This is a genomic window from Peptoniphilus gorbachii (assembly GCF_016908115.1).
Taxonomy (GTDB): Bacteria; Bacillota; Clostridia; order Tissierellales; family Peptoniphilaceae; genus Peptoniphilus_A; species Peptoniphilus_A gorbachii.
This window is the reverse complement of the sequence record NZ_JAFBDH010000002.1, coordinates 173,014-230,684: the sequence shown is the minus strand read 5'-3', so window position 1 is coordinate 230,684 and position 57,671 is coordinate 173,014. Positions and strand designations below refer to the sequence as shown.

The 57,671-nt window shown below is 32.2% G+C and carries 53 protein-coding genes, 2 riboswitches and 1 other annotated feature (2 of these 56 only partly in view); of the genes, 37 read left to right on the top strand and 16 right to left on the bottom strand.

All coding sequences use genetic code 11. The features are described 5' to 3' along the window. Positions 1–569: the 3' portion of a radical SAM/SPASM domain-containing protein gene (locus tag JOD41_RS03240; RefSeq protein ID WP_205051549.1), read on the top strand. 829 nt of this gene lie to the left of the window's left edge; 569 of the gene's 1,398 nt are visible here — the last part of the coding sequence; the start codon falls outside the window, past its left edge; its stop codon occupies positions 567–569. Positions 570–675: 106 nt separating this feature from the next. Here JOD41_RS03240 and JOD41_RS03235 read toward each other — a convergent pair whose 3' ends face one another. After that, positions 676–975: a DUF4368 domain-containing protein gene (locus JOD41_RS03235; RefSeq protein ID WP_239540946.1), complete on the bottom strand. Its 300-nt coding sequence runs from the start codon at positions 973–975 to the stop codon at positions 676–678. Between the two features lie 179 nt (positions 976–1,154). On the opposite strand from JOD41_RS03235, the gene JOD41_RS03230 reads away from it, so the two are divergent. From JOD41_RS03230 to JOD41_RS03210, 5 genes are all read left to right on the top strand, one after another. Next, a complete protein-coding gene (locus JOD41_RS03230) occupies positions 1,155–1,385 on the top strand; it encodes a helix-turn-helix domain-containing protein (protein WP_205051548.1) in 231 nt (76 codons plus the stop codon). Position 1,386: 1 nt separating this feature from the next. Then, positions 1,387–3,045 (top strand): class I SAM-dependent DNA methyltransferase, encoded by a 1,659-nt coding sequence (locus JOD41_RS03225; protein ID WP_205051547.1) that lies wholly within the window; start codon positions 1,387–1,389, stop codon positions 3,043–3,045. After that, positions 3,032–4,159: a restriction endonuclease subunit S gene (locus JOD41_RS03220; RefSeq protein ID WP_205051546.1), complete on the top strand. Its 1,128-nt coding sequence runs from the start codon at positions 3,032–3,034 to the stop codon at positions 4,157–4,159. The genes JOD41_RS03225 and JOD41_RS03220 overlap by 14 nt, the downstream gene beginning before the upstream one ends. A gap of 3 nt (positions 4,160–4,162) precedes the next feature. After that, the gene (locus tag JOD41_RS03215; protein ID WP_205051545.1) at positions 4,163–7,591 is read left to right on the top strand and encodes a type I restriction endonuclease subunit R; all 3,429 of its coding nucleotides are present in this window, start codon (positions 4,163–4,165) and stop codon (positions 7,589–7,591) included. 246 nt (positions 7,592–7,837) lie between these two features. Next, on the top strand, positions 7,838–9,703 hold the full coding sequence (locus tag JOD41_RS03210) for an AbiA family abortive infection protein (RefSeq protein WP_239540943.1): 1,866 nt from the start codon (positions 7,838–7,840) through the stop codon (positions 9,701–9,703). Positions 9,704–9,937: 234 nt separating this feature from the next. On the opposite strand, the gene JOD41_RS03205 is transcribed toward JOD41_RS03210, so the two are convergent. From JOD41_RS03205 to JOD41_RS03180, 6 genes are all read right to left on the bottom strand, one after another. Further along, positions 9,938–10,630: an HAD-IA family hydrolase gene (locus JOD41_RS03205; RefSeq protein ID WP_205051543.1), complete on the bottom strand. Its 693-nt coding sequence runs from the start codon at positions 10,628–10,630 to the stop codon at positions 9,938–9,940. Further along, a complete protein-coding gene (gene ribH / locus JOD41_RS03200; protein ID WP_156702370.1) occupies positions 10,623–11,090 on the bottom strand; it encodes a 6,7-dimethyl-8-ribityllumazine synthase in 468 nt (155 codons plus the stop codon). The genes JOD41_RS03205 and ribH overlap by 8 nt, the downstream gene beginning before the upstream one ends. A gap of 57 nt (positions 11,091–11,147) precedes the next feature. After that, positions 11,148–12,353: a bifunctional 3,4-dihydroxy-2-butanone-4-phosphate synthase/GTP cyclohydrolase II gene (locus JOD41_RS03195; RefSeq protein WP_205051542.1), complete on the bottom strand. Its 1,206-nt coding sequence runs from the start codon at positions 12,351–12,353 to the stop codon at positions 11,148–11,150. A 34-nt stretch (positions 12,354–12,387) separates the two neighbouring features. After that, a complete protein-coding gene (locus JOD41_RS03190; RefSeq protein WP_205051541.1) occupies positions 12,388–13,032 on the bottom strand; it encodes a riboflavin synthase in 645 nt (214 codons plus the stop codon). After that, the gene (ribD, locus tag JOD41_RS03185) at positions 13,025–14,140 is read right to left on the bottom strand and encodes a bifunctional diaminohydroxyphosphoribosylaminopyrimidine deaminase/5-amino-6-(5-phosphoribosylamino)uracil reductase RibD (protein WP_205051540.1); all 1,116 of its coding nucleotides are present in this window, start codon (positions 14,138–14,140) and stop codon (positions 13,025–13,027) included. The genes JOD41_RS03190 and ribD overlap by 8 nt, the downstream gene beginning before the upstream one ends. Before the next feature lie 47 nt (positions 14,141–14,187). Continuing rightward, positions 14,188–14,299, bottom strand: a riboswitch (FMN riboswitch). 55 nt (positions 14,300–14,354) lie between these two features. After that, positions 14,355–14,891 carry a guanylate kinase gene (locus JOD41_RS03180; RefSeq protein ID WP_205051539.1) on the bottom strand — a complete coding sequence of 179 codons (537 nt, stop codon included), beginning with the start codon at positions 14,889–14,891 and terminating at the stop codon, positions 14,355–14,357. A gap of 111 nt (positions 14,892–15,002) precedes the next feature. Between JOD41_RS03180 and pyrB the strand changes: the two genes are divergently transcribed. The 9 genes from pyrB to JOD41_RS03135 all read left to right on the top strand — a co-directional run bounded on the left by pyrB (position 15,003) and on the right by JOD41_RS03135 (position 22,972). Beyond that, complete coding sequence (pyrB, locus tag JOD41_RS03175) at positions 15,003–15,914, top strand: aspartate carbamoyltransferase (protein WP_205051538.1); 912 nt, start codon at positions 15,003–15,005, stop codon at positions 15,912–15,914. Then, positions 15,911–16,342 (top strand): aspartate carbamoyltransferase regulatory subunit, encoded by a 432-nt coding sequence (locus JOD41_RS03170; protein ID WP_205051537.1) that lies wholly within the window; start codon positions 15,911–15,913, stop codon positions 16,340–16,342. Before pyrB ends, JOD41_RS03170 begins: the two co-directional genes overlap by 4 nt. Before the next feature lies 1 nt (position 16,343). Beyond that, positions 16,344–17,045 (top strand): dihydroorotate dehydrogenase electron transfer subunit, encoded by a 702-nt coding sequence (locus JOD41_RS03165; RefSeq protein WP_205051536.1) that lies wholly within the window; start codon positions 16,344–16,346, stop codon positions 17,043–17,045. Continuing rightward, the gene (locus tag JOD41_RS03160; RefSeq protein WP_205051535.1) at positions 17,035–17,940 is read left to right on the top strand and encodes a dihydroorotate dehydrogenase; all 906 of its coding nucleotides are present in this window, start codon (positions 17,035–17,037) and stop codon (positions 17,938–17,940) included. The genes JOD41_RS03165 and JOD41_RS03160 overlap by 11 nt, the downstream gene beginning before the upstream one ends. A 223-nt stretch (positions 17,941–18,163) precedes the next feature. After that, the gene (locus JOD41_RS03155) at positions 18,164–19,204 is read left to right on the top strand and encodes a S41 family peptidase (RefSeq protein WP_205051534.1); all 1,041 of its coding nucleotides are present in this window, start codon (positions 18,164–18,166) and stop codon (positions 19,202–19,204) included. Between the two features lie 176 nt (positions 19,205–19,380). Next, positions 19,381–20,505, top strand: coding sequence for a hypothetical protein (locus JOD41_RS03150; RefSeq protein WP_070610228.1), 1,125 nt, complete (start codon positions 19,381–19,383; stop codon positions 20,503–20,505). A gap of 145 nt (positions 20,506–20,650) precedes the next feature. Next, a complete protein-coding gene (locus JOD41_RS03145; RefSeq protein WP_205051533.1) occupies positions 20,651–21,607 on the top strand; it encodes a threonine ammonia-lyase in 957 nt (318 codons plus the stop codon). A gap of 11 nt (positions 21,608–21,618) precedes the next feature. Next, a complete protein-coding gene (locus JOD41_RS03140; protein ID WP_205051532.1) occupies positions 21,619–22,800 on the top strand; it encodes a pyridoxal phosphate-dependent aminotransferase in 1,182 nt (393 codons plus the stop codon). A 16-nt stretch (positions 22,801–22,816) separates the two neighbouring features. Then, positions 22,817–22,972, top strand: coding sequence for a hypothetical protein (locus JOD41_RS03135; RefSeq protein WP_205051530.1), 156 nt, complete (start codon positions 22,817–22,819; stop codon positions 22,970–22,972). A gap of 13 nt (positions 22,973–22,985) precedes the next feature. Here JOD41_RS03135 and JOD41_RS03130 read toward each other — a convergent pair whose 3' ends face one another. Together JOD41_RS03130 and JOD41_RS03125 are read right to left on the bottom strand one after the other, a co-directional pair. Next, positions 22,986–24,701 carry a vWA domain-containing protein gene (locus JOD41_RS03130; RefSeq protein ID WP_205051529.1) on the bottom strand — a complete coding sequence of 572 codons (1,716 nt, stop codon included), beginning with the start codon at positions 24,699–24,701 and terminating at the stop codon, positions 22,986–22,988. Continuing rightward, the gene (locus JOD41_RS03125) at positions 24,691–25,602 is read right to left on the bottom strand and encodes an AAA family ATPase (RefSeq protein WP_205051528.1); all 912 of its coding nucleotides are present in this window, start codon (positions 25,600–25,602) and stop codon (positions 24,691–24,693) included. The genes JOD41_RS03130 and JOD41_RS03125 overlap by 11 nt, the downstream gene beginning before the upstream one ends. Before the next feature lie 629 nt (positions 25,603–26,231). Then, positions 26,232–26,394 (top strand) — a binding site (T-box leader). 37 nt (positions 26,395–26,431) lie between these two features. On the opposite strand from JOD41_RS03125, the gene serS reads away from it, so the two are divergent. Both serS and JOD41_RS03115 read left to right on the top strand, forming a co-directional pair. Continuing rightward, a complete protein-coding gene (gene serS, locus JOD41_RS03120) occupies positions 26,432–27,721 on the top strand; it encodes a serine--tRNA ligase (RefSeq protein ID WP_205051527.1) in 1,290 nt (429 codons plus the stop codon). 221 nt (positions 27,722–27,942) lie between these two features. Beyond that, positions 27,943–30,639: a cation-translocating P-type ATPase gene (locus JOD41_RS03115; protein WP_205051526.1), complete on the top strand. Its 2,697-nt coding sequence runs from the start codon at positions 27,943–27,945 to the stop codon at positions 30,637–30,639. Between the two features lie 360 nt (positions 30,640–30,999). On the opposite strand, the gene JOD41_RS03110 is transcribed toward JOD41_RS03115, so the two are convergent. Continuing rightward, on the bottom strand, positions 31,000–31,584 hold the full coding sequence (locus tag JOD41_RS03110; RefSeq protein WP_205051525.1) for a hypothetical protein: 585 nt from the start codon (positions 31,582–31,584) through the stop codon (positions 31,000–31,002). A 187-nt stretch (positions 31,585–31,771) separates the two neighbouring features. Between JOD41_RS03110 and JOD41_RS03105 the strand changes: the two genes are divergently transcribed. The 7 genes from JOD41_RS03105 (at position 31,772) to gltX (ending at position 38,837) form a co-directional block, all read left to right on the top strand. Beyond that, on the top strand, positions 31,772–32,152 hold the full coding sequence (locus JOD41_RS03105; protein ID WP_205051524.1) for a GntR family transcriptional regulator: 381 nt from the start codon (positions 31,772–31,774) through the stop codon (positions 32,150–32,152). After that, on the top strand, positions 32,149–32,988 hold the full coding sequence (locus JOD41_RS03100; protein ID WP_070610218.1) for an ABC transporter ATP-binding protein: 840 nt from the start codon (positions 32,149–32,151) through the stop codon (positions 32,986–32,988). The genes JOD41_RS03105 and JOD41_RS03100 overlap by 4 nt, the downstream gene beginning before the upstream one ends. Beyond that, positions 32,985–33,605 carry an ABC-2 transporter permease gene (locus JOD41_RS03095; protein WP_205051523.1) on the top strand — a complete coding sequence of 207 codons (621 nt, stop codon included), beginning with the start codon at positions 32,985–32,987 and terminating at the stop codon, positions 33,603–33,605. Before JOD41_RS03100 ends, JOD41_RS03095 begins: the two co-directional genes overlap by 4 nt. Next, positions 33,602–34,240, top strand: a complete 639-nt coding sequence (locus JOD41_RS03090; RefSeq protein ID WP_205051522.1) for an ABC-2 transporter permease — start codon at positions 33,602–33,604, stop codon at positions 34,238–34,240. The genes JOD41_RS03095 and JOD41_RS03090 overlap by 4 nt, the downstream gene beginning before the upstream one ends. A gap of 146 nt (positions 34,241–34,386) precedes the next feature. Further along, positions 34,387–35,712 (top strand): NCS2 family permease, encoded by a 1,326-nt coding sequence (locus JOD41_RS03085; protein ID WP_205051521.1) that lies wholly within the window; start codon positions 34,387–34,389, stop codon positions 35,710–35,712. Positions 35,713–35,783: 71 nt separating this feature from the next. Next, positions 35,784–37,346, top strand: a complete 1,563-nt coding sequence (locus JOD41_RS03080; protein ID WP_205051520.1) for an S-layer homology domain-containing protein — start codon at positions 35,784–35,786, stop codon at positions 37,344–37,346. 15 nt (positions 37,347–37,361) lie between these two features. After that, the gene (gene gltX / locus JOD41_RS03075) at positions 37,362–38,837 is read left to right on the top strand and encodes a glutamate--tRNA ligase (protein WP_205051519.1); all 1,476 of its coding nucleotides are present in this window, start codon (positions 37,362–37,364) and stop codon (positions 38,835–38,837) included. Between the two features lie 76 nt (positions 38,838–38,913). Here the strand turns inward: gltX and JOD41_RS03070 are convergent, their stop codons facing one another. The 4 genes from JOD41_RS03070 to JOD41_RS03055 form a co-directional block, all read right to left on the bottom strand. Continuing rightward, entirely contained in the window at positions 38,914–39,957 is a 1,044-nt protein-coding gene (locus tag JOD41_RS03070; RefSeq protein ID WP_205051518.1) for a polysaccharide deacetylase family protein, read from the bottom strand. A 64-nt stretch (positions 39,958–40,021) separates the two neighbouring features. After that, positions 40,022–42,022, bottom strand: coding sequence for a YcdB/YcdC domain-containing protein (locus JOD41_RS03065; RefSeq protein WP_205051517.1), 2,001 nt, complete (start codon positions 42,020–42,022; stop codon positions 40,022–40,024). A 76-nt stretch (positions 42,023–42,098) separates the two neighbouring features. Then, complete coding sequence (locus JOD41_RS03060; RefSeq protein ID WP_156700594.1) at positions 42,099–42,308, bottom strand: DUF1858 domain-containing protein; 210 nt, start codon at positions 42,306–42,308, stop codon at positions 42,099–42,101. 32 nt (positions 42,309–42,340) lie between these two features. Beyond that, positions 42,341–43,249 (bottom strand): hypothetical protein, encoded by a 909-nt coding sequence (locus tag JOD41_RS03055; protein WP_205051516.1) that lies wholly within the window; start codon positions 43,247–43,249, stop codon positions 42,341–42,343. A gap of 86 nt (positions 43,250–43,335) precedes the next feature. Between JOD41_RS03055 and JOD41_RS03050 the strand changes: the two genes are divergently transcribed. The 12 genes from JOD41_RS03050 to JOD41_RS02995 all read left to right on the top strand — a co-directional run bounded on the left by JOD41_RS03050 (position 43,336) and on the right by JOD41_RS02995 (position 54,231). Continuing rightward, on the top strand, positions 43,336–44,289 hold the full coding sequence (locus JOD41_RS03050; RefSeq protein WP_156700590.1) for an AEC family transporter: 954 nt from the start codon (positions 43,336–43,338) through the stop codon (positions 44,287–44,289). Between the two features lie 42 nt (positions 44,290–44,331). After that, positions 44,332–44,424: riboswitch (SAM riboswitch) on the top strand. A gap of 120 nt (positions 44,425–44,544) precedes the next feature. Further along, a complete protein-coding gene (metK, locus tag JOD41_RS03045; RefSeq protein WP_205051515.1) occupies positions 44,545–45,717 on the top strand; it encodes a methionine adenosyltransferase in 1,173 nt (390 codons plus the stop codon). Between the two features lie 115 nt (positions 45,718–45,832). Continuing rightward, positions 45,833–46,783 (top strand): histidine racemase CntK family protein, encoded by a 951-nt coding sequence (locus JOD41_RS03040; protein ID WP_205051514.1) that lies wholly within the window; start codon positions 45,833–45,835, stop codon positions 46,781–46,783. Between the two features lie 135 nt (positions 46,784–46,918). Then, a complete protein-coding gene (locus JOD41_RS03035; RefSeq protein ID WP_205051513.1) occupies positions 46,919–47,836 on the top strand; it encodes an SAM-dependent methyltransferase in 918 nt (305 codons plus the stop codon). Between the two features lie 129 nt (positions 47,837–47,965). Continuing rightward, a complete protein-coding gene (locus JOD41_RS03030; protein WP_019124088.1) occupies positions 47,966–48,244 on the top strand; it encodes an HU family DNA-binding protein in 279 nt (92 codons plus the stop codon). 97 nt (positions 48,245–48,341) lie between these two features. Beyond that, the gene (locus JOD41_RS03025; RefSeq protein WP_156700582.1) at positions 48,342–48,584 is read left to right on the top strand and encodes an RNA-binding S4 domain-containing protein; all 243 of its coding nucleotides are present in this window, start codon (positions 48,342–48,344) and stop codon (positions 48,582–48,584) included. 30 nt (positions 48,585–48,614) lie between these two features. Then, positions 48,615–48,953 (top strand): FtsB family cell division protein, encoded by a 339-nt coding sequence (locus tag JOD41_RS03020; RefSeq protein ID WP_156700580.1) that lies wholly within the window; start codon positions 48,615–48,617, stop codon positions 48,951–48,953. Positions 48,954–48,969: 16 nt separating this feature from the next. Next, positions 48,970–49,347 (top strand): S1 RNA-binding domain-containing protein, encoded by a 378-nt coding sequence (locus tag JOD41_RS03015; protein WP_156700577.1) that lies wholly within the window; start codon positions 48,970–48,972, stop codon positions 49,345–49,347. A gap of 43 nt (positions 49,348–49,390) precedes the next feature. Continuing rightward, positions 49,391–50,725 (top strand): tRNA lysidine(34) synthetase TilS, encoded by a 1,335-nt coding sequence (gene tilS / locus JOD41_RS03010; protein ID WP_205051512.1) that lies wholly within the window; start codon positions 49,391–49,393, stop codon positions 50,723–50,725. Beyond that, on the top strand, positions 50,712–51,245 hold the full coding sequence (gene hpt / locus JOD41_RS03005; RefSeq protein WP_205051511.1) for a hypoxanthine phosphoribosyltransferase: 534 nt from the start codon (positions 50,712–50,714) through the stop codon (positions 51,243–51,245). The genes tilS and hpt overlap by 14 nt, the downstream gene beginning before the upstream one ends. Positions 51,246–51,260: 15 nt before the next feature. Next, the gene (ftsH, locus tag JOD41_RS03000; RefSeq protein WP_239540935.1) at positions 51,261–53,225 is read left to right on the top strand and encodes an ATP-dependent zinc metalloprotease FtsH; all 1,965 of its coding nucleotides are present in this window, start codon (positions 51,261–51,263) and stop codon (positions 53,223–53,225) included. A 70-nt stretch (positions 53,226–53,295) separates the two neighbouring features. After that, the gene (locus tag JOD41_RS02995) at positions 53,296–54,231 is read left to right on the top strand and encodes an AEC family transporter (RefSeq protein ID WP_205051509.1); all 936 of its coding nucleotides are present in this window, start codon (positions 53,296–53,298) and stop codon (positions 54,229–54,231) included. A 61-nt stretch (positions 54,232–54,292) separates the two neighbouring features. Here the strand turns inward: JOD41_RS02995 and JOD41_RS02990 are convergent, their stop codons facing one another. Together JOD41_RS02990 and JOD41_RS02985 are read right to left on the bottom strand one after the other, a co-directional pair. Beyond that, positions 54,293–56,716 (bottom strand): transglycosylase domain-containing protein, encoded by a 2,424-nt coding sequence (locus JOD41_RS02990; protein ID WP_205051508.1) that lies wholly within the window; start codon positions 56,714–56,716, stop codon positions 54,293–54,295. Between the two features lie 133 nt (positions 56,717–56,849). Further along, positions 56,850–57,389 carry a biotin transporter BioY gene (locus JOD41_RS02985; RefSeq protein WP_205051582.1) on the bottom strand — a complete coding sequence of 180 codons (540 nt, stop codon included), beginning with the start codon at positions 57,387–57,389 and terminating at the stop codon, positions 56,850–56,852. Positions 57,390–57,579: 190 nt separating this feature from the next. Between JOD41_RS02985 and JOD41_RS02980 the strand changes: the two genes are divergently transcribed. Beyond that, positions 57,580–57,671, top strand: the start of a protein-coding gene (locus JOD41_RS02980) for a type III pantothenate kinase (RefSeq protein ID WP_205051507.1). 691 nt of this gene lie beyond the right edge of the window; only the first 92 of its 783 coding nucleotides appear in the window; it begins with the start codon at positions 57,580–57,582; its stop codon lies beyond the right edge, outside the window.

The window sequence follows — 57,671 nt, the reverse complement described above, 5'->3', positions numbered from 1 at the left end:
AAATGCTAGTTGACCATGGCTGTAAACTTGCTTGGTTCTTTCACTATATGCCAGTGGGAAAGGATGCAGATGTAAGCCTACTTCTTTCTCCAGAAGAAAGGGAGCACGTATACCACAAGGTTAGAGAAATAAGATCTTTTGATTACCCTCAAAATATTTTTACAATTGATTTTCAAAATGACGGCGAATTTATAAATGGTTGCATAGCTGGTGGTAAAAATTATTTCCACATAAATTCTCTTGGTGATATGGAACCTTGCGTATTCATTCATTATTCTGATTCAAATATTAGAGAAAAAACTATTAAGGAATGTTTAACAAGTCCACTATTTATGGGCTTCCATGACAATCAACCTTTTAATAAAAACTTGTTAAAGCCATGTCCAATGTTGGAAAATCCAGGAAGGCTAACTAAAATTGTAAAGGATTCCGATGCAAGAAATACTGATATGATTGCTCCAGAAAGTGCTGAAGACTTGCAAGTAAAAACAACGCCTTATGCAAAAGCTTGGAACAAAAAGGCAAATGAGCTTTGGAATGAAAGTAGGAAGAAAAGAGAAGAAGCATAAAGCTAAATAGAGGTAAAAAAATTGGAGGACACTTAGGGGCTCTTAATTAGGGATTTATTTCCTTAAAATTTAATCGGCATGAAGGTATTAACCTTTGTGCCGATTTTTATATGTCAATTTTTCCAATAAAGTTCCAATAAATCCAAATGGTCTGTTTCTTTAAATTTGTACCTAGAACCTTTTCTGATTGTTCTACATAAATCTTATCTACAAAAGTTCTAATTATTTCTGGATCAAGTTCCTTTATATCTGTGTACTTCCTTACAAGCTTTAGGAATGATTCCACATTAAGTTCTTCCTCTTGTGATTTTGTAATAGTTTCTTCAAGTTCAGCTATTCTTTTTTGAAGTGAAATTTCTTCTTCATCATGAGCTTTAGCCATTTTTTCAAATCTTTCTTTTTCCATTGATACGATATGGTATCTTGTCAGGCTTGGTCTTACCCGGTTTCATCACAAGCTTCCAAAGGTAGAACCTGCCATGCTCCTGCGACTATACGAGATAGCTTCATGAGGTAGAAAAATTCATAAATAAATGCTATAATTATGCTATATCACTGACATAGATACATAAGGAGATGGAATATATGGCTTATTCTGATGAAATAAAGAAAATTCGTGAAAAATGTTTCCTGACACAGGAATTATTTGGACGTGAATTGGGAGTTTCGTTTTCTACAATAAATCGCTGGGAAAATGAAAAAAGCAAACCAAACATGTCAGCTATGAAAAAAATGAAAGAATTCTGCGATAAGCATAATGTCGATTTCAGTGCATTAGAAGCAGAGTGGATCAAAACTGGAAAGGATGAAGATTAATATGGCTAAGAAGACAACTAAAAAAGCTGCTGAGAAAGCTTTGAACATAGATAATATTTTATTTAATTGCCGAGATATTTTGCGTGCGGCAAGAAATTCAGGTTCATTCTTTGAGAAAAGAGACATGATGCTTACACTTGTATTCCTTCGTTTTATTGGAGAAAAATACGAAGACGGAATTGAAAACTTACGTCAGACTTTAATTGAACAAGGGCTTGACCCGGATGATGAAGATATCAGAACAGCGTTCTTTGACGATGCTACATTTGCAGATGGTACATATAATCTTCCTGTTGAAGCTCGCTGGTCAACAATTATAAATACACCTGCACCTAATTTGAATGTTGTGCTAGATACTGCACTTCATAGTATTGCTACAACTTCTAAAGATCTAAAGGGTTGCTTTATTGAAGGCACATTTACTTCTCGTAACCTTGGTGCTAATGATATCAAGAAGCTTGTTGATGAAGTTAATAAAATCAGTCACAAGGCTTTTGGTGAAGAAAAAGACCTTATAGGTCATGTGTATGAATACTTCCTTAAAGAATTTGCTGTTAATGCCACAAAAGAAGAAGGTGAATTCTATACACCACATGACGTTGTTCAGCTTATTGCTTCTATGATTGAACCATATGACGGAACTTTATATGATCCTGCCTGTGGTTCCGGTGGTATGTTTATTCAGAGTGCAGAACTTGTAAAATCAAAGCAAGGAAGTATATCGAGTGTAAATGTCTACGGACAGGAAAAAGAGCCAGCTACATATCGACTTGCAAAAATGAACCTTGCACTTCGCGGTATCAGTCATCATCTTGGCGGTATGAGTGATTCTTCGTTTATTAATGATTTACATAAAGGTTTGTATTTTGATTATATTATGGCAAATCCACCTTTCAATCTTAAAGGCTGGTATGATGAAAACTTGCAGAATGATGCTCGTTGGGCAGACTATGTAACACCGCCGGAAAGCAATGCTAACTATGCGTGGATTTTACATATGCTTTCTCATCTTAAAAAGTCAAATGGTGTTGCAGGATTCCTGCTTGCTAATGGAGCACTCAACGACAGTGATACTTTGGAAATCAGAAAAAGACTTATTCAGAATGATAAGGTTGAGGCTATTATCGTTCTTCCAAGAGAATTGTTTATTACTACTGACATCAGTGTTACTTTATGGATTCTTAATCAGAATAAAAAATGTGGTAACTATCATGGTAGAGATCTTCGTAACCGTGAACACGAGATTCTATTCATGGACTTGCGTACTTGGACTGAAAACCCTGTAAAGCGTCAGAATAAAAAGAAAGTATTTCTGTCTTCAAATGATTCCAAGGGTACTGATGACATAATAATTAACCTTACCGGTCAAATTGAAAGAGCATCTTCAATTTATCATACTTGGCAGAACGAAGGCACAGACGGAAAAAATTATGAAATGCCAGAACTTTATCGTAGTGTTGGAATCAAAGAAATTGAAAGTAAAGATTGGGCATTAACTCCAAGTAAGTACATCGAGTTCATTGACCACGATATGGATATCGACTATGAAAAGGAAATGTCACGCATTCAGGCAGAAATGCAAGATATTATGAAAGCAGAAAAGAAATCCCAGCAGATGTTGGAGGAAGCATTTAGGGGGATTGGTTATGGCATTGACTAAATATAACTTAGGTGAATTATTAGAATTAACAACTGAAACCAATTCTGAATTGAAGTATGGACCTGATGATGTTAAGGGAATGACAATTACCAAAGAGATAATTCCAACAAAAGCAAATGTTAAAAACACAGATTTAAAGAAATTTTTGGTAGTACACCCTAAAGAGTTTATCTTTAATCCAAGAACACATGGCAAAAAGATAGGGTTCGGTTATAATTCCACAAATGAAACATTCCTTATCAGTTGGAATAATATAGCTTTTAGAATCAAAAAAGATGCTGAGAATTTAGTTCTTCCAGAGTATTTGTTTTTACATTTCAACAGATCTGAATGGGACAGAGAAGCTTGTTATCGTTCTTGGGGAAGTTCTACAGAAGTATTTACTTGGTATGCATTATGTGAGATGGAACTCGACCTACCGTCAATAGACATTCAGCAAAAGTATGTAGATATCTACAATGCCATGGTATCAAATCAGGAATGCTACGAGCGTGGCTTGGAAGATTTGAAACTTACCTGTGATGCGTATATTGAAGATTTAAGAAGAAAAATACCATGCGAGGAAATTGAACCTTACATTTTTAGACAAGATATCAGAAATGATGCAAACGGAACAAAGAATGTTATGGGAGTTAGCACAATTAAGGAATTCAGAGAACCTACATCAAAAGTTAATAGAAACGAATTAGCTAATTATAAGGTCGTTAAGCCAAGACAAATAAGTTTCGTACAGACCACTCACAATGAAAAAGTGTTTTGCAATGCTTTCAATAATACTGATGAAGACATTGTTGTTACATCTGTCAATGAAGTTTTCTATACAGACGAAAGCAAATTATTGCCAGAATATCTGGTTATGTTTTTCAATCGAACAGAATTTGACAGATATGCAAGATTTCATTCTTGGGGTAGTGCTAGAGAAACCTTTACTTGGGATGATTTGATTAAAGTAAGAATACCCATTGCAGATATTGCTATTCAGAAAGATATTGTGGATATTTTCACAGTATATAAGGAACGAAAAAGTCTTAACGATAGACTCAAAACACAAATAAAAGATATCTGTCCTATTCTGATAAAAGGCTCTATCGAAGAAGCAAGAAAGGAGGCATAGCCTATGGCTAAGCTAAAAGACTATAACGGTCATTATTGTGAATCTGATTTTGAATATGCCTTCATATGCTTTCTTGAAAAAGAAGGTTGGAACTATATTGCAGGCAACAAAATAAATCGCACAAAAAAAGATGTGTTAATACCAGATGATTTCAAGTCATTTATTTCAAAGACAAATAATGAACTAACTACAGATGAAGTTACGCAGATTTTTGATAATGTTCGTCTTGTTGGTGCAGAAAGCGACTTTGCCACACTCCACAAAGTATATGGTTGGATGGTTGATGGTGTTCAGTTCACACCACAGAACGGACTCCCTCAGATGGTAAATCTGATTGACTTTGAAAATCCTGATAATAACATTTTCAGAGTTGTAAATCAGTTTACAGTTGAATACATGAATAACGGACAGAAAGAAAATCGCAGACCTGATGTATTATTGTTTGTGAATGGTATGCCTCTATGTGTTATTGAACTGAAAAATCCCGGAGATGCTAACGCAACAGTATTTAATGCGTGGGAGCAGATTAATATCCGTTATTGGAGAGATATTCCTCAATTACTTCACTACTGTCCGCTTGCCTGCATTTCTGACGGAGTAAAGACAAGGCTTGGAACAGTTCGCACTCCTTATGAGCATTTCTATGCTTGGCGTAGAGTTGATGATGGTGATGAAGTATCCACTATGCCATTTGCAGAAACAGAAACAATGATTAAGGGAGTTTATAGTCCTGCACGTTTCCTTGAATTGTTCAGAGATTATATTTATTTTCAGGATACCATTTATGACCACGAAGAAGTTGAAATCGTCTGTCGATATCCACAGTTCTTTGCTTCAAAATTATTGAAGCAAAGCATTGTTAATTCCATTGTTGCTGGTAGTGGTAAGGGTGGTACATATTTCGGTGCAACAGGGTGTGGAAAAACTTATACAATGGCTTTCCTTGCCCGCCAACTTGCACTTCGCTGTACTGATATACCTGCTATTGGTTCACCAACAATTATTCTTATCGTTGACCGTGAGGAGCTGCAAAAGCAAGGTGCAAAACTTTTTACAAAGAGCAAAGAGTTCTTGAACCTTGGCGAAGTATCTGTTGTTAAGAATAGAAAACAATTAAGAGAAGAACTCGGTGCAAGACAGAGTGGTGGATTTTATATCTGTACCATTCAAAAATTCTGCGACCGTGAAGATGATAAAATCGGTCTCATCAATGACCGAAAGAATATTATATGTTTTTCAGATGAGGCTCATAGAACACAACTTGAGCATTCAAAGAAAATTCAGTTCAGCAAAGATGCTGACGAAAATATGAAAGCTATGGTGTCCAAGCCTTATGCAAAAGTGTTAAAAGAGGCATTTCCACAGGCTACATTTGTAGGCTTTACAGGAACACCTATAGCTGAAACATATCAGACCTTCGGTGAAGAAATTGACCGCTACACAATGGATCAGGCTGTTGCAGATGGACTTACTGTGCCTATAAAATATCATCCTCGTATTGCAAAGGTATTACTTGATAAAGAAAAGGCTGCAGAAATTGAAAATTACTATAAAAAATGTGCCGAAGATGGTGCAACATATGATGATATCGAGGCAAGCAAACGTGCAATGAGTTCTATGGAGGTTATCCTTGGTGAACCATCAAGACTCGAAAGACTTGCTGTTGATATTCATGACCATTATGTTTCTGCTTGCGACCAAGACCCTGAAAGAACGCAGAAAGCTATGATTGTTTGCTCAAGCAGAGTCATTGCATATGCACTTCTTCTTAAATTTAAGGATAAATATCCTGAATGGTTTGAAGAAAAGAAAACGCCTGATGGTGTTGTTGTGTCTGATGAAGAATTAAAGAAATTAAAACCTATGCCTTTCATGGCTATGGTTTCTAGCGTTGGAAGTAATGATGAAGCCGAGATGTACAATTATCTTGGTGGGGTAAAAAATGATAAGCGTTCAGAAGAACTTGATGCTTCCTTCAAACAGGAAAAATCAAACTTCCGCATTGTTATCGTTGTTGATATGTGGATTACAGGATTTGATGTTCCTTCGCTTACATTCCTGTATAATGATAAGCCACTTAAGAAACATTTGCTTATTCAGACAATAAGCCGTGTAAACAGAAAATTCCCGGGAAAAGACCATGGAATGATTATTGATTATATCGGCATTCGTGACAATATGCGTGAAGCCATGAAAATTTATGGTGGCAATACATCTATTGCTCCAACTTCAGATGATGTAGAACAAGCTACTATGATTTTCAGAGAAGAACTTGAAGTTCTCAAAACTCTGTTTACCGATTATGATTTAGCGCCGTTCCTCAACCCTGATTGTGACCCTGTAGAGCGTTATATGTTGCTTGCAAAGGCTGCTGAATTTGTATTTGCATCAACACAGGAATTAAGCAGTGAAAATGGAAAGGTATCATTCAAGACATATTTCTTGCAAACTGTGAAAAGAATGCGAACTGCTTTTGATATTTGTCAGCCTTCAGGTGAACTTGGTGAAGAAGAATCAGCTCTTGCACAGTGCTTTATGGCTATAGCAGGATTTGTCCGTAAAATGAGTGGCACAAGTGAAGTTGATACAGACACTATGAACCGTGCTGTTTCTAAAATGGTTGAAGAAGCACTTAAATATAATCAGGTTGAAAGTGTTCTTGAAAGTGGCGAGGAAGAGGATATTTTCTCACCAGAGTATTTCGAGAAATTGTCTGATGTTAAAATGCCTGCAACAAAGCTTGAGCTTCTTATTAAAATACTTCGTAAGCAGATTAAAGAATACGCAAAAGTAAATCAGGTTGCCGCTAAAACATTCCAAGAGATGCTTGAAAAGACCATTGAAGAATATCACGAAAGACGCAAGCACCTTACTGCCGAAGAAGCCGGGGCAACTCAAGAACAGGCATCTGAAGACATTATTAAGGCTGCTACGGAACAGGCACTTTCAATCTTACGTAAGATGAATGAAAATCGAGAAAGTTTCCGAAAAATTGGTTTAACTTTTGAAGAAAAAGCATTCTATGACATACTGATTTCATTGCGTGACCAGTTTAACTTTGAGTATGGAGCTGACAAGGAAATAGATGGTGTGATTGTTAATGACAAGTGTAAGACTTTAGCTAAGAAGGTTAAAGAAATTATTGACACAAAATCATCTTTTGCAGATTGGCTTAACAATCAGAATGTGCGTAATCAATTAAAACTTGACATTAAGATTTGTCTTGTCAAAAATGGCTATCCGCCACAATACAGTCCTGAAGTATTCAATAAGGTTATGGAACAGGTAGAGAACTTTGAAGAGAATGCAGGTGATGTTCATTCTGGGACAAATACGTCTTCAGGATTCATAAATCAAATGCCACAGACAAGTCAACAACTAATGGTAGCTGAAGATACTGCTCTTTACGGAAAAAAGAAGGATGTTGAATAATAAGCTGTTTGATGAAAAAGATTTTAGAGTGTTTGATAATGCTGACTCTCGAAATTATTTTAAAGAGATACTTCAATCATATTATAGTCAAAACTATCGAGCTACCATTGTTTTGCTTTACTTATTTGTTATTTATGATTTGTTTATAAAACTTCAAACTATGGCAAACGAAAGTGAAAAAAAGCAGTTAAAAAGTTAAGCAGATTATCGAAGATGTAATTGCGGGATAAAGGAGATATACAAGGTATGTTTGGAATTACACTTGATACATGGAAGCAGACATGCCAAATGTATTTTAAGTTAAGTGAAAGTAGTAAAAAGTACTATTTGCAGTGGTTTCCTTTTTCTAAAATCACTGCAGATGAGGAAAAATATATTGCTAGTGAAGAATTCTTTGAAAAATACATAAGAAAAGCTGCGTTTGTATTGTTTCCTGAATCAATGCATCAATCTGAAAACTTTCTTCAAAAGGGAGATGGAAGCTTTAGAGATTCAAGTCTTTTATCGCCGCTTTTGTATTTAGTATTACAAGCTATAGGCAAGGAAATATCTAATCATTATCAACCGGTAAGAAATGTGAATATTGATGCTTTTTATGCTGGAAACTATTACTATATGCGTGCGAAGTATAAACAGGATTATGACGAGTTTTACAAGCTGATAAATACTCACATTTCAGACTGCCAGTATTTTATTAAAACTGATGTTACTAACTTCTTCCCCAATATAGACCTCGATGTTCTTATTAATCAAATTGATAAAAGATGTAATTTAGATGATGTTTGCTTCACTCCTACTCAATTGAAAATGATCAAAGAATTGTTGTTGTATTGTGGAGCTGGAAAATTTCCAACAATAGAAAATAGCACTGCATCTTCCTATTTAGCGACAATCGTGTATACAGATGAGATAGATAATCGTATATATCAATTTATTGAAGAAAAAATCAACTGCATAAGTGCTTTTAAGATTATTCGATATGTTGATGATATGTATATCCTGTTTGATTCTTCTCATGACATTGTTAGGTTGCATGATGCTTATAACCAAATTAGAAATGAGTATTCCTCTATTTTAAAAGAATATGGATTGTCTCTTAATACAAAAAAGTGTTGTTTAAAGCCTGCAATAGAAATCCATGATGAACTGAAAAAATCATTATATGATGAATATTTCAATGGCATTCAACATAATATCGAGGAATTATTTGAAGGGAAGTTCCAAGAGTTTCTGAATTCGTTATTAGCATCACTTAAAGAGGATTATATCGATGTTGAACACTACAATTCGTTGATTGAACATCACTTTAGCAGTGATGCTATTGAGTTTACGCCAACAGAAGTTTATAACCATTATATTTACGAATGCGAGGAAGTAATTCAAGACAGCAAAGTAATATCCACAATATGTAAATTGATTAACACAGATGTTTCTTTTATTAGTTTAGACCCAAAACGTTTATCTATAATGATAATGAAGACCAAAAGTCCATCTGCTATCAAAGCTTTGCTTAATCAGTTGTTTCAACGTAATCGAAAAGGACTTTGGAATTCATATGACACATCAATTGCCATATCATATTTAATTCAGAGTGAGTTTAGACATATTGATTTGCTCGATGCTCTAAATGAGAATAGTACAAATCTTAAGAATTATTACTATTACTGTTGTAAAAATAGCTTTTTATCCACACTTCGTAATAAGAGGATTAATGATTATCTACACATTATTGATAAGGACTGGAAAGCATACTTCCTATATTTCATGTATTGGGTGGAGAAAAAAAGACATAATACATTGGCGGAATATGCATTTTATAAAAACTACTTTGACCGTTTTACAGCTGATTTAGCATTTTATTATAATTATGATCCAGCTTGTAAAAAACCAAATTACAAAGGTTTTTACAAAGAGCCAGCGTTTAAAACATTTTATAAAGAGATAGATGGTTCTGAAGAAATAATTAAGCGCGCACATTATTTAAGAAATGCAAATCCGTTGTCTCATTCATCAGCAGGATTAATTGATAAATCAACTACATCAAATGATTTAAAAAAGTGTATTGATGATTTGAATTCGCTCATTGATAATTATAGAACTATACATCGCTGATAATCAGACATAATATTTTGTCCTTGAGCATAAGAAAACGACCACACAGGAGCATTTCAACTCTTATGTGGTCGTTTCTTCTTTTGTATCGCTTAAAGGTTATCAGTTAAACATGATTTCCATAAATCCCTAATTCAATAAGCCTTTAGTCCTCCTTTTTTGTTAGGGTTTTATTTTTTATAAATTTCTTCTTTAATTTTTAAGCGATTAAAAATTTTTATTTTAAATTCTATATTACAAGAGCTTTAAAATTTCGCCAATAGAAGAAATTTTGTAACTTGCATCTTTTCCTTCTTCATAACTTCCAAAGCCATAAGTGCAAAAAATGCTCATAATATTATTTTTTCTTGCTGCCTCCATGTCGTGGTGTCTGTCGCCAACAAAGATGATTTCTTCTTTTATCTTTTGCCTTTCCTTTTTTATGATCTCATCCTTTGGAAGGTAGTCATAAGTTTCTGCGGCAAAATATTTTTTGAAATATTTTTTTATTCCATAGACATCAAGAGCAGTGTCGAGATAAGATTCTCGGCAGTTGGATAGAATATAAAGGTCATAATCCTCTGAAAGCTCTTCTAAAACTTTTACAGTACCAGCATAAAGTTCTCCAAGACCGTTTTTTATATTCTCATCCATTTTTTTACCAACAAGAGACATAACTTCTCTTTTTAACTTTTCATCTGCTCCCTTTGCAATTAGGTCGTAGGCAAAATTTGGTTTTTCGCCTAAAAATTTTGACACATTTTTTTCATTTAATTCAAAATCTTTTGCAAAGCCATGATTTCTTAAAAATTCTACTCCAGATGAAAAGGCAGGATAGTAAATTTTAATGGTGTTGTGAAGGGTGCCGTCAAAATCAAAAATTATGGACTTCACATTTTTTAGCTCATCATTTTTGCAATTCAAATTTTCTCTATTAAGCCTAGCCACGAATATCGCCTAGTAAATTTGCCATTTCGATTGCAGCAGTGGCAGCATCAAAGCCCTTGTTGCCAGCTTTTGTGCCAGCTCTTTCAATTGCTTGTTCAATATTTTCTGTTGTAATTACGCCGAAAATAATTGGTACGCCAGTTTCAAGAGATGAAGATGCAATTCCTTTAGCAACCTCTGCTGATACAAGTTCATAGTGAGTAGTTGCGCCACGAATAACTGCGCCAAGAGCAATTACTGCGTCATATCTTTTTGTCATGGCAAGGGATTTTGCTGCTAGGGGAATTTCAAAAGACCCTGGAACCCAAATTACTTCAATTTCGTCATCTTCTACGCCATGTCTCTTTAGTCCGTCTATACATCCGTCTAAGAGTTTTGAAACTATAAACTCGTTAAATCTTGCCAAAACTATGGCGTATTTTTTTCCTTCAGATTTTAAATTTGCACTGTAAATTTTCATATTTCCTCCATTTATTTTTTTAATTTTTTTTTATTATTTTCTTCTAATATTTTAAAATTACTTGCTAAATTCAGATAAGATGTGATTCATCTTTTCTGCCTTAGTTCTCAAATAAAATTCGTCGTGTTTAGTTGAGTGAATTTCAATTGGCACTCTTTCTTTTATGATCATGCCAAATTCTTGTAAAGAATAAACTTTATCAGGGTTATTTGTTAGAAGTCTTAATTCTTTTACTCCTAAATCTTGTAAAATTTGTGCACCAGTTGAATAATCTCTGGCATCTTCTGGAAAACCTAGAGCTAAATTTGCTTCAACTGTATCCATACCCTGGTCTTGTAGGGCATAGGCGCGAATTTTATTTACAAGACCAATGCCACGGCCTTCTTGACGCATATAAAGCAAAATTCCTCTGCCTTCCTCATCAATTTTTTTCATGGCAAGGTGAAGTTGATTGCCACAGTCACATCTTGATGAGCCAAAGCAGTCGCCAGTTAGACATTCAGAGTGAACTCTTGTAAGGACATCCATGCCGTCTCCAATTTCTCCTTTAACAAGAGCAATGTGGTGTTCGCCAGTAACCTTGTCAATGTAGGCATGAGCTCTAAAGTCGCCAAACTTTGTTGGGAGTTTTGCCTCTGCAACTTTTTCTACAATTTTTTCATGTCTCTTTCTATAAATTAAAAGTTCTTCAGTTGTAGTTATTTTCATGTCTAATTTTTTTGCAAGTTTAAATAAATCTTCGCCACGCATCATGTGACCGTCATCTTGCATAATTTCACAGCAAAGTCCAACTTCTTTAAGTCCAGCAATTTTTAATAAATCAACTGTTGCTTCAGTGTGTCCTCGTCTTACAAAAATTCCATCTTTTTTTGCAACAAGAGGAAACATATGACCAGGTCTTCTAAAATCTTCTGGTTTTGCATCATCTTCTGCAAGTTTATTTGCAGTTAAGGCTCTTTCCCAAGCAGAAATCCCTGTAGTTGTGTCAACATGGTCAACAGAAACTGTAAAAGCAGTTTCGTGATTGTCAGTGTTGTCGGCAACCATTTGATTTAAATCAAGTTTTTCTGCGTAAGATTTTGACATTGGCATACAAATAAGTCCCTTGGCAAGAGATGCCATGGTGTTTAAACTTTCGCCAGTGGCAAATTCTGCAGCTTGGATCATATCGCCTTCATTTTCTCTATCAGGTTCATCTGTTACTATTATAATTTCGCCTTTTTTTAAGGCTTCAACAACTTCTTCTATTGTATTTACTTTCATGTCTTCTCCTCTCGAATTTCTATTTAAAATTTATTTAAAATCCATTTTCTAATAAAAAGTTTTTTGTTATCTTGCTATCTTTTTTTGCATTTACAAAATTGTAGACATAGCGACCAATAATATCTGTCTCAATATTTATTTTTTCTCCAACCTTTTTACTTGCTAGATTTGTATCAGCTATTGTCGTTGGAATAATTGAGACTTCAAAATAATTTTCAGCAACTTTTGATACAGTAAGGCTGATGCCATCAAGGGCGATAGAGCCCTTCTCGGCAATATATTTAAAATTATCTGAGTCAAATTTTATTCTGTAGACAATTTCGTGACCTCTTTTTAAAATATTTATGATTTCGCCAACTCCATCAACATGGCCTTGAACTATGTGCCCGTCAAGTCTCTTTGTAGGACTAAGAGCACGCTCTAAGTTTAAGGCTTGACCTCTGCTTAAATTTTTAAAGTTAGTTGAATTTATTGTTTCAACCATGACTTCAGCTTTGTAATAGTCATCGCCCAGCTCTGTAACAGTTAAACAGACGCCATTTGTTGCAATGGAGTCGCCCTTTTTTGTCCCTTCCAAAACTTTTTTGCAAATTACTTTAAGAGTGTAGAGGTCCTTTTCTTTTTTTATGTCAGCCAGTCTTCCAACTTCTTCTATTATTCCCGTAAAAATTTCAATCACACCTTCCAGTAACAAGTATGTCATCAAATAATTTTTCGCACTTCATATCTTTTATTTTTATGGCATCCTTTAGTGCATCAATTTCTAAATTGCCAATGGCAGGTATGCCCTTTGAGCCAAGTAAAATTGGAGCCATGAAAACATAAAATTTATCTACTAAATTATTTTTTAGCATTTCTGCATTAAGAGTTCTCCCTCCTTCAAGTAGGATGGAAGATATATTGTAGTCTTTTAATTTTTCCATTAAATCTAATAAATCAACTTTATTATTTTTTTCATGGCAAATTAAAACTTCAACATTTTTCATTTCTTTTAGATTTTCAAGTTTTTTCCTGTCGCAATTTTTTGTAGTTGCGATAATTGCAAGACTTTCTAAATCCTCTGAAAGAAGTTTTGCATCAAGAGGAATCCTAAGTCTTGAATCTGTTACAATTCTTATGGGATTGACCCTATATTTGCCATGACGAACATTTAATGTTGGGTTATCAGCAAGAACTGTTCCAATACCAACCATAATTGCGTCAAGCCTTCCTCGAAGCTCATGAGAGTAAGCCCTAGAAAATTCTGATGTTATCCACTTGGACTCTCCACTTTCTGTTGCAATTTTTCCATCAAGGGACATGCCAGCCTTTAGCACAACAAAGGGTCTATTATTTTTTACATAAGTAAAAAAGCTTTCGTTTAAATTTAAACATTCTTCTTGGCAGACACCTTCTGTTATAGAAATCCCAGCATCTTCCAAAATTTTTATGCCGCCACCAGAAACTTTAGGGAAGGGGTCACTTGTTCCAATAACAACTCTTTTTATTCCTTCCTCTACAATTCGATTGGCGCAAGGTGGAGTTTTGCCAAAGTGAGAACATGGCTCTAGGTTTACATAAAGAGTTGCACCATTTAGGTCTTCGCCACGACTTTTTGCATCTTCAATTGCATTTACCTCTGCGTGATTTTCTCCAAATTTTAAATGGGCGCCTTCGCCAATTATTTCTTCATCTTTTACAATTACGCAGCCAACAAGGGGATTGGTTTTTGTATGACCAATGCCCTTTTTTGCAAGTTCAATAGCACGCTCCATGTAAAAGCTGTCGTTAAAATTTTCTATATACATTAAATCACCTATAAAAAAAGAGCCCAGGCAGGGCTCAAAAATTTAAAATTTATCTTCTTTCATCCAGACTTTACTGTCGGTATTGGAATTTCACCAATTCAGCTTGCGCTCGCGGACTTTACCGCCGGTGAGGAATTGCACCTCGCCCTGAAGAGTAATATTAACTTATAAGTTTATGATAACACTAGATTATAAAATGTCAAGAAAAGAAAAATCATTTTCCTGTCTTGTGACTTTTAATAATTTTTAGGACGTCACTTAAAACAAAGTCCATTTCTCTGTCGCTATCTATTATATAATCTGCGTAAGAGTCTAAATTTTCTAAAACAGAAAGTCTTTTTTCTATGACGCTTTCATCTTCAGCTCTTTTTATCATTCTCTTTTTTAAAATTTCCTTAGAGCATTTTAAATAAATACATAGGGAATTTTTAAATTCTTTTTTTATGGCAAGGACGCCTTCTTTATCAACTATAATGACGCAGTCAGAATTGCCATTATTATTTTTTTCCAAATCTTTTTTTAAAGTTGAATAATAATTTCCTGCATAACAAGTTGAGCCAATAAATAAATTTTTTTCTTCCATTTTCTTAAAATCTTTAATATTTATAAAGTTATAATCAAGACCGTCAACTTCCTTGGGGCGAGGAGGTCTTGTTGTGTAAGTTATTATTTTATTTAAACCTTTTTTAGCAAGCTCATCTCTAAGGGTGCTTTTGCCAGAGCCTGAATGTCCAAGTATTAAGTAAATCATATTATCTCCTTTAAATTTATTATTACAAGTATAACACATTTATCAATTCACTTTACAAATTAAAATTTTTGAAGTAATATAAAAAAGATAAAATATTAGATGGAGGTCAAGATGAAACATTTAATAGAGCCCTTAGATTTTACAAAAGAAGAATACGAAGAAATTTTTAGACTAGTTGATGACATTATCGCAAATCCAAATGATTATTCTCATGTTTGCGACAATAAGTTATTGGCTAGTCTTTTTTTTGAGCCATCAACGAGAACGAGATTATCCTTTGAAACAGCTATGTTAAGACTTGGAGGACGAGTAATTGGTTTCTCTGATGCAGGAGTTAGCTCTTCAACAAAGGGCGAAACTCTTTTAGATACAATTAGAGTAATAGAAAACTATGCAGATATTTGTGCCATGCGTCATCCCAAAGAAGGTGCAGCACTTCTTGCATCAAAGACAGTTACTAAAATGCCAATAATAAATGCAGGCGATGGTGGACACTTTCATCCAACGCAAACTCTTGCCGATTTAATTACAATAAGGCACTACAAAAAATCCTTTGACAATTTAACTATTGGACTTTGCGGAGATTTAAAATTTGGAAGAACTATTCACTCCCTTGTGAGAGCCTTAAACCGCTATGAAAATGTAAAATTTGTATTTATTTCTCCAGATGAATTAAAAATGCCAGAGCCCTTTAAAAACTTTATTGACAAAGAAAATTACACTGAAACCACTGACCTCATGAGTGCCATAGGTGATTTAGACATACTTTATATGTCAAGGGTACAAAAAGAGAGATTTGTATCATCTGACGAATATGAAAGATTAAAGGACTACTATATACTTACAGAAGAAAAATTAAAATATGCAAAAGATGACATGTATATTCTTCATCCTCTTCCTAGAGTAAATGAAATTGCAACTGAAGTAGATAAGGATCATCGTGCAGTTTATTTTGAACAGACAAAATTTGGAATGTATGGCAGAATGGCACTTATTATGAAACTTTTGGAGGCTAACAAATGATAAATGTTTCAAAAATAAAAAAGGGAATTGTACTAGATCACATAGAAGCAGGTCGTGCTCATGTACTTTATAGGGCCTTGGAGCTAGAAAAAGTTACTGATGCAGTTGTTCTTATGCAAAATATTTTTTCAACTTCCTTGGGCAAAAAAGATATTATAAAAATAGAAACGGATTACAACATAGACTTTACAGTTTTGGGACTTATTGCACCACACACTACAGTTAATTTTATAGAAGATGGCGAGAGGGTTAAAAAAATTCGTATGGAACTTCCTGAAGTGGTAGAAGGAGTTTTAAAGTGCAAAAACCCAAGATGTATAACAAATAGTGAAAGAGAAATTGCAGGTCACAAATTTTACCTCTATGACAGAGAAAAAAAAGAATACAAGTGTGAATATTGCGACACTCTTACAACTTATGGAGAATAAAATGGCAAAGATTTTAGAAAATATTCATGTATGTAAAGATTATTTTATACTGAGAACGGATTTTAAGGGAAAAATTTATCCTGGACAATTTTTTATGCTAAGAGCTTGGGAATCTTATCCCACACTTTCAAGACCAATTTCAGTTTATGATGTAACAGAGGGGGCTGACTTCTTAGTAGAAAAAAGAGGAGTGGGAACAGAAATACTTGAAAAATTAGAAGCAGGCGACGACATAAAATTATATGGTCCCTTTGGAAATACATTTTATGCAAATGTTGATGAAGTTGCCCTAGTTGGTGGTGGAGTTGGTGTGGCACCCTTCCACTATTTAATTAAGGAAATTCAAAAATTAAAGCCTGAGTCAAAAATTACCCTATACATTGGAGAAAGAGAAGAACTTGAACTTGAAAATGCCTTTAAAGATGTGTCTTGCGACATAAAAATAAAAAAGGGTGGATTTATAACAGACGTAATTGATTTTGGAAAACATGAATTAATTTATGCCTGTGGACCAGAAATTATGATGAAAAAAGTTGTAGAACTTGCAAAATCTCATAAGACAAAAACTTATGTATCTCTAGAAAAGAGAATGGGTTGTGGTCTTGGAGCTTGCCTATCATGTTCTTGTGAGACAAAAAATGGCAGAAAGAGATCTTGCAAGGAAGGACCAATATTTAAGGGGAGTGATTTAATTGACTTCTAGAAGTGAAATAGATTTAGCGGGAATAAAATTAAAAAATCCAATAATTATGGCCAGCGGAACTTATGGCTACGGAGAAGAATTTAAAAATTTCTACGATCCAAAAATTCTAGGAGGAATATCTTCCAAGGGAATAACTAGACACCCAAAAAAGGGAAATGAAGGCATAAGAATTTGGGAGACACCATCAGGAATATTAAATTCTATTGGACTTGAAAATCCAGGTGTTGAAGAATTTGTAAAAGAAAAAATTTCTTCAATGCAAGAACTTGGAACAGAAATTTTTGTAAATCTTGGTGGCAACACAATTGAAGAATATGTCGAATCTACAAAAATTTTAAATGATTATGAATTTGCAGCCATTGAATTAAATATTTCTTGCCCTAATGTAAAAGAAGGTGGCATGGCTTTTGGCATGGACAAGGACTCTGCTGCTAAAGTTGTCCGCCAGGTCATGAAAGTTACAAATAAAAAAGTTTTTGTAAAACTATCTCCCAATGCAGGAGACATTGTGGGCATAGCAAAGGCAGTTGAAGCAGAAGGTGCAACAGGCCTTTCACTGATAAATACAATTCTTGGCATGGCAATTGATCTTAATAGAGAAGAAATTGTCTTTAATAATACCTACGCAGGCCTATCAGGACCAGCAGTAAAACCAATTGCACTAAGGATACTTCATCAAGTGGCAAGAGCAGTTGACATTCCAATAATAGGCATGGGCGGCATCACATCTTATAAAGATGTCCTTGAATTTTTAATGGCAGGAGCTACTGCTGTTGAAATTGGAACTTATAATTTCATGAATCCCAAGGCAGGAGCAGAAATTATCTCTGACCTTGAAAAATATTTAGAAGAAAAAAATAAAAATATAAATGATTACATCAAAAAATTAGTGTAAATGCTTGTGTAAGTGTAGAAAAAAGACCCAAAAGTTATAAAAACATGGGTCTTTTTTCTTGACAAAAAAAGAAAAAAGAGTATCATTTGCATTAAAGGAAAACGATTTAAAACAGAGAGGATGATGAATTGATATAGTTGTGATTATTTTATAATTAATTAGTTTTGATCAATAATATCCCTAATATTTTTAATATTGATTTTTAGAAGTGAGGTTGAGAAAAATGAAAAAAAGTACAAAAATTATAATGCTAGTAGTTATATTATTTTTAGCTGGTTTTTATATTTATAGAAGCAACAGTGACTATTTAAAATTCAGATTAACACCATATGAACTTTCAAAGGAAGAAGCTATAGCTGCTATAAATGAGATGGATAAAGAGGGTTTATATAGAGATTCACAAGAATGGAAAGACAATAAAGATGATATTGTTAATAAAATTGATAATTCAAAACATGCTGGTGAAAGAGTAAAAATTTTAAATGAGGCTTTGAATATAATAGGGGGAAAAAATGCGGCTATATTTCCAATATATCATAGAAATTATGAAAAATACCAAAAGGAAGAAAAACCTATTCCAACTAGCGAAGTTATTGACAATGTATTATTTTTAAAACTTCCTTCAATTTGTTTTGATTCTAAGGCAGTAACAGAAAATGGAATTGACTACAATAAGTCAATTTTAGAATATGATAAATTTATAGAAGAAGGTCTAAAGGCTATTAGAGATAATAAAGATGTATTGGGATATGTAATTGATTTAACTGATAATGGCAGTACAGAAACAAGAATGACCTTATTATTAAGTGTATCATCACTTTTAAATGATGGAGATTTAATGAAATTCTTAGATAAAGATGACAATATCGTTGGAAAAGATTTTCTAGATAAAGGTGTTTTGTGTGCTGAAAAAGATGGAAAAATTCAAAAAATAGATAAATATAAAAATGAAACTAAAGTTAAAAAGCCAATATGTGTAATTGTTAATGAAAAAACTTTGGCTTCAGCTGAATATTTAACTTTAGCTTTAAAAGATAATGCAAATGCTAAAATAATTGGCACAGAAACTATGGGGCTTATAAGTTCTGATAAGCTTGTGAGGATTAATGATGGTTTAATAATGATTTTGACAGATTCTAAAATGCTAACGCCCAATGGTGAAGAAAAAGTTGATTATAAAAAAATTACTCCAGATATTGTATGTGATGAAAAGGAAGCTAAAGATAAGGCTTTAGAATATATTTTACAAGAAGTTAAAAATTAAAAATCTATATAAGCTAAAAAATATTTTTTGATTTTAAAAAGATTTTGTTTAAAATTAGTTATCCATATAATATTATTAATAATTAAGAAAAAATTAAATATTAAATATTAGAACTTTCTAGGGTTTAGAAAGTTCTTTTTCGTGGTAAGTATTAATAAAATAAAGGAGGTAGCCCTATGTTCAATCTTTACAAGGATATATACGATGCCCAAATGAATTTGTTAAAATCTTTTAATCAGGGAAATGAAAATGATGATAAAGAAAAATTAAGTTTGGAAGATTATTTTAGAGAAATGGCAAGAATAAATGAAAAGATGGTAGAAAATATTTATGAAATGCCAAAAAATTATATGGATACTATGAACAAGTTTAATCCTTTCCAAGCTGATTATAGTGAAAAAATGAAGGGACTTTTTGAAGTTAATCCTTACTTTGAAAATTTTATGAACTTTCAAAAATTTTTTGCTGACAATTTAAGAGAGCCAAATAAAGTTTATAGCGATTTTATGAATAATTTTAAAAATTATTTTCCAATGCTAAGTGCCAATGGTAAGTTTGTGGAAGATTATAGTTTAGCTGCAAAAAATCTTTTTAACTCTTACAAGAAATATCAAGAAAATTATATGAATATTTTTATGCCAGAACAAGTTAGGGATAGGGCAAAAGAAATTTTAGATTTCAATCAAAAGTTTTTTGGAAATTTTAATTTTATGATTCCTAATTTTGGAAATATGCCTTTTATGACTGATAATTTCTTCGGAAAGATGGATTATTTCAAAAACATGGAAAAATTTTCACAACAAATGCTAAGTAACTTAGAAGAATATGAGAAATTATTTGGTGGTAATGAATATTTTGCCAGCACTTCCAAGGTTTTAGGATTTCAAAGAACTTTTATTGAAAAATCTATGAGGTATTTTGAAGTTTATATTAATTACTACAAGGAAATATATGCTGAAATTGCAAAAATTTCTGAATTTACTTTTGAAAAATATAGAAATGATTTGGAAGAACTTGCTAAGAAAAAGGATCCTCAAGAAGTTTATGATTTCTTCCAAGAAAAAACTAAGGAACAATACAAGAAATTATTTGACCTAGACAAATTTAAGGAAGTTTATAAGAAGGCTGAAGAGGAAACTAAGTCCTTAAGAGAAGAACTATTTAAATTAAATATGGATTATATGAATTTTGTGGAACCTTCAAGTAAGGAAGATGTAAAAGATTTAAATAATCAAATTGTAAAGATGTCAAATAAGATCGATTCTTTAAATAAGGAAATTGAAAGATTAAAGAGCAAATAAGATTTAAAATTAAATACAATGAATAAAACTCTAGGCTGAGGTCTAGAGTTTTTTACTTTAAAGTAAATATATTTTACAAATCCACTTTAGCATATTATAATCTTAATAAATAGTTTTTATTTTGTAATTTTTTAAAGGAGAAGTAATGGATTATAGAAATGGGTATAAGGATACAATAAAGGCGAGAGAGAGAATTAGGGATTATGTTTATGACACTCCTCTTATTAGACTAGATTATATTTCTGAACTTTTAGGCACATCAGTCTATACCAAGTTAGAAAATATGCAAAGGACTAATTCTTTTAAAATCAGAGGCGTAATAAATAAAATTAGAAAACTTTCTGATGAGGAATTAAAAAGAGGTCTTGTTACTGCTTCTTCTGGAAATCATGGAAAGGCTGTGGCGACTTGTGCCAAAATGCTTGGCATACCTGCAAAAGTCGTAGTGTCAGAAACTTCTACTGACTTAAAGAGACAGATGATAAGAGATCTTGGCGCTGAAGTTATTGTTTCAACTGTAGAAAAAAGATTTGATCTGGCAAGAGAAATTGCTGATAAGGAAGGCATGATTTTTATTCATCCATCAGATGATTTAGATGTTTCTGAAGGTCAAGGTACTCTTGCTGTAGAAATTTTAAATAAAATGGATCATCTAAAATTAATTGTTCCTGTTGGCGGTGGCGGGCTTATTTCTGGCATTGCCCTCTACACTAAGGGTGTAACTCGATGGTCTAAAGTTATTGGAGTTGAACCAGAAAATTTTCAAAGATATACAAAATCTTTAAAAGAGGGAAGACCTACTAATATAAAAAAAGGCGAAACAATTGCTGATGGCTTGATGTCAATTACTCCAAGTGCCAATGCTTTTGAAGTAATAAGAGATTTAGTTGACGATCTTGTAACTTGCCAAGATAAATTTATTAAAAAAGCTTTAGATTTGTTGTATAATAAAGAGAAATTAATTGTTGAGCCATCTGCTGCTATTGGTCTTGGAGCAATTTTAGAAGGAAAAATTAAATATGATAATAGAGATAAATTAGTTCTAATTATCACTGCTGGCAATGTAGATGGAAGTACAATTGAAAATATAATAAATTCATAAGGGAGGAAGCTATGAGGAATTTTATTTGTAGTAAATTTAGTAAAGTAGCACCGTCAGGTATAAGAAAAATTAATGAAAAAACTCTTCAAATGGAAAGAGAAGGTAAGAGAATTTATCACTTCGAAGTTGGTAGACCTGATTTTGATACTCCAAAGGTAATTAAAGATGCCACTATAAAAAGCATTGAAAAGGGTGATGTTTTTTACACTTCAAATTTTGGAATAATGGAATTAAGAGAAGCTGTTGCTGAGAAATTAAGAAAAGAAAATAATTTAGATTATTCTGCAAAAGAAATTTTAATAACAGCAGGAGCAAGTGAAGCAATTTATGATACTTATTCCTTAATTTTAGAAGAAGGCGACGAAATTTTACTTCCAAATCCATGTTGGCCAAATTATGTAAATGCGGCTCATATTATGAATGCAGTTCCTGTAAGATACAGCTTAGCCCAAGAAAATGATTTTCAAATTGATTTTGATGAGTTAGAAAAACTTGTAACTGAAAAAACTAAAGCTATTGTAATTATTACGCCATCAAACCCAATAGGATCAATGCTTACAAAGGAAACTACAGAAAAACTTGCTGAATTTGCAAAGAAAAAAGATATACTTGTAATTGCTGATGAAATTTATGAGAAAATTATTTATGGAAATAAAGATCATTATTCTATAGCATCATTTGATGGAATGAAAGAGAGAACTATTACAATAAATGGCTTCTCAAAAACTTTTTCTATGACTGGTTTTCGTCTTGCTTACATTGCAGCTCCAGAAGAATTTATAAAAGTTTTAAATACAATTCACCAACATAACACATCTTGTGCAACTTCCTTTGTTCAACACGCAGGTATTACTGCACTTAAAGAAGCAGAAGATGATGTAAAGAAAATGGTCGAAGAATATAAGAGAAGACGTGATTATATTTTAGAAAAAGTTAATTCTATTGATGGACTTAGCTTAAACTCTCCTGATGGAGCTTTTTACGCTTTTATAAATATTAAGGGCGTTGGAGTTTCTTCAGAAGAATTTTGCCAATATCTTCTTGATGAAGAATGTGTTGCAGTAGTACCGGGCACAGTTTTTGGAAGTGCAGGGGAAGGCTTTATTAGATTATCCTATGCATCTTCTTATGAAGACATTGTTGAAGGCTTAAATAGAATGGAAAAAGCTTGTAAGCATTTTATGAATAAATAGTATTTTTAGAATTTAAATGAAAAAATTTTTTATAATACTTTTAAATGTTCTTATTTTTGCTGGGGCATCAATTTTACTTGAAAAGAGTGGAGATTTGATTATAAGAATAATTTATTCAGTAGTTTTAGTAAAAGCAGGATTTAATATAGAAAAAGCATTAAAAAATGAGTAGGTTAAAAAATAACCTACTCTATTTTATTTGCATAAGTTTTTAAAAATATACCAACGACTTTGTGAAATCTTGAAATATCTGTTATATAGGCATAGTCGCTGTCATAAATTCTTTTTATATTTAAGCTTTCTGATTCTTCTCCAGTGAAAACTCCAAAACTGTTGATGCCTTTAAGTCTCGTCAGGAGCACTTCCTTTGATGTGTCCATTACAGCCTCATCGTCCTTGTAATTTTCTCCTGGAATTTTTGATGCACCAACTATACCAATGTCAATTTCGTCAAAGGGAAGTCCATCAGTTAAAACTATTAAAAATCTTCTTGCATCATAATTTTTTGAAATCAAGTGGCGCATAAATTTTATGGCAAGACCATCTCTATTGGACCCACTTGGGGAATATTTGAAGATGTCCTTGTTTTTTGAAGATGGGTCCTTGTAGTCCCTGTATTTTTTTAGGACTAGATAATTATAAAAATTGTTGTAAGAAAAAATCCTAGTTTTTATATTTAGGCTTGTTAGAGCCTCTGCTATGATGTAGGATTCTGTTGCTACAATTTCTTTTCTCTCATTTTGGGATGCAGAAGAGTCAAGAAGGATATCTACAAAAATTTCGCTGGAGTCCTTTCTATTTATTTTTCTAAAAACTCTGTCCTCATTTAATTCCTTTGATTTCCAAATTTCTGATGGGATAATTTTTCCTGAATTTGATTTTACAATTTCATCTTCAGATTCCTTTAAGAGGGAATTTTTTATGATGCCAGCAAGTTCACGAATGGCACGCTGATTTTGAATTTTATTGTCTTCATAAAATTTTAAATTATCCTCATAATTATTTTTTTCTTCTTCAGCAAAATAGGAATTTTTATTTTCAAATTCGCCGCTTGGAAAATATAATTTAATGTCTTTGTGGATGCCTGTGGAAATTTCTCCAGCAATTTTATCAGAAACATATCTCTTTACTTTTTCTACGCCATAGTGTTTTTCTAGGGCCTCATAAATATTTTGGTCGCCAAAATTATTTTTAAAAGAATCTTCTTTTACATTGATGTCCCTATATTCGTCGTTGAAAAAAGTAAATTCCGCAGATTCAATGTTGTACCTCTCGAGGAAGGTATTGTCTACAAAATTTTTTCTCTTGTAGGGGGTACTTTTCTTGGAAGAGGAATTTGACTTTTTTTCCTTTTTAAATTCCTCATAATTTTCATCAAGGTCCTTGGGAAGATTTTTATTAATGTGAAAATATTTTTTGAAGAGATATTTTAAGAAATCCAAATACATAAAGGTGTCCTTATCCTTAAAATTATAAATTTCATATAACATCTCTTCCAAAACTCTTTGAATTTTTGGATACTTTCCTCTTTCTTTTCTGATGTAGCCAATTTTAAGTTCCGTCGTTAAAATAATTTTTCGTCTATTTAGATTTTTTAAGATTTCCTCGTCATGGGATTTTTTAAAATCAAGGGTGCCAGGTCTTTCCAAAATCATTTCCTGAGAAAAAATATTTTCCATAATGAGTTTTGAAATTTCCCAGAGGTCTTTTTTGTTGTTTAAATTATTTACATATCTCTTAAAAAAATCATCTATTGTATAAAAATCAAAGTGCCTTGAAGCGTAGCCAAGTATGGAAGCCTCGTAGGCATCAGCTGGTTTTAGGGAAAAATTAAAAATATCAAAATCGTAAAAATCTGAAAGAGTCCAAAAAATATTTTTTAGTCTATTTTCATCCTTCAAATAAATCAGCTCTCTTTATGTCCTTTAAAAAGAGAGTGTCAATTACATCTGTGACAATTTCTCTCTCATAGGAGTCAAAAGTCTTATCAACTATACCAAGTTCAAGGGAATCTCTTATGCCAAGGCCTCTATTCATAAGTTCGATGCTGGAAAGAAGTCCACGAAGGTCAATTGCCTTAGAAGAAATTTCTGAATTTAGAGATTTTTCTTGCAAGTCTAAAAATAATTTTGTGAAAATTTTTATGGCGCTGTCCTTTAAATTTGTGTTTTCTTTAAACAATTTTGCCAAGTCACTTTCTGCAATTGTTGGCATGTCAATTACCAAAAATCTTGAGACAAGAGCTTCGTTTAAGTCACGAGTGCCAATGTAGCCGTAGTTCATTGTGGCAATAAATCTTGTTGCGTCATGAAGATTTAATCTGTCATAGCCAGAAATATCTAATACTCTTCTGTAATCAAGTGTTGAGTGGACAACAGATAGGGCTTCGTTTTTTGCCATATTAATTTCGTCAAAAACTGCAAAGCCGCCTTGTTCTGCTGCTTCATAAACTGGACCTTTTTTTAGGGTTACTTCGTTGTTTTTAAAGGTGTCAGACCCAATTAAGCTTGATGGGTCTGATGCAATGTTAAGAGAAACTGTCCAAAGTGGTCTCTTAAAAAGATAAGCAAGATTTTCTGCCAAGACATTTTTGCCTGTCGCTTTTGGTCCAGATAGAAGGATGTTGTCGCCAGATAAAATTGCTGCAATTGCCTTCTCCCAAGTTTTTTTGCCATAATATTTATATTTTATTTTTGGAATCCTATATTCATAATCTTCCTTTAAGTCATGTTTTTCTATAAATTCATCTACTCCCTTAAGTAGATCTTCTGAAACGCCTTGTGAAAGTAAAAACTCTTTCATTTCATCACCTCAAATGTATTATAACAAAAAGAAAAAATTATGTGCGTAAATAAATTTTGCAAAAGGAAGATGTTCTTGTTATAATGTAATAAAGTTTGAAGGAGGAATTATTATGGCTTGTACTTCTAATTCACTTATTGCTTTAATTCTTGGCTTGGGAATTTACATAGGTGTTTTTGTACTTATAATTTTGGCAATCCTTGCCCTCATAAAGTATCTTAAAAAATAAAAAAAGGCTTAGTAGCCTTTAAAAATAGGAATATTATGTTATAATATAGATAAAGAGGACACCGTTTAAGACGGTTGCTCTAAGTTGATATTTATTTAATACCACTTGTAGTGCAATACAGGTGGTATTTTATTTTATGCTATTAAGAAACAGGGCTAATACAGCAATAATCAAACCAATAAATTTTAGCATGATGCTTAAAATTTCAAAATCTGACATTGCAATCACCCCCTTTACTATAAAAGTAAAGAGCAACCACCTAGCCTGTGCCCGAATGGGTATATGTCCTCATCTAAATTATACATATTTTAGAAAATTTCATCAATTCATAATAATAAAATTACTTTAAAGTACAAAAAGCTTGAACTTATTTTTCCTTATGGTATAATAAAAAAAACTAAAAAAGACAATAATTGAGAATAGTAATTTTAGAAAGTTTTTTAGAGAGCAGGTGGTTGGTGTAAATCTGTAAACTCATAAAATGAATCCACCTCATAGTCTATGAATTTTTAAGTGAACCATTTGGTTAATTAGGGTGGCAACGCGGGTCTCTCGTCCCTTTAGGGATTGAGGGGCTTTTTTTAATTTAAGGGAGGATTTATGTTAGACATTAAATTTGTAAGAGAAAACCCAGAAGCAGTAAAGGAAAATATTAAAAAGAAATTCCAAGACGATAAACTTCCACTAGTTGACGAAGTTATAAAAATTGACGAAGAACTTAGGGAAAAAAAGACTAAGGGAGATAACCTTCGTGCAGAAAAAAATCAAACTTCAAAAGAAATTGGTGGCTTTATGCAAAAGGGCGAAAAGGACAAAGCCGAAGAAGCTAAAAAAAGAGTTTCTGATATAAATGAAGAAATTACAGAACTAGAAGCAGCTGAAAAAGATCTTGCTGAAGAACTTAAAAAGAGAATGCAAGTTATTCCACAAATGATTGACGAATCAGTGCCAATAGGAAAAGACGACAGCGAAAATGTTGAAATTGAAAGATTTGGCGAACCAGTAATTCCAGATTTCGAAGTTCCTTATCATGTTGACATCATGGAAACTTTTAACGGAATTGATTTAGATTCTGCAAGAAATACTTCTGGTGCAGGCTTTTATTATTTAAAGGGAGATATTGCAAGACTTCACTCTGCAATTTTATCTTATGCAAGAGATTTTATGATTGACCGTGGTTTTGAATATCACATTCCACCATTTATGATTAGATCAGATGTTGTTACTGGTGTAATGAGTTTTGCTGAAATGGAAAATATGATGTATAAAATTGAAGGAGAAGACCTTTATCTAATTGGTACATCTGAACACTCAATGATTGGTAAATACATCAACACAATAACTCCTGAAGAAGAAATGCCTCTTGCACTTACATCTTATTCTCCATGTTTTAGAAAAGAAGTTGGAGCTCACGGCATCGAAGAAAGAGGAGTTTATAGAATTCACCAATTTGAAAAACAAGAAATGGTTGTAATTTGTAAACCAGAAGATTCAAAGGATTGGTTTGTAAAATTGTGGCAAAACACAGTGGACTTTTTCCGTTCACTAGAAATTCCTGTAAGAACTCTTGAATGTTGTTCTGGCGACTTGGCAGACTTAAAGGTAAAATCTCTTGATGTTGAAGCCTTTTCTCCAAGACAAAATAAATATTTTGAAGTTGGATCTTGTTCAAACCTTGGCGATGCACAAGCTAGAAGACTTAATATTAAACTTCGTGGCAAGGACGGCACATATTTAGCTCATACATTAAATAACACAGTAGTTGCACCACCAAGAATGTTAATTGCCTTCTTAGAAAACCTTCTACAAGAAGATGGCAGCGTAAAAATTCCAAAGCCACTACAAATGTACATGGGCGGCATGGAAAAAATTGTGCCAAAAAATAAATAAAATTTTCTAAAAAAGACTTGAATTAATTTTATTTGGGTAAAATAAACATAGATTGTTTTAGGCAAAATAATTTGATATAATTTATTGGCTTAGGGGAGTAACATTTAAATTTTCAGTCGTCATTACGGCATAGCCCGGCTGGAAAGCTTATTATTAAGTTTGTGAGACCGATGTAACAATCGGTCTCTTTTTTTATTTTGCATTTATTATAAGGAGGAAGTATGGAAAAGAATTGGTATAATCAGTCGCCTGATGAGGTCCTAAAGAATCTTTCCACCACAAAGGAGAGGGGACTAAGTGAAGATGAAGCCAAAAAAAGGCTAGAAGAGTATGGGGAAAATGCTCTAGCAGAGGAAAAGAAAAAATCCTTTGGAGAAAAATTAAAGGAACAATTTTTTGACCCAATGATAATTATTTTAATTGCAGCAGCTCTTGTTTCTATTTTTGTAGGAGAAGCTCTTGATGCAGGAATTATCATTGCCATTGTAATTGTAAATGCCTTTCTTTCAATTTATCAGGAGGGAAAAGCAGAAGAAGCCATTGCAGCTTTGCAAAAAATGTCTTCGCCAAAGGCAAAGGTAATAAGAGATGGAGATCACGAAGAAGTTGACTCAAATAAATTAGTGCCAGGAGATATTATTGTTCTCGAAACTGGAGATATTGTCCCAGCAGATTTAAGACTAATTGAATCATCAAATTTAAAAATCGACGAGTCTTCACTTACTGGTGAATCTGTGGCAGTTGAAAAGCACTTTGATGCAGTTTATGATGGCAAAATGGAAATTGGCGATAGAGAAAACTTAGCTTATTCTTCAACTATTGTAACTTATGGAAGAGGCATGGGAGTAGTTATAGAAACTGGTCACAAGACAGAAATTGGTAAAATCGCAACTTCTATTGCAACAGTTTCTGATGAGCAAACTCCACTTCAAAGAAAACTTGCAAAACTGTCCAAAACTCTTGGAATTTTAGTAATAGTTATCTGTGCAGTGGTAATGGGAGTTGGCTTAATTTACAAGCATGACCCACTAGATATGTTTATGACTGCAATTTCCCTTGCAGTTGCAGCTGTTCCTGAAGGACTTCCTGCCATTGTAACAATTGTACTTTCAATTGGCATGGGCAAGATGGCAGAAAAAAATGCCATAGTAAAAAAACTTTTGGCAGTGGAAACTCTAGGTACAACAACAGTAATTTGTTCCGACAAAACTGGTACACTTACACAAAATGAAATGACAGTTGTAAAAGTCTTTACTGACGGACAAGTTTATCATGTATCTGGAACTGGTTACTCTCCAGAAGGCGATGTCACTAAAAAAGATGAAATTGTCACAATTGATGAAGATGAAAACTTAAAAATCCTATCATCAATTGCTGCTTTAACTAATGATGCAAAATTAAAGCTAAAGGATGGCGAAGCTTCTATCACTGGAGACCCAACTGAAGGAGCCCTTCTTACTTTTGCAGAAAAAGCTGGAAATGGACTGGATAATCTTTATAAAAATTTTGACAGATTGGAAGAAATCCCCTTTGACTCTGACAGAAAGATGATGACAACTTTCCACGACAAAATTTTTGATGCAATTGCATCTTTTACCAAGGGAGCACCTGATGTTGTCCTTGACAGATGCGAAAAAGTTTTAATTGATGGAAAAGAAGTTGAACTTGACGAAAATATAAGAAAAGAAATTTTAGAAAAGAACAGTGAATTTGCAAGATCGGCCCTAAGATGCTTGGGCTATGCCTATAGAAAACACAGCGATATGCCAAGTGAAATCACATCAGATGCTATAGAAAAGGACATGGTCTTTGTTGGACTTACTGGAATGATTGACCCATCAAGACCAGAAGCCAAGGCAGCCATAAAAGAATGTAAGTCAGCTGGCATTAGACCTATTATGATTACTGGCGACTATCTTGAGACAGGACTTGCCATAGCAAAGGATCTTGGAATTGCTGAGCATGACGATGAAGCAATAATGGGTAGAGAACTTAACGAAATGTCTGAGGCAGAACTTAGAGAAATCGTAAAGGAAAAATCTGTCTACACTAGAGTTTCACCAGAAAATAAAGTTCAAATTGTTACAGCCCTAAAACAAAATGGTCACATAACAGCTATGACTGGCGACGGTGTAAATGACGCACCTGCAATTAAAAAGGCAGACATTGGTATTGCCATGGGAATTACAGGCACAGATGTTGCAAAAAACACTGCTGAAGTAATTTTGACAGACGACAACTTTGCAACAATTGTAAATGCTGTTGAAGAAGGAAGAATAATTTATTCCAACATAAAAAAATTCGTGGCATATCTTCTTTCATGTAACTTGGGAGAAGTTCTAATAGTTTTAATTTCAATTTTAATGAACTTGCCAGTGCCACTAATTCCAATTCAATTACTTTGGCTTAATCTTGTAACAGATTCCTTCCCAGCTCTTGCACTTGGAGTTGAAAGAGGAGAAGCTGACATAATGGATGAACCACCACGTGACCCTGACGAGCCAATCCTTGATACAGAAATAAAAATTACAGTTGCCATCCAATCTATTGCAATCACAGTTGCAACCCTACTTGCTTACTTTGTAGGACTAAAATGGTATGGACAAGCTGAGGGGCTTCAACACGCAAGGACAATGGCGTTTTCAACACTAATTATTTGTGAACTTTTAAGATCATACACATCAAGATCAATTGATAAGACTGTTTTTGAAATTGGTGTCTTCACAAATAAAAAATTAGTGCTTGCAACAGCCTTTTCCTTCCTTTTGATGCTTCTTGTAATTTATGTGCCAGTGCTAAACTATGCCTTTGGACTTATGGACTTAGGACCAAGAGAAATCGCAGTAGTTATTGGATCAGCTCTTATTCCACTTGTAGCTGGAGAAATTCAAAAGAAAGTAAGATTCAAGAAAAAATAAATAAAAATTAAAAGATAAAAAAGAAGTGTCCTTAAACTGTAAAAAGTCTAAGGACACTTTTTTATTATATATAATTTTATAGGAATTATTATTTTTTGAAAAAATAAATACTTAGAGAAATAATAAGACCAATTAAACTACCCGACATTGATTCTTTAGCAAGATCATACAGAGAGATACTAAATATTCTTTCAAAACTTGACAATTTGTAAAAGATAAAGAAAAGGATTCCTAATATAAAAAATAGTACAGTAATCTTGCAGATATACAATAAGTAAAAATAAATATCGTCATTTACATTAATTTTTTTATAGTGTTTTAAAATAAATTTTTCAAACAATAAATTTATTTTTTTCATATTTAATATACCTTATAAGAATTAGTTGTATCACTTAGTACTTCACCATCACTATTTGTAAAACGGACTCTGTATAACACCCATTTAGAATCTAATTGTTTTTTTCCAGTTATTTGAGAAGTTTTATATCGTCTTTTCTCAGACTTCCAAGATTCTATTGTGCCAGTTTCTCCAACATGATGTGATTTTCCGATAATATCCATTACAATTTTTGGCACAATATAAGGAACAGCAAATAAATCTGATACAAGTCCATAAATAAAATCTTCATCACTAGCTTCTTTTTGCATAACACGTTTTTTTCCTTGATAAGACCAAGGGTCTTGTTCGGTTTCATAGAAAAAAGGATTATTCATAGCTTTAGCACCATCTTTAAAATAAAATGAGCCTACTTTATTATCAAGAAAACTTTCATTTTTTGAATTGTAAGATATTGCAAAAGTGTTTGTTGTTAATAATGTTGCAAACACTAAAGTTGAAGCTATTAGTTTAATTTGTTTTTTTATAAGTTTCCTCCTAATGCATTGAAAACGATTGTAAATATAATTGTGATAGTAGCTACATACTTCACACCATAAAAATATCATAAAACTTCAAGTATGTCAACATAAAACTTAATATAGGCAAACGAAATCGTTTTTTATTATTTCCATAATTAAGTGAATAAAGAAAAAAGTTTATCTTTCATAAATTAGTTTTATAAAAATCTTGACAAAAATATTTACTGGGATTATAGTGTAAATATAAAGTATATACACTTAAAGGTGGTGTGATATGAAAATTATTATTTCAAATGATAGCGGCCTTCCAATTTACGAGCAAATAAAAAATCAAATTAAGGCTCAAATTGTTGCAGGAGATTTAAAAGCTGACGAAGCTCTTCCTGGTATGAGGACTCTTGCCAGCGACCTAAAGGTTTCTGTCATAACGACAAAGCGTGCCTACAATGACTTGGAGCAAGAGGGCTACATTTATTCCATGCCAGGCAAGGGTTCCTTTGTAAAAAAATTAAATGAAGAAGTTGTAAGAGAAAATGCTCTTGCAGAGATAGAAAAATATTTTACTGACGCAATGAGAGTTGCCAAGGCTTCTGGCATTGGCATAGATGAATTGCAAGAAATTTTAAAGACATTAGACGAAGTGGGTGAAGTATGAAAGTAGTAGAAATAAAAAATTTGAAAAAAGAATTTAAGGATTTTGAACTTGATATAGACAGTTTAGAAATACCAGAGGGAGCAGTTATAGGTCTAATTGGCGAAAACGGTGCAGGAAAAACAACTCTTTTAAAATGTATTTTAGATTTATACAAATACCAAGGCGACATAAAAGTTTTTGGAGAAAAAATTCATAAAGAATCTTTTGAAAAAATTGGGGCAGTAATACCTGACTCCTTCTTCAATGATACCTTTAAGATAAAAGATGTTGTAGACATTTTAAAAGTTGCCTACAAAAATTTTGATGAAGAAGTATTTTATGACTGTGCAGATAAATTTAAGATGCCAAGGGACAAGAAGTTAAGCGAACTTTCCACAGGAAACTTGATGAAATTAAAAATAATTTCTGCAATTTGTCACCAGCCAGAATTATTAATTTTTGACGAGCCAACTTCTGGACTTGATCCAGTTATTCGCGACGAAATCATTGAGTTTTTATTTGACTACATGAGAGATGGAGACAGGACAATTTTATTTTCATCACACATCTTGTCTGACATAGAAAAAATCGCCGACTATATAATTTATATCCACCAGGGAAGAGTAATCTTATACGATGAAAAGGACTCCCTAATAGAAAAATATGGAATCCTAAAAACGTCTGAAGAAAATTTAAAAAATTATGGAGACTTTATCTTAAAGACAAGAAAAAATAAATACTCAACAGAAGCCTTGATAAAAAATGTCCAAGTTTTTAAAGAATTTTATCCAAATGAAGTTGTTGATAAGGCCAGTGTGGAGGACATAATGATATTTTTATCAAGAGGTGAACAATGAAAGCAGTTTTATATAATGACTTTAAAATTGTAAAGAAACTTGCCCTACCAATTGTTATATTTATTACTGCCATACTTTTTATAGGTTTTTTGATAACAGGACAAGTTTTCAGCAAGTTTTTTAGCCAATGGACTCTTACAATGATATTTATCATTAGGACACAAGGTGTTTTTGGAGATAACTTCAAAGATTTTCAAAAGTTCATGACTATGCCAATATCTATTGAGGACTATTCTCTAGCCAAGATAATAAAAAACCTAATTATCTTTGCAATTACTTCCCTTGTTTTGTTAATGGTATTAATTCTTAGTAATGAGGAAGATAAAAATTTTATGATAAATCTTTATCTAAGTATATTTATTGCCCTTGACTTTATGGCACTTAGCCTTAGTCACATTGTTTTTACAAAATATAAAAAGGGAATAGTTGTATTTCTTTACAGTATTTTGATTGTAGGCTTAGGAATATTTTTTGCCATGACCTACGCAGCCTATTATGAAAATTTATTAAACTACAGACCTGCCTTTATTATAGGTTCAATAATAATTTGCATCTTGTCCTTTAAGTTAGACTATAAATACTCAACAAAATATTTGAGGGAGAGGGGGATATTATGAAAATTCTTTTAAAAAATGATTTTAAAATTAGAAAAAAATATATCATCGCCTATTTCATATTTATTGCAATGATATTTTCCCTAAAGACTATAGGACTAAAGTCAGTGGAATTTTCTTTCTATTCAGATAGAGCTTTTACCCTATTATTTATTATAAGCCTGCTAATTCACTATGTCCTATATATAATATCTAGCGAAGGAATGATTATAGATAAGAGCAAACCCTACCTTTTGACTCTTGGTTCAACAAGAGCTGACCTAATAAATGTAAAATTTCTAAAGATCCTTATGATTTTTATAATAGATTCAATATTAATTTATTACATCATGCAAGATGTTGAAATAAATGGAATTGAATTTAACCTTGGATTTTTTATTATGCTTTTTGTAATGGCATATTATCTTATAAGTATTCCAATTTACCTTTACTTTGGACATACAAGTGGCATTGGAACAATTTTTACATCTTCGCCAGCTCTACTTCCTATATTAGATAAGTTTGGAAAGAATCCAGCAGGATTTTTTATAGGAATAATTAATAGAAGTAGTAAGCTTGTCTTATCCTTATCTTTAATTATTTTCATTATAATAATTTATACAGTCTCTAGAATAATAGTGGAGAAAAAAGATTTTTAAAAAATTATAGACTCAAAGGACTTTTGATATCAAGAGTCCTTTTTAATTTGTAAATTTATAAAATAAAAACTTTACCATCCTTGTGTCATTTGTCTTTCAATGTGATAGAATAAAAAATGTATTTTATATGAGGAGGAAAAAGAAAAATGGAAACAAATTCGAGTTTTTTAGAAAAGACTTTTTCTCTAAGTGAGAGAAAGACTAATGCCAAGACAGAATTTTTGGCAGGACTTACAACTTTTATGACCATGTCTTATATCTTAGTTGTAAATCCAAATATGTTATCTGAAACTGGAATGGACAAGGGTGGAGTTTTCACTGCCACTATTGTTGCATCTATTATTGCCATGCTCTTTATGGGACTTTTTGCAAACTTGCCCTTTGCACTTTCTGCAGGTATGGGACTTAATGCATTTTTCACATACACAGTAGTCCTATCTATGGGTCACGATTGGTCCTATGCACTTACTGCAGTATTTTTAGAAGGTATCATCTTTATAGTTATGAGCTTTTTCAACATTCGTGAGGCAATATTTACTTCAATACCCATGTCTCTTAAAAATGCAGTATCTGTTGGTATAGGCTTATTTATAACTCTAGTTGGACTTACATCATCAGGCATGATTGTAAATAACGATGCAACTTTAATTGCCCTTGGAGAAATTGCATCAAGACCTTCAGTAGTCTTTATAGTTTCACTTATGGTAATGGCTTTTCTTACAGCAAAAAATGTAAAGGGAGCTCTTTTATACGGAATAGTAACGGGAACTGTCCTTGCACTTATTTTAGGAGTTACACATCTTCCAGGAGGAATGTTATTTTCACTTCCACCATCACTTGCTCCCGTTGCCTTTAAACTTCACTGGGGAGATTTATTTACCTTTGACATGTTTTCAGTAATGTTTACATTTTTATTCGTAGACTTATTTGACACTGTGGGAACTTTAACTGGCGTTGCCACAAAGGCAGGTTTAATTGATGAAGATGGAAATCTTCCAGGAGTTGGTCGTGCCCTTTTATCTGATGCCATTGGTACAGTTGTGGGAGCACTATTAGGAACATCTACAGTTACAACTTTTGTTGAATCAGCATCTGGTGTAGCTGACGGAGGTAGAACAGGACTTACATCACTTTCTTGTGCCTTTTTCTTCCTCTTGTCATTATTTTTATTCCCAATATTTTCTATTGTGCCAGCTCAAGCAACATCAGCTGCCCTAGTTATGGTTGGACTATTTATGATTAGTCCAATTAATCAAATAAAATTAGACGACTACACAGAATCAGTGCCAGCCTTTTTGACAATGGTTACTATGCCCTTTGCCTATTCAATTGCAGAAGGTATTTCAGTTGGAATGATTTCTTATGTAATATTAAAAGTAGCAACAGGTCGTGGAAAAGAAGTTAGCCCTGTAATGTATATCTTGGCTATAATCTTTACCCTAAGATATTTAAGACCATTACTAGCTTTTTAATCTTTAAATACTCATTTATTGAATTGTTTAAGCCCCTTTAGTATAATAAAAGTATTAAGGGGGCGTTTTTAATGAAAAAAATGTTTTTATACATAATAATGGCTTTTACACTTTTTGTAAATGTTTTTGCAGCTGAGGATATTCAAGTTGTCTTGGAGCAACCTGCTCTTTCTGAAGTAAAAAGTGGGGACTCTTTGAAGTACAATTTAATTGTCAATTTGCCAAAAAATTACAAAGAGAAGTATTCTTCATTTTCTGTAACTCTTTTATTAGACAGTGCTCTTGAAGTTAAGAATTCAAAATTTTTAGACCAAGAAGAATCTCAAGGTAAACTTGACATAAGAGAGACTTCTATTAAGGGTAAGGACCAAAATATTATTACAATAAATGTCAATGACCTCTCTGTTATTAAGGGAGAAAAATTAAATCTTGAAATTGAAACTAGGGTAAAAAATGATGTTGGTTCTAGTTCAAATTTAAAAAATTCCTTTGTTTTATCTTATGTTGACAAGGGTGGAGAAACTAAGAGTGACCAAAAAAATCTTGAGTCTTCAACAAAAACTCAAAATGGTGTTCTTTCTATAAAGGATGTCTACGATGGCTCTAGTGAAATTGTTGGAAAAACAGAAAAAAATGCAATGGTTAGGGTGGCAATTGATAAAAAAGTTGTTTCCAATGCACTTTCTGATAAAGAAGGCAATTTTAAAATTGAAAATTTAGATTTAAAGGAAGGCTCTATAATTAGGATAGTTGCTGAAACTAAGGACAAAGAGGCAAGCTTAGACTATATTGTTAAAGCTAAGATTGAATCTAAAAAATCTAGTGAACTTGTAAATGACAACAATGATGAAAAAGAACTTTACAGCACAATTAAAACTCTTGAAAAACTAACTGATTATGTTGATTTTGCAAAAAATCTTTCCACTGCAAAAACAAGTAATGTCAATGAAAAGAGAATTCGCGCTGCAATTGCATCAGCTGAATATATTGTTGTAAAAAACGAGGTTTCCACTGATGAAATTAATAAATCTTTAGAAGAACTTCAAAAGTCAATTGAAGTTATTAGGCTACCATATATGTCAGGTGTCTCAAAGGATAGATTCGCTCCCAACGAAAAAATTACAAGGGCTGAAGCTGCTTCGGTTTTAAAAAGAATAATTGATGACAAGGCAGCTGCCAACGATATATCTTCTTTTAGGGATATAAAGGAAAGTGATTGGTTCTATGACAATATTGTATTCATTGAAAAGAAGGGTTTAATTTCTGGCTATAAAGATGGAACTTTTAGACCTAGAGAAGCAATGACAAGGGCTCAATTTGCTAGCATGATGGCAAATTATTTAAAATTACAAGTTGGAAATAATCCAATTGATTTTAAAGATGTCAAGGAAGATTTTTGGGCAAGTGATGCCATAAACACATTGTCAAGTCATGGAATTATGGTTGGTAAATCTAAAAATGAATTTAAACCAAATGAAAAAATCACAAGGGCAGAGGCTGCCACAATTTTTAACAAAGTTTTAGATAGAAAGATAAATAAATCTTTCTTAGATAAATATTCAAAGAACCCATTTAAGGATCTAAAGAGAGATCACTGGGCTTATTATCAAGTTATAGAAATTACAGCAAAATAAGGAGAGAGGAAGAAAATGTCAGATATTAAAGTAAGATTTGCACCATCACCAACAGGTTATTTACACATTGGTGGACTAAGAACTGCCCTATATAATTATTTATTTGCCAAGAAAAATGGCGGTAAATTTGTTTTGAGAATTGAAGATACAGATAGAACTAGATATGTGGAAGGTGCCATAGAAAATTTAATTGAATCCCTTGAATGGGCAGGCATCACTCACGATGAAGGTGTCTTTGTAAAAGATGGAAAGATTACAGATGTAGGAGACTGTGGACCTTACATTCAATCAAATAGACTAGAAATTTATCAAAAATATGTTGATGAATTAATTGAAAAGGGCTTTGCCTATTATTGTTTCTGTTCTAAGGAAAGACTAGATAATCTTCGTGAAGAACAAAGAATTAAGGGAAAGGTTCCTAAGTACGATGGACTTTGCCGTGGCATTCCTCTTGAAGAAGCAAAGAAGAGAGTTGCAGCAGGGGAAGACTATGTTGTTAGACTAAAACTTCCTAAAAACAAGGACATAACATTTTATGATGCTGTTCGTGGCAAAGTTACAATAAACACAGACGAAATTGACGACCAAGTTTTGATGAAATCTGACGGATTCCCAACTTATCACTTGGCTGTAATTGTTGATGACCACCTAATGGGCATCACTCACATTGTAAGAGGAGAAGAATGGCTTCCATCAACTCCAAAGCATGTCTTTATGTATGAATGTTTTGGCTGGGATGCACCAGAATTTGTTCACCTTCCAACTGTTTTAAATAAGGACAGAAAAAAACTTTCTAAGAGACAAGGAGATGTTTCAGTTGAAGACTTTAGAAATAGAGGATATTTGCCTGAAGGAATTGTAAATTATCTTGCTCTTGTTGGTTGGTCACCAGAAGATGGGGAAGAAATTATGACAATGGATGAATTAATAGAAAAATTCTCCTTTGAAAGAGTAGGGAAGTCTGGAGGAATTTTTGACACAGACAAGTTAAACTGGGTCAACTCTCACTACATGAAGTCCTACGACTTAGACAAGTTAGCTGAGCTTTCAATTCCATTTGTCACAAAATCAGGACTTTTAACTGAAGAAGAAATAAGAGGAAACTTTGAATGGTATAAGATTTTAATTGACACTGTAAGAGAAGCTTGCGACAAGTTAGAAGACATTCCAAAACATATTGACTTCTTATTTGGTGACATTGAAATAACAGAAGATTCAGCTAAGGAAGAACTTTCCCAAGAACATGTGCCTGCACTTCTTGACTCCTTTATAAAGATTGTAAAATCTCATGATGAAATAGATATGGAAACTGCCAAGGGACTTATGAAGGAAGTGCAAAAGGACTCTGGAGTAAAGGGCAAAAAACTTTACATGCCAGTAAGAGCTGCAATCTCAGGAAATGTTCACGGACCAGAAATGCAAAATATTATTTATCTTTTAGGCAAGGATAAATTAATTGAAAGAGCAGAAAAAATTAAAAACTCACTTTAAAAAATAAATGAGAGAAAAAAAAGAGGACTGAAAAAAATCAGTCCTCTTATTTATGAAATTTTCTAAAAATTTGAAGTTATTTTAAAATTCCAAATTCGTAACCTCTGTCTCTAAAATATTTTATTACAGAAGTTAGCGAATCGGCAGTTAGCTGCTTATTTATTGCATCGTGGGCAAGGACAACGGCAATTTTTGTATTTTTATTTTCGTTAAGACTTTTGTCAAGATAAGATACAAAGCCTTCAACGCTTGTAGGTCTAACAGATTTTTTTTCTGCATCGCCAACAAGTGAGTTCCAGTCGATCCAGTGTATGTCCTTAGATTCTAAAAGTGCATTACTTGCATCAGTGTTTTGCCAAGACATTTCGCCGCCAGGATATCTAAAGACGCTGGAGTGAAAGTCAGGTCCTAGAATATTTTTTAGTCTATCATTAGTTTTTGCAATTTCTTCATAGACTCTTTCAGGGCTAACTACTCTTCCTGGATAAAGATATTCATAGTCGTGACTAAAGGAGTGAGTTGCAATGGCATTTCCATTTCTTAAAATTTGGCGAACTTGACTTGCCGTTTTATCTCCTATAGATTTTCCAACTAAAAAGAAAGTTGCACGAGCATCTTCTTTTTTTAGTATATCTAAAACTTGTGGAGTTATAGTATTGTTTGGTCCATCGTCAAAGGTTAAAAATACAATTTTTTTGTCGTCCTTATAATTATTTTTTTTGATATATTGGCGAATTTCCTTTGCATCATAGGCAAATTTATCGACTTTTTTCAAGTGATTAGACCCCTTAACTATAAATTCATCTTCCATACGAAGTAGTGGGTCAAGTGCCACGTTGGAAATATATTCAGGATCGTAGTAGTATTTTCTTGGTCTGTCCTTATCGATTTCGTTGGCATAGTACCACATAAGGGCAGGAGAAATTTCATCCTTTGGTTTTTTTATTGCAGAAAAAATCTTTGAAAATATAAAAATAAGGATTAGGGCAAAAATTGAAATAGAAATTATTTGCCTTATCCTCTTTCGTCTTCTTGCTTTTTGTCTTCTTAATTTTTTTCTCTTATCATAATTTGAATTTTTATTTGCATAAGCCTTTGCATCGTAATTTGTTTGGGTCATAAAAAACCTCCCACTGATAATATACATCAGTGGGAGGCAACTTGCAATTACAAAAGAATTACAATTACTTTATTGAATTATAGATTAGGTATAAAATTTCTTCAAGACTTAAGTCTTTGTCTGGATTTATTTCCTCGTCAATGTAGCCAAAGCCCTTTGCCACTATATAATACTTTTCATAGTCGCCTAAGGATTTTTGATTTTTAAAGATGTCTTCCTTAAAAATTCCCTTTGCCTTTGTGAAGTCCTCATAGCCTCTGTCTATTACTAATATTTTTATGGCATCTTTTTCAGGAATTTTCTTGTCTTTTACTTTATCCCCATCTAAGTCATAGCGACTAAAGTCGTAATATTCGCCTGCATACCTTCCATTAAGGAGACCTAAAAATTCCTTGTAAGTTATTTTGTCAGATAATTTTTTGCCAATGGTTCCAATTTCCATGTCCTTTAAAGAATTAATTGCATCCTTATCCCTTGCCTTATCAAAGTCTTCATAGGATATTTGTTCTTTAAAGTTAACTATATTTCCAGATTTGTCTCGTAAAATTTTATCTTCGCCAACTAGAGGGACAATATTTTTTATTTTTCCGTAGAGAAGCTTAGGACCCTCTTCAGTCATTTCATACTTTAAGCCAAAATTTTTAGAATTTAAATAAATTTTATTTGCCTCATCCTTTGTAAGAGCTATATCTTTTGCCTTGCTAAAATCTGCACTTGAAAAATCTTTTTCATAGCTTACAACATTTTTCTCGTCATCGACTGCAATAGTTACGCCTTCACCAAGAACTGGAAGAGAGTTCACGAACCTTGGTATAAAAAGGATAGTGATGTAGTCAAATTTCTTTACATCAATTTTTTCTAAATTAAGTTCAGTCTTGTCCCCATACTTTTCTAGGAAGTTAAGGGCAATTTTTTTAGCTTCTTCATCAGTGACCTTAGTCTTGACATCCTTTTTGTCAGTCCAAATATCTAAGCCAACTAATTTTAAATTTTTAGCATTTAATACAAGGCTGCCAGGATTTTTTTCCTTTTCAAGATTTATTTTGTAATAATAATTATCCTTGTCAGAAGTTAGGGAAATACTTTCAACTGTATAAGACTTGCCCACAATTTCAAGAGCCTTGTCCTTAGCTTCAGATTTTTTCTTTAAATTCTTTAGACCGTCAATTTTTTTCACTTCAACTTCACTTAAGGCAGCTGAATCTTTTGCTTCTTCAGTGGCATAAGGCATGAAAGGATCTCTTAAATTATTTTTAAAAATCTTACCTGTAAGGGCATCAATATCCACTACATCACTTGAAAAAACTTTTTCTACAGACTTGTTGCCCCCAGAAACTTTGTAGGAGAGAGTGAGAGGGGATTTTTCTAAAAATAATTTTTCTGCCTCTTGAGGACTAATTTTTGCCTTCTTCTTAAAGTCTTTGTCTTTTAAAAATGTTATGGCATAGGAATTATCTCCCATGAGCATCATGTCACTTATTTCGCCAGTCTCAGTTGAAAAGCTTACATTCAAATAATTATCAGCAAGAGGTATTCCAGCTAAAAGCCTTTGATAAGTTAGGTCTATATAATCACTGCCAGGGCGGATACTATAATCGGATAAAATATATTTCTTGTCAAAATCTTTGATTGCCTTCTTTAAAATATTTTCTGCAGCCTTTAGAGCATCATCCTTTGAATATTTTTTCTTATTATTTTTCTCATCACTAGAATTTCTCCACTTATTATAGGAAATAAATTCACCATCGTTAGTGTAGGAGACGCTGAGCTCGCCTAACTTTTCGTCAGACCACCTGTAAGTTGTGATGGACTTATTTTTTATGAGCTTGTTTAAGTATTCACTTCCAGTGTCACTGTTCATAGGGTCACTAGAAATAGTAAAGCTTTCATAATCTCCAGTGACCTTAAAAATCTTTTTAATTTCTTCAACTTTTTTCTTTTCAGCCTCTGTCACTTCAAGGGTCACTGCCTCATCTGTTGGGGTGTAGTTAGCTTTTTCAACTGAAGCCACAACTGGTCCCACAAGTAGAGCCAAGGATAGGGCATAAATTATTTTCTTTTTCATAATTATCTCCTTATTAAATCGCTAAAGTATTTATGTAAAAAAAGAAGAGGCATCTGCCTCTCCTTTATAGCTTAAATTAAGCATCTGCTTCTTCTTTGCTATCTTTATTAAGTGCAGCTACAAGCATATTAGGATCTATACCGTGAACCATTGCAGCTTCTTCAAGAGATTCCATTTGAGAAGAAGGACACATAATACATCCCATGCCGAAGCTCATTAAAGTGCCAATTGATTCTGGTTTTTTTGAAAGAATTTCTCCAATTAACATTTCTTTTTTAATTTCCAATGTAAACACCTCCTATTAGATTATACCCAATCTTATTTATATTTAAAAGATGAGTATTTAATAAAATTATCTTCAGTCTTTGCACCGAGAGAGATTTCAAATTCACTTGTGGAGTCAAAGCCCTTTGAAGCAAGAGTTTTTGCAACTTCAAATTTTCCTTCATAAGGGAAAATTTCAGATTTTTCTCCTTGAGTAATTCTTATATAAGGTTTATATGTGAATTTTCCAATATACTTTGTCAAGGAAGGATAAACTTCTACAATATTTTCAGATTTAACATATTGAGTTTCTCCTGAAAGTTGTCCTTCTTCTGTTGTTGCAAGGACATTGTTATTAATATTTTTTATAAAATTATTAATATCTAAAATTGGGTCCTTTATAATGTCAAGTTCTTTTTCATTATAACCTGCAGCATAATCAACAATTTTTACTTCAACTTGATTATTTACAAGAGATCTTGGTTTTATAGCTTTGGAGTCAATTAAAACCTTGTTATTTTTTTCATCAAAATTTACATCAAAGCCAATAGTTTTTCCTAATTCTCTTAGTTTAAAATAATTGTAACCATCAATAGAATAAACATTAAAAGAATGTCTTACGCCATTTACATAAACATTGTGAGTTGATTTTTTTATGTCAGAATCACTATCCTTTAGTGGAGTTAAATCAGCATCAGTTTTTTTGTAATCAGATTTGCTAGTAATAATAACAGCAGATCTATCTTCATCATAACTTACATTAAATTCTGCATCTTTTCCATCTAAAAGAGCTGCAACATCTCTAAGTTTAAAATAATTGTTATCTTGGATTATATATCCTTTCACATCAGTGTCCTTGCCATCTAGTAAGATACTTTGACTAGAAACTTTTGCACCAGCAAAAACATTAACGCTAGAAAATAAAACAAGAGATGTAACTATTGTTCCTAAAATTTTTTTCATAATACTACCCCCTATCCCTATTGTATTGTAAAAGATGACCCTCGACAAGAAGAAAAATTTAACCTATAATTAAATTAGGTGATGAAATGGAAAATTTGTTAATGGGGATTAATATTATATCACCCGTTTTTTTTGTTTTGCTCATAGGATATTTTGCAAAACAAAAGGGTTATATAGATAATAATTTTGTGGATAAAGGCACCTGGATTGTATTTTATCTGGCACTACCCTTTAAATTATTTTATGACGTAAAAAATGCAAGGATTGAATCTCTGCATCCAAAATATGTGGCATATATTTTATTGGGAGTAATTTTTATAATATTTATTTCAATAATTATTGCTAAAAGTTTAAAAATTAAAGATAAGCGAAAATTATCTGCCTTTGTACATTGTGCCTACCGTTCAAATTTTGTCTATGTTGGCTTTCCAATATTAGATATTATTTACAATGGTGCGCCATCAATGGAACACATGATAGTTATAATTTCTTTTGGCTTAACTTTATACAATATTTCAGCTATAGTTCTTCTTACTTATTACAGTGAAGCTGAAGAAAAGAGAATTTCTATTTTAGATATAATTATAAAAATTCTAAAAAATCCAATGATAGCTGGAGTTGTTTTTGGTGCAATTTTTAATTTTTTACATTTGCCAGTATATCAAGGAGTGGACAGAGCCATAGAAATGGTTGCAAAAATTTCTACACCAATGTCTCTTATATTAATAGGTGCAAGTTTAAATTTTGAATCTTCAAAAAGTGACTTTAGACTTATGTTTATTTCAGCTTTTATAAAAACTGTTGTGGCACCAGCCCTACTTATTCCTATAGGAGTTAAACTTGGCTTTACAAATATGGAACTTGGCATTGCTTATGTATTTTGGGCAACACCATGTGCAGCAAATTGTTTTATATTTACAAAACAAATGAATTCTGATTATGAATTTGCATCTAAGGTAATAACTCTTAGTTTCATAATGAGCATAATAACCTATCCAGTAGGTATATCTATTATGAATTATTTTAATCTATTGCACTAATTATATGTAAATGCTATAATCACATTACAAATAAAAAATAATACCTTATTGAGAGTGGTGGAGTGAATGGGCACTTTGAAACCCGGCAACCTAGTTGGTGCTAAATCCCACAGATTTTTATCTGAAAGATGAGGTTTAATGGTCCTCACTTTTTGCGTGAGGATTTTTTTATGGATTGTTAATTTAACTATGAGATAAAGACAAAAATAAATTCATACATTAAATCAAAGGTATTTAAAATGGAGGAATTAAAAAATGAAAAAATGGCAATTTAGTTCAGAGTCCGTAACTGAAGGACATCCTGACAAAGTTTGCGACCAAATTTCTGATGCTATCTTAGATAAAATTTTAGCAGAAGATAAATTTGCCAGAGTTGCTTGCGAAACTATGGCATCTACAGGGATGATAGTTATAACTGGAGAAATTTCAACAGAAACTTATGTTGATTTTGAAAAGACAGCAAGAGAAGTCTTAGAAGATATTGGATACAATAGAGCAAAATATGGCTTTGATGGAAGAACTTGTGCAGTTTTATCTGCAATAAAAGAACAATCTTCTGATATAGCTATGGGAGTTGACAGATTTAAAGAAGCTGGAGTTGATGAACTTGACGCTTTTGGAGCTGGAGACCAAGGAATTATGTTTGGTTTTGCCACAAATGAAACAGAAGAATTAATGCCACTTCCAATTTCTCTTGCTCATAAGCTTTCAAGAAGACTTACTGAAGTGAGAAAAGATGGAACTCTAGACTACTTAAGACCTGATGGCAAGACTCAAGTAACTGTTGAGTATGAAGAAGATAAACCTGTAAGACTTAAAAATGTAGTAGTATCTTCACAACACGCCCTAGAAATTCCAATGGAAAAAATTAGAGAAGATATAATAAGAGAAGTTGTAAAAAAAGTTGTTCCAGAAGAATTAATTGACAAGGACACAGAATTTTTCATAAATCCAACAGGAAGATTTGTAATTGGTGGACCAATGGCAGATGCAGGACTTACTGGAAGAAAAATTATTGTAGACACTTATGGTGGTTTTGGAAGACATGGAGGAGGGGCTTTTTCAGGAAAAGATCCAACAAAGGTAGATAGATCTGGAGCTTATTATGCAAGATATATTGCAAAAAATTTAGTTGCAGCAGGACTTGCAGATAAAGTTGAAATTGGACTTGCCTATGCAATTGGAATTGCTAGACCAACTTCTGTATATGTAGAAACTTTTGGCACTGGAAAATTATCTCACGAAGAAATTGAAAAAATTATTATGGAAAACTTTGATATGAGACCAGCAAATATTATTCGTGAACTTGATTTATTAAGACCAATTTATAGACAAACTGCATCCTATGGTCACTTTGGCAGAAATGATTTAGACCTTCCTTGGGAAAAAACAGACAGAGCTGAAGAATTAAAAAAATATTTAAAATAATTATTGAATTAAAAATAAAAAATCGGGTACAAAACAATTGTTGGGAAAAAATACTAACTTAGTATGTTATAATAATTGCGTAAGTTTAAATTTTAGATTCGAGAAGAGGATGATTATGAAGAAAAGTTTTAAATATTTTAGAGCTAACCCTTGTGGAAATATTACAGGATTTGTAGTAGCACCAGTTTACCCTGGTTATAGAAAAGCTTATACAAAGTGTATAATTGATCAAATAGATAAAGACGTTGAACAAGTTGGATTTATTTCACCAGCTTACGAAGGTGCACCACTTAGAATGGATATGATGGGTGGAGAATTTTGTGCCAATGCAACTAGAGCCTATGGACTTTATTCTGCAGGATTTTATGACACAGATGGACTTGTTGACATTGAAGTATATGTAAGTGGACATGAAGGAACAACTGATGTTATAGCTGATGTAAAAAATCAAAAGGCTTATGTAGCACTTGATGCAGCTATTGATAAAAAAGATGTGGAAATAGCTGGCAAAAAATTAAAATTAATTGAACTTCCTGGCATAAGTCATCTTATAGTTGAAGAAAAAGAAGATAAAGAATTTGTAGATGAGGCCCTAAAGATTTTGAAAGAAAATTACAAGGCTGAAGCTTATGGAATTATTTTCTTTGACAAAGAAAAACTTGAAATTGTTCCTTACGTTTATGTAGAAGGTTCAGATACTTTAGTTAGAGAAGGATCTTGTGGTTCAGCTACAGTTGCTGTTATAAATTATATTGAAGATGATATTAATTCACTTGATGAAGAATATAAAATTTCAATTAAGAATCCAGCAGGGGAACTTGAAGTTTTTGTCTACGAATTTGAAGATGGCAAAAAGTTATGTGTAGGTGGAAAAGTTGAACTTTCTGAAGTAGAAAAGAAATCAATAGACATTCCACAAGAAGTTGTTGCAAGTGTAATTGCTGAACATGACAAAATTGTTGAAGAACGTAAAAAACATATAGTTGAAGAAGAAAAAGTTGTTGACGAAAACGACTTAACTGATGAAGAACTTGAAATAATGAGAAAAAAATTTGGCTTTGATTAATTTTTGAGATTTATTCAATAAAAATTTATAAAAAGATTTAAAGAGAGGGAAACCTCTCTTTTTTATGCTTAAAAGTAACTAGATAAATAAAAGATTTTTTAAGGACTAGCTGATATAATGTATTTGGTGATAAAAATGATAAATGTAGTTGGACTTGGTTCCACATCTTTTAAAGATCTTACTCTTGAAGCAGTAAAAATTATGAAAAATGGAAATAAAAATTTTCTCAGGACAGAAAGACATGATTCTCTTTCTTTTTTTAAAGAAAACAATATTAATTACCAGTCCTTTGACTATCTCTATGATGAAATGAAAAGCTTTGAGGAAGTTTACTCTAAAATAGTAGAAATTTTAATAGAAAAATCAAAAAATGAAGATATAAATTATTTTGTCCCAGGGACACCTCTTGTTGCAGAAAAAACTGTAAAGATGTTAATAGAAAAAAATATTGACATAAGAATTATAAATGGGATTTCTTTTATTGAGCCAGTTCTTGCCTCAGTTGGAAGAGATGCCGTTGACGGACTATTATTTTTAGATTCTGATGCTAATAAATTTGACTTTGACACAAGACGTGATACACTAATTACACAGGTTTACAACAAGAGAATTGCATCAGACTTATCTCTTAGTCTCCAAGAAATTTATGATGAAGAAGATTTAGCCTTTGTAATTACCAATGCTGGATTAGATGATGAAATTCTTAGAAAAGTTAAAATTTATGAACTTCCAAGACTTGACGATTACAATCATCAGTCATGTATATATATTCCAAGGGCAAAGGGCAAAAATTTAAACATTATTTTAAATGAAATTTCATCTATTATTAAAGAAAAAGATCTTTATTTAGATGAGGAAAATTTTGAAGAGATAAAAGAGGAAATTTTAGAAAAGGCAAAGTCACTTTCCATAGATGATGAAGATGAAAAAGATCTTTTAGCCTTGTCACTTTTCTTACTTTTATTAAAGGACAATGATGGTTTAATTGATTTGCGTCAAATTTTTGAAGAAATCTATAAAAAATTGGATAAAATAGCGATTTTTTTAAAATAATTGTAGAAAATAAATCTAACATGAGTTATAATTGTAACAGTCTTAGGTTTGCGTGCCTATGTGTGCGTGATGTTTTCTAAAACATTTCAATTCTAAGAAAAGATAAAAATTCTTCAAGGAGGATATAAAATGAACAAATCAGAATTAGTAGCAAATATTGCTGAAAAATCAGGTCTTACTAAAAAAGACGCTGAACAAGCTTTAAACGGATTCATTTCTTCAGTTCAAGAAGCTCTTGCTAAGGGAGAAAAAGTTCAATTAGTTGGATTTGGAACTTTCGAAGTTAGACAAAGAAAAGCTAGAGAAGGAAGAAACCCTAGAAATCCAGAAGAAGTTATTAAGATTCCTGCATCTAAAGCACCAGTTTTCAGATCAGGTAAAGCTCTTAAAGAAGCTGTTAATAAGTAATAAAAGAGAAGGCAGGGCCTTCTTTTTTTATGCTCAAATTTCTTCTTAGTATTGAAATTTTCTGGTTTTTTTGATATATTTTTATTTGGAGAAGATTATGAGATTAGATAAATTTTTAAAAAACTCAAGACTTATTAAAAGAAGAACTATTGCAAAGGAAGCTTGTGAAAAGGGACTTGTTAAAATTAATGACAAAGTTTCAAAACCTTCAGATGATGTAAATATTGATGATATATTAACTTTAAAGCTTGGTGAAAGAGAAATAAAAGTTAAGGTTAAGGATATTTCTGATGTTAATAGCAAGAAGGATGCAGAAACTCTTTACGATAGAATCGACTAAAGTTTTTGAATTTAAATTGGGAGAGATTTTATGAATATTAAAAGAAAAAAATTCCCTGTGGCTCTTGCTATTATTATTTTATTTTCAGTGGTTTATGGTTCTGTGAAAATTGGCAAATCAATTTCTATAAGAAATCAAAAGCTTGAAATTATTTCTGGGAATAAAAAAGAAATTTCTAATTTAAAACTTGAAATAGATAATTTAAATTCAGAACTTGAAAATTCTTCTTCTACAGATTTTGTGGAAAAAGTCGCAAGAGAAGATTTAGGCATGGTTAAACCTAGAGAGGTAATCTATGTTGACAAAAACAAGGAAAAAGATTCAAAAATAAATAAGTATGATAATAATAAATCGGAAGATTTAAAATAAAATTTAGGAGGAAATTATGGATTTATCGCCAGGCGATATTGTTGAAGGTGTAGTTAGTAAGGTAACTAAGTTTGGAGCCTTTGTTGATTTAAAAGAAGGCAAAAGTGGTTTAGTACATATTTCAGAGATTGCAGATACTTTTGTTAAAAATATTGATGATCACGTTAAGGAAGGCGACGAAGTTAAGGTTAAGGTTCTTAGCATTGACGAAAAGGGAAAAATTGCTCTATCAATTAAGGATGCAATTGAAAAAAAAGAAGAGCCTAAAGAAGAAAAAGTGGATTCAAGATTTGAAGATATTTTAAGCAAATTTTTAAAGGAAAGCAATACTAAACTTGATGAAGCAAGAGCTAGATATAATCAAAAGACTAAGAAGAGGAATTCTAGAAATTAGCAAGTGGTTGACTATCTTTTGATAGTTCTACCACTTTTTTATTATGGATAGATTATTTTTTGAAAATTTAAAAAAATTAAATATTATAAAAAAAGGCGACAAATTAACTCTTGCAGTTTCTGGTGGAGCTGATTCCATGTATCTTTTTTACAACTTTATGGATTTAAAAGATGATTTTGATTTAGATATAATAGTCTGTCATTTAAACCATGGCATTCGTGAGACTGCAAAAAGAGATGAGGACTTTGTAAAAAAAGCCTGCGAAAAATATAAGGTAAAATGCCTAACAAAAACTGTAAACATGGATGAATTTGCAAGGCTTAATAAACTTTCATCTGAAGAAGCTGGAAGAATTTTAAGGTATGAATTTTTTAGAGAAAATTCTAAGGAAAGAAAAATTTTAACTGCCCACAATGCCAATGACCGTGCTGAAACCATTTTATTTAATATTATTAGGGGGACAGGTCTTAGGGGTTTAATTGGTATAAATGAAGTAAATGAGGACATTTACAGACCTCTAATTGACATAAAAAGAAGTGACATTGAGGATTATTTACATAAAAATAATTTAAAGTATGTAGATGATGAGACGAACTTTAAAGAAATTTACACTAGAAATAAAATTAGGTTAAGTTTAATACCAAAACTTAGAGAACTTAATCCAAATATTATAGATGCTCTTCTTAGACTTTCAGAAAATGCAACTGATGCCAATAATTTTATAGAGGAAATTCTTCGCGAAAATTATAAGAAATGCGTAAGAGATAATTATTTTCTCGTAGATGAAATGACAAAGCTTCATAAATTTATTGCTTGCGAAATTATAAAAACTTATTTGGAAGAAAACTTCTACAGTGAAAATATTTTAAATAGAGATAATATTTTAAATATTTACGATTTAATATTGGGAGAAAGTGGAAGAACTATTCATCTTGGCAGCAAGCTTTCTGCAAGAAAGTCCTATGATAAAGTTTTTGTGGAAGAGGAAAAGACAAAAATACCCAAAAGGGAAGTAGAATTAAATTTAGGTATTAATTACACAGACTTTGGAGAAATAAATATTTCTAAAGATGGTGTAATTTCTAAGGGAGATTTCTTTATAAAAACTATAGACTGTGATAAAATTAAGGGAAGACTTTATATTAGGTCAAGAAAAAGAGGCGACAGATTTAAGCCTCTTGGCATGAAAAATAATAAGAAGCTAAAGGACTATTTTATCGACAGAAAAGTTGACAGAATAAAAAGGGATGAAATAGGTCTTATATGTGATGATGAGAAAATCATTTATATTATTGGCATGGATATTTCTGAAGATGTCAAAATAGATGAGAGTACTTTAAATAAACTCATTTTGGAGGTTAAAAATGTCAGATATTAAAGAAGTTCTTATAAGTGAAGAAGAAATTCAAAATAAAGTAAAAGAACTTGGCAAAAAAATTACTGAAGATTATAGGGATAAAAATTTATTTTTGCTTGGCATATTAAAGGGAGCAGTTCCTTTTATGGCAGATATTATGAGAAAAATAGATTTAGATCTTGAATATGATTTTATGGATGTGTCTAGCTATCAAGGAACTAGATCCTTAGGAGAAGTTAGAATTTTAAAAGACATTTCTACTTCAATTGTTGGCAAAGATATTTTAATTGTAGAAGATATCATTGACACTGGCATTACCCTAAACTATCTTACAAAAGTTTTGAAGTCTAGAGGTGCAAATTCTATTGAAATTGTAACAATGCTTTCTAAACCAAGTAGAAGAAAAGTTGACTTGCCAGTAAAATATAATGGATTTGAAATTGAAGATAATTTTGTAATTGGTTATGGCATGGATTATGACGAAAAATACAGAGCTCTTCCTTATATTGGAATATTAGACGAGTCTGTATATACAAAATAATGAGGGGTGATATTATTGAATAAAAAATATGGAGGAGTCGGATTTTATATTGTACTAATTGTTGTATTAGTGCTTACAATAAAATTTTTCAGCCCACCTGCAAGTACAGTGGATGAAAAAAGTTTTACTGAATTTGTTACAGAACTTGATAAGGGCAATGTTAAAAGTATAACTTTACAAAATGGCGTTGATTCAATTGCCAGCGTTAAATTAAAAAACGATGATAGTTTTAGAACTATAATTCCTAAGGAAGCTTCTGATACTTTTTATAATGATTATTTAAAAGAAAAATCTGATTCTGGTGAGATAAATGTCCTATCAACACCTACTAAGCAATCTTCTTTTCTTGTTGAATGGATTCCAACTCTATTGATGTTGGGAGTATTAATTTTCTTCTGGTATAAAATGATGCAACAAGCCGGTGGTGGCGGAGGAAAAATGAATTCCTTTGGCAAGAGCAAGGCAAAACTTATAAATAAAGAAGATTCAAAAAATTTAGTTAAGTTTAAAGATGTTGCTGGTCTTGAAGAAGAAAAAGAAGAGCTTGGAGAAATTGTTGATTTCTTAAAAAATCCTAAGAAATTTATTAATATGGGAGCAAGAATACCTAAGGGAGTTCTCTTAGTAGGTCCTCCAGGAACTGGTAAAACCTATTTATCTAAAGCCGTTGCAGGAGAAGCAGGTGTTCCCTTCTTTATCATGAGTGGATCTGACTTTGTAGAAATGTTTGTCGGTGTTGGTGCTTCAAGAGTAAGAGATTTATTTGAAACTGCAAAGAAAAATGCACCATGTATAATTTTTATTGACGAAATTGACGCTGTTGGTAGAAGAAGAGGGGCAGGCCTTGGTGGCGGTCATGACGAAAGAGAACAAACTCTTAACCAACTTTTAGTTGAAATGGATGGCTTTGGCACTAACGAAGGTGTAATAGTTATGGCTGCAACAAATAGAGCAGACATACTTGATCCTGCAATATTAAGACCAGGAAGATTTGACAGAACTGTTTATGTTGGAAAACCTGATGTTCGTGCTAGAAAGGCAATACTTGAAATTCACGCAAGAGGCAAAAAACTTGCCAGCGATGTTGATTTAGAAGTAATTGCCAAGAGAACTCCTGGCTTTACTCCAGCAGATCTTGAAAATTTAATGAATGAATCTGCACTACTTGCTGCAAGAAGAAATGACGATGAAATTTCTATGGAGGATGTTGATGAAGCATCAATTAAAGTGCAAGCAGGTCCAGCAAAAAAATCTCGTGTAGTTTCAGAAAAAGAAAGAAAGTTAACTGCAGTTCATGAATCTGGTCATGCCATAGTGTCAAGACTTCTTCCAGAAGAAGATCCAGTGCACATGATAACAATTATTCCAAGGGGAATGGCTGGCGGTTTTACAGCTTATCTTCCTGAAGATGATGTATCCTTTATGACAAAGAAAAAAATGGAAGCATCAATAGTATCTCTTCTTGGAGGTAGAGTTGCAGAGTCCCTAGTTCTTGATGATATTTCAACTGGAGCATCTAATGACATAGAAAGAGCTACAAAAATTGCTCGTGCCATGGTTACTCAATATGGAATGAGCGACAGACTTGGCACAATAAATTATGATTCATCTGAAAATGAAGTCTTTATTGGTCGTGATCTTGGCAGATCAAAGGATTATTCTGAAAGAACTGCTGCAGAAATAGACGAAGAAGTTTCAAGAATAATAAATGAAGGTTACTCAAAGTGTAAAGAACTTTTAAGCGACAACTTAGATAAACTTTTAGCACTTTCCGATGCACTTTTAGAAAAAGAAACAATTTATGCCCAAGATTTCGAAAGAATTTTTAAGGGAGAAAAATTGGAAGAAGAATCCTTAGACATTGAAGATTCAATAAAAGTTACTGATCTTTCTGAAGAAGCTCGTGAGATTATAAATAAAAAAGAAAGTGAAAAATCAAAGGATTTAGATGAAAAAAAATCAAGTGATGATGAAATTTAAAATTTAAGCTAAGAGTTTAAGCCTCTGCAAAAAGAGGCTTAATTTTTTTTTAACTTATATTAGGAGGAATATGGAAACATTAATATTATTTAAAAATCTGTTAATTTTTTTAATCATAATAATGATGGCTTTTTTTGTGAGAAAAAATAATAAAGTTAGTCACAAGTTGCAAAAGGATATGTCCTATTTGCTTACAGATGTAACAACACCCTGCCTTATAATTACATCAATGGCTGTGGAATTTACTGAGGAAAAATTAATTCAAGCAAGAGATGCCTTTATAATTACAAATGCACTTTTTGTTTTTTCTTATTTTTTAATTTATTTTCTTTTAAAATTCTATAAAGTCCAAGAACCAAATAGATCACAAATTATGGTTGGAGGGATTTTTACTAACTTGGGATTTTTAGGCTTTCCCTTGATATTTGCAATGTTTGGCAAAGAGGGTTTATATATTGCATCCATAGTTAATATGGTTTCAAATTATTTTACTTACACAATGGGAATAGGTTTAATAAAGAAAAATTCTACAAGAGAGGGAAAACTTAATGTCAGAGACTTCTTTAACAATGCCAATATTGCTACTTTGATTGGACTTATTATTTTATTTACAGGAATAAAAATACCAGATTTTATTTATAGAGTGTTAGAAATTGTTGGTGGTGCCACAGGCTTATTTTCCATGATTATAATAGGCTTAATGCTTGGAGAAATGGATTTAAAGGATATTTTCTTAGAAAAAATAACTTATCTAATGAGTTTTTATAGACTTATAATATTTCCTATAATTTTAATTGCCATTTTTTATATAATGCCTTTTAACATTGATTCTCTTGTTGAAAAAATAATTGTAATTTTATTTGCCATGCCAGTGGCAGCAATTACTGGAATATTTTCTGCTAAGTACGATGTTGATCCAGCTTTTGCAACAAAAATCGTAATGCAGTCTACAATTTTATGTATTTTGACATTGCCTTTGATATTATATTTATATAATTTTTTGTAAATTTTAAAAATTTCAAAAACCATAAAAACATAAAAAAAAACTGGATCTTAGTCCAGTTTTTTTATTCTTCATTTTCATTATTTAAAATTGATTTTGAATGAGATTTTTTTCTTCCGTTATTATCAGATGATTTTTTCTTGTTGTCATTGTTATTGTTGTTATTATTATTCTTATCATTTTTACTTTCTTTTTTCTTTTTTTCATAAGCTCTATACCAGCCAAGTTTATTTAAATAATGTGGCTTAGTACCGTCAACGAAAAGTTCCCTTCTTCCATTTACATATTTTGTGTAAATGCCATCAGGTTCTTCAAATTCTTTTTTATCTAAATCTTCGTGAACTGCTTTCATTATTTGTTTCCAAAGATAAGCAGATTGAGTTGAACCAAAAGCTAGCTTTTGATGTTTGTCATTTCCAATCCAAACTGAGCAAGTGTAATATGGAGTGTAACCAACAAACCAAACATCTTTCTTATCAGTTGTTGTACCAGTTTTACCAGCAACATCTTGACCTGGGAAGGAAGCATTTCGACCAGTTCCTCGTCTTACAACATCTCTTAACATATCTGTTAAAATGTAAGCATTTTGAGGAGTTGTAATCTCTTCTTCTTTAGGATCAACTTGATAAATAATTTCGCCAGTGTTAGATTCAATTTTTGAAATTACATAAGGGTTAGCATATCTTCCTTCATTAGCAATACTTGTAAAAGCTCCAGCCATTTCAAAGGGACTAATTCCATAACTCATACCGCCAAGAGTAAGAGGTGCATAATCCATATCATTCCAAGTAGGATTATCCTTTTTATCTACAATTGTGCTTACGCCAATTGATTTTAAAGTTTCAATCATTTTATTAATTGACTCTTCGTCATTATAAGCCTTTGAATAAGTTGAATTTTTATTTGCCTTTGCATCTTTATCTGCAGAAATATCTCTTGCAACTTGATAGGCACCAACATTTGAAGATTGGCGAAGAAGATTTCTTATTGTAGTCCAACCTTGGTAATAGTTGCCTGCATTTTTAGGTGAGTGACCAAATAATTTTTCTGGCATCTTTGTATCGAGATATACATCTCCTGCAGTTGCACCATTATTAAAGGCAGTTAAATAAACAGAAATTGGTTTAATGGAAGATCCAGGTTGTCTTGGAACTAAAGCCCTATTTAAAAGTCTACCACCACTTACATTTCTACCGCCAACAAGGGCCTTAACTTGGTGAGTTTTTTGATCAATAATAACTGATGCAACTTGTGGTTGAATTATTCCATTTTTATCAGTGAAGCCTCCATAATAATATTTTGGATTTGATACAACTTGTTCTAGCGTCCTTTGCATATCAATATCCATTGGAGTATAAATTTTTAGTCCGCCATTAAATAATTTATTTGTAGCTTCTTCCTCTGAATAGCCAGAGTTCATCAAAATTTTAATTGTATTTTTTTGCACAACATCTGTGTAGAAAGATGAAATTCCACTTTCTTTACGAGATCCTATGTTTATGTCGATTTTTTCATTTAATGCATTTTCATAATCTTCTTTAGTAATGAGATTTTGATCAAGCATTCTCTTTAGGACTAATTTTTGTCTAACTTGTGAAGTTTCATTAAAGACAGCCTTTACAGGAACCACTAAATTATTTTTTATTTGAATAAGTTCAAAGTTATCAATTTGTCCAAGTTCATTTAAATTTTCTGCAATTTCAATAATTTTATCAGAATTTTCTTCTGAACCTTCACTTTTTGGAAGTAAAACTATTTCAATGTTTCCAAGGTCATCATCTTCACTTATCTCTTGTGTATTATAAGGAGTGTACTTTTCTGGCAAGTTTGTTACACCAGCTAATAGTGCACATTCAGCAAGGTCAAGTTCAGATACATTTTTATTGAAAAAAGTTTTTGCAGCAGCTTGAACACCAACTGTACCCTTAGAAAATCCTGCAGAGTTTAAGTAAGCTTCAAGTATCTGCTCTTTTGTAAGTTTTTCTTCTATTTGGTAGGAATAGTAGATGTCTGTAATTTTTCTAACTACACTCTTGGAAAAAGATGTGTATAAGTTTTTTGCAAGCTGCATAGTAATAGTCGATGCACCTTGATCAAAAGATTTTGTCTTTATGTCATGGACTAGAGCACCTGCAACTCTTCTATAGTCAACACCGCTGTGTTCGAAAAATCTTTCATCTTCTATTGCCACAATGGCATTTTTTAAATCTTTTGGTATATCCTCGTAGGGAACAAATTCACTAAACTGATCAGAAACTAAAGTCTCTATAAGCTTTCCATCATCTGTATAGATCCTAGAAGTTTCAGAAAGTTGTGTTCTGTATTCCGATGGATCAATTACAGGAGCTTTTTTAAAAATACCAAGCACAATAGCAGTAACCATTGAACCTAAAATAATTATTGCTGCAAGAACTATAAGTATTAGTATTTTTATTAGGCTTGAAAGTTTTATCATTCCACGAGCTTTATTATTTTTGGAATCCTTCATAATAACCTCCTATCTTGATATTATAACAGAATTTTTATCATATAACTATAATGAGATATGAAAAAATCCCGCACTATGGCGAGACTTTTTCATAAATTATTCTATTATTTATAAACTATTTAATCTTTAAAAGCTAGTTATTCAAAGCTTTTAAAATTCTTGGAGCAATTATTGCTGCAACTACTGCCTTTGCCATGTCAGGTATGATAAAAGGTATCATGCCAATAGAAAAGACTTTTGCCACGTCCATGGAAGTGCCCATTACATTATTTAAAATTACATACATATAGGGAAGACCTATTGCGTAGAAAATAACTTCTGCTAAAACTAAAACAACCATAATTTTGCCAAAGTTTTTTTCACCATGGGCAAATTTAGATATAAAGGCTGCTCCTATTATAAAGGCAATTAAAAATCCAAAACTTGGTTTTAAAAAAGATTGATAACCTCCTGTAAAACCTGCGAAAATTGGAATACCAATTAAGCCCAATAATACATATATAAAAACTGTAAGTCCCGCATAAAAGGGTGTAAGTAAAAGTCCTGTCATAAATACAAAAAAGTTTTGCAAAGTGAAGGGAACAGGTCCAATTGGTATAGATATAAAGGCACCTACTGCAATAAGTGCAACTAAAAGTGCAATTTTTGTTATGTCTCTTGTTTTAATTTTCATCATTAACCTCCGATAAATATAGTACACAATGTTTACTATATTGTCAATGAGGTTAACAAAAAATAATTGCGAAAAATATTTACAAAGAAATAATTTTAAAGGACTAATTTTAAAATTTGGGTAAATAATTAGTTGAAAGTGAAGATTATAAAATATATAATGAAAACAATTTGTTAAATGAGGTGTAATAATGTTATTAGTAATAGATGTAGGCAATACTTCCATAACTTGGGGTGTTTATAAGGGGGATGAACTTGTAAATGATTTTAGGACTTCCACTGT

Bases quoted from the DNA above. Each gene is read 5' to 3' on its own strand.
- JOD41_RS03235 (WP_239540946.1), bottom strand. From the start codon at position 975: ATGGAAAAAGAAAGATTTGAAAAAATGGCTAAAGCTCATGATGAAGAA.
- JOD41_RS03230 (WP_205051548.1), top strand. From the start codon at position 1,155: ATGGCTTATTCTGATGAAATAAAGAAAATTCGTGAAAAATGTTTCCTG.
- JOD41_RS03225 (WP_205051547.1), top strand. From the start codon at position 1,387: ATGGCTAAGAAGACAACTAAAAAAGCTGCTGAGAAAGCTTTGAACATA.
- JOD41_RS03220 (WP_205051546.1), top strand. From the start codon at position 3,032: ATGGCATTGACTAAATATAACTTAGGTGAATTATTAGAATTAACAACT.
- JOD41_RS03215 (WP_205051545.1), top strand. From the start codon at position 4,163: ATGGCTAAGCTAAAAGACTATAACGGTCATTATTGTGAATCTGATTTT.
- JOD41_RS03210 (WP_239540943.1), top strand. From the start codon at position 7,838: ATGTTTGGAATTACACTTGATACATGGAAGCAGACATGCCAAATGTAT.
- ribH (WP_156702370.1), bottom strand. From the start codon at position 11,090: ATGAAAATTTACAGTGCAAATTTAAAATCTGAAGGAAAAAAATACGCC.
- JOD41_RS03195 (WP_205051542.1), bottom strand. From the start codon at position 12,353: ATGAAAGTAAATACAATAGAAGAAGTTGTTGAAGCCTTAAAAAAAGGC.
- ribD (WP_205051540.1), bottom strand. From the start codon at position 14,140: ATGTATATAGAAAATTTTAACGACAGCTTTTACATGGAGCGTGCTATT.
- JOD41_RS03180 (WP_205051539.1), bottom strand. From the start codon at position 14,891: ATGATTTACTTAATACTTGGACATTCAGGCTCTGGCAAAAGCACCCTT.
- pyrB (WP_205051538.1), top strand. From the start codon at position 15,003: ATGAAACATTTAATAGAGCCCTTAGATTTTACAAAAGAAGAATACGAA.
- JOD41_RS03170 (WP_205051537.1), top strand. From the start codon at position 15,911: ATGATAAATGTTTCAAAAATAAAAAAGGGAATTGTACTAGATCACATA.
- JOD41_RS03165 (WP_205051536.1), top strand. From the start codon at position 16,344: ATGGCAAAGATTTTAGAAAATATTCATGTATGTAAAGATTATTTTATA.
- JOD41_RS03155 (WP_205051534.1), top strand. From the start codon at position 18,164: ATGAAAAAAAGTACAAAAATTATAATGCTAGTAGTTATATTATTTTTA.
- JOD41_RS03150 (WP_070610228.1), top strand. From the start codon at position 19,381: ATGTTCAATCTTTACAAGGATATATACGATGCCCAAATGAATTTGTTA.
- JOD41_RS03145 (WP_205051533.1), top strand. From the start codon at position 20,651: ATGGATTATAGAAATGGGTATAAGGATACAATAAAGGCGAGAGAGAGA.
- JOD41_RS03140 (WP_205051532.1), top strand. From the start codon at position 21,619: ATGAGGAATTTTATTTGTAGTAAATTTAGTAAAGTAGCACCGTCAGGT.
- JOD41_RS03135 (WP_205051530.1), top strand. From the start codon at position 22,817: ATGAAAAAATTTTTTATAATACTTTTAAATGTTCTTATTTTTGCTGGG.
- JOD41_RS03125 (WP_205051528.1), bottom strand. From the start codon at position 25,602: ATGAAAGAGTTTTTACTTTCACAAGGCGTTTCAGAAGATCTACTTAAG.
- serS (WP_205051527.1), top strand. From the start codon at position 26,432: ATGTTAGACATTAAATTTGTAAGAGAAAACCCAGAAGCAGTAAAGGAA.
- JOD41_RS03115 (WP_205051526.1), top strand. From the start codon at position 27,943: ATGGAAAAGAATTGGTATAATCAGTCGCCTGATGAGGTCCTAAAGAAT.
- JOD41_RS03110 (WP_205051525.1), bottom strand. From the start codon at position 31,584: ATGATATTTTTATGGTGTGAAGTATGTAGCTACTATCACAATTATATT.
- JOD41_RS03105 (WP_205051524.1), top strand. From the start codon at position 31,772: ATGAAAATTATTATTTCAAATGATAGCGGCCTTCCAATTTACGAGCAA.
- JOD41_RS03100 (WP_070610218.1), top strand. From the start codon at position 32,149: ATGAAAGTAGTAGAAATAAAAAATTTGAAAAAAGAATTTAAGGATTTT.
- JOD41_RS03095 (WP_205051523.1), top strand. From the start codon at position 32,985: ATGAAAGCAGTTTTATATAATGACTTTAAAATTGTAAAGAAACTTGCC.
- JOD41_RS03090 (WP_205051522.1), top strand. From the start codon at position 33,602: ATGAAAATTCTTTTAAAAAATGATTTTAAAATTAGAAAAAAATATATC.
- JOD41_RS03085 (WP_205051521.1), top strand. From the start codon at position 34,387: ATGGAAACAAATTCGAGTTTTTTAGAAAAGACTTTTTCTCTAAGTGAG.
- JOD41_RS03080 (WP_205051520.1), top strand. From the start codon at position 35,784: ATGAAAAAAATGTTTTTATACATAATAATGGCTTTTACACTTTTTGTA.
- gltX (WP_205051519.1), top strand. From the start codon at position 37,362: ATGTCAGATATTAAAGTAAGATTTGCACCATCACCAACAGGTTATTTA.
- JOD41_RS03070 (WP_205051518.1), bottom strand. From the start codon at position 39,957: ATGACCCAAACAAATTACGATGCAAAGGCTTATGCAAATAAAAATTCA.
- JOD41_RS03065 (WP_205051517.1), bottom strand. From the start codon at position 42,022: ATGAAAAAGAAAATAATTTATGCCCTATCCTTGGCTCTACTTGTGGGA.
- JOD41_RS03055 (WP_205051516.1), bottom strand. From the start codon at position 43,249: ATGAAAAAAATTTTAGGAACAATAGTTACATCTCTTGTTTTATTTTCT.
- JOD41_RS03050 (WP_156700590.1), top strand. From the start codon at position 43,336: ATGGAAAATTTGTTAATGGGGATTAATATTATATCACCCGTTTTTTTT.
- metK (WP_205051515.1), top strand. From the start codon at position 44,545: ATGAAAAAATGGCAATTTAGTTCAGAGTCCGTAACTGAAGGACATCCT.
- JOD41_RS03040 (WP_205051514.1), top strand. From the start codon at position 45,833: ATGAAGAAAAGTTTTAAATATTTTAGAGCTAACCCTTGTGGAAATATT.
- JOD41_RS03035 (WP_205051513.1), top strand. From the start codon at position 46,919: ATGATAAATGTAGTTGGACTTGGTTCCACATCTTTTAAAGATCTTACT.
- JOD41_RS03030 (WP_019124088.1), top strand. From the start codon at position 47,966: ATGAACAAATCAGAATTAGTAGCAAATATTGCTGAAAAATCAGGTCTT.
- JOD41_RS03025 (WP_156700582.1), top strand. From the start codon at position 48,342: ATGAGATTAGATAAATTTTTAAAAAACTCAAGACTTATTAAAAGAAGA.
- JOD41_RS03020 (WP_156700580.1), top strand. From the start codon at position 48,615: ATGAATATTAAAAGAAAAAAATTCCCTGTGGCTCTTGCTATTATTATT.
- JOD41_RS03015 (WP_156700577.1), top strand. From the start codon at position 48,970: ATGGATTTATCGCCAGGCGATATTGTTGAAGGTGTAGTTAGTAAGGTA.
- tilS (WP_205051512.1), top strand. From the start codon at position 49,391: ATGGATAGATTATTTTTTGAAAATTTAAAAAAATTAAATATTATAAAA.
- hpt (WP_205051511.1), top strand. From the start codon at position 50,712: ATGTCAGATATTAAAGAAGTTCTTATAAGTGAAGAAGAAATTCAAAAT.
- JOD41_RS02995 (WP_205051509.1), top strand. From the start codon at position 53,296: ATGGAAACATTAATATTATTTAAAAATCTGTTAATTTTTTTAATCATA.
- JOD41_RS02990 (WP_205051508.1), bottom strand. From the start codon at position 56,716: ATGAAGGATTCCAAAAATAATAAAGCTCGTGGAATGATAAAACTTTCA.
- JOD41_RS02985 (WP_205051582.1), bottom strand. From the start codon at position 57,389: ATGAAAATTAAAACAAGAGACATAACAAAAATTGCACTTTTAGTTGCA.